This window comes from Rhodoligotrophos defluvii (genome assembly GCF_005281615.1).
GTDB classification, from domain to species: domain Bacteria; phylum Pseudomonadota; class Alphaproteobacteria; order Rhizobiales; family Im1; genus Rhodoligotrophos; species Rhodoligotrophos defluvii.
In genome coordinates this window covers 54,996-112,004 of the sequence record NZ_SZZM01000002.1, presented here as the reverse complement: position 1 = coordinate 112,004, position 57,009 = coordinate 54,996, and the positions used below count along the sequence as shown (strand labels likewise).

Sequence of the window (57,009 nt, the reverse complement as noted above, 5' to 3'; positions counted from 1 at the left end):
AAGGCCCACCAGGATGAACAGGATGGCGGTCAGCGAGGGGCCATATTCGGCGATTTGCTTCAGCCCGTAGATCGCCGACAGAACGGCGGCCAACGACAGCGCCGCGCTCGTGATATCGGCACGGCCGGCATTCGGATCCCGATATTCGGGCAGCAGCAATGGCGCTGAAACCAGCACCAGTACCATGACCGGAACGGCGAGCAGGAAGACCGAGCCCCAAGGGAAGAATTGCAGTAGGACTCCGCCGAGGATGGGGCCGATCAGGCCGCCGGCGGCATAGCTCGTTCCCCAGATGCTGATGGCGAACGTCCTCTGCTGCTCGTCGCGGAACATGTTGCGAATGAGCGACAGGGTCGATGGGGCGATGGTTGCACCCGCCACGCCCAGCAGCGCGCGGGCGAAGATCAGCATCTCCGCGGTGGTCGAGAACGCCGCGAGGATCGAGGCTGCGCCGAAGGCTGTCGCCCCGGCCATCAACAGAAGGCGCCGCCCAATGCGGTCGCCGAGGCTGCCCATGGTGATCAGCCAGCCGGCCACCATGAAGCCGTAAATGTCGACGATCCACAAAAGCTGGGTGGCGCTGGGCTTGAGGTCGGCGCTGAGCGCGGGCACAGCCAGATTGAGGACCGTGAGGTCCATCGAATAGAGCAAGCATGGCATGGCGATGACCAGTAGCCCCAGCCACTCGCGTGGCGTGGCCTTGAGCGAGATCTCGGGCGTGGAAGCGTCTGTGGCGCCGGTCGACATGGCTGCTGCTCTTCTTCGGCGGCAGGAGACAGCAATGCGGCGGCGCGCAATGCGCGCCGCCGACACCGTGCTAGCCTCTGCCAGATTACGGGAGCCGGGTTATAGCTCCAAAAATACGTTGAATCCACCGTAAATCATGCGCTTTCCGTCGAAAGGCATCTCGGCCATGTCGGTTTTGAGCCGGGGGTCGGCCATCACCTTGGCATTCACCTCGTCGCGCTTCTCGCGGGATTCGTAGACAATCCAAGAGAAGAATACCACCTCGTCGTCCTTCGCTTGCACTGCACGGGGGAACGAAGTCAACTCGCCATAAGGCACATCATCGCCCAGGCATTCCACATAGGAGAGCGCGCCGTGGTCCTTCCAGACCTCGCCGGCCCGACGGGACAACTCCCTGTATTTATCAAGGTTCTGCTTAGGCACCGCGACAACGAAACCGTCTACATAAGGCATTGGGCTATCCTCTCTTGCTCGTCTCGTTTGGTTTGGGAGATGCCGCAGTTCTGTTACGACGGCACGACGGCAAACTCGGCTGGCGTGCGCTCCGTCGCGGCTCGATCGGCTGGCACTTGCGCCTGCGGCCAGCGCGCCAGTGCCGCACGACCGGCATCGGTCAGAGCATAGATGCCGCGGCCGGTTCGCGCAAACCAACCGTAAACGTTGCGCCTGAGGATCTTTGTTGCATCGGGAGCAAAGGGCTTGAGATCGCGAGTGCGCCGCGGTCCTTCGGCGAGCGCTGCAGCGCAGGTGAGGGCCTGCTGGCGATAGGCGGTCATGATCGGCGTCCGCGAGCCGCCACCCGGCACCGGGTCGCCGCGGCGGCGGCGATGCTCCTCCACGAGACGGGAGCGGCGGCGCGAATTGCGGCGCGGCATGGGCGCGGCAGGGCTGACTAGAAGCTCCACGTCGCCCTTTGCCGACACCCCGAGTAGGCCGAAGCCCAGACGCCGGCACAGGTTGCGGAAGCGGGCATCATTCTCCCGGCCTTTGCCGCGGGGCGACAGGCGGGCGGCCAGCCAGATCTCGTCGCCGGCTGCGGCCCGGTCCACCCCCTGCAGGACCAGCTCGAGGTTGAAGCTCAGCTTCATCTCGCCGATGACGACGATCGGGTCGTCCTCGCCTTTAAGTGCGACGAGATCACAACCGCCGATCTCGCCTTTCACCATGTAGCCGAGATTCTCCAGGAAGCCTTTGATCGGACGGTAAAGCGCGGTTTCCAGGGTGGATCTCCAGGTCGGGCCGGCTGAGTGATTGTGGAGTATGAGGGACGCAACTGCTCGGAACAACCTCTGTCGCCGCGCTAGAAGCGTCCGGCGAGCGCGTTGTGAATGGCAGTTGCGGCTATGGCGGCGTGACCGAAGGCGACCGCGATCTGGTTCAACTCGTTGACGATATCTCCTGCCGCGTAGAGTCCCGGCACCGAGGTCTGCTGGTGCGGATCGGCGATCAGGCAGCCGCTCTCGTTGCAGGTGGCGCCCAAGGCGAGGGCGAGGCTGGTGCGAACCTCGGCGCCGAGAGCGGGATAGAGCACCTCGATCTGGTGACGGCGGCCATCGTCCAGGACGGCGGTGATCTCGTCGCCTTCGACGAGAAGGTCGGTCACCGGCCTGAAGTCGCAGCGGATGCCGGCTTTGTGCAGGTTCAATCGCTCCTCTTCCGTTCCGGTGCAGTCGGGCCCGAGCGCCAAGACGGTGAGCTTTTCGGTGAAGGTGCGCAGAAAGAGGGCCTTCTTCACCGCCTGGCTCATAGGCCCAAGCACCGCCACGCTCTTGCCCATCACTTCGTAGCCGTCGCAAACCGGACACAGACGGACATGGCCCTCCTCGATCAGACGGCGAAGGCTAGGCAGGTCTGGCTGGTTGTCGACAATGCCGGTGGCAATGAGCACCGTCCTGGCGGTGATCTCCCGGTCATCATCGGTGCGAGCCAAGAAGGTGCCATCCCCCTGGCGGGACAGGTCCGCGACGGTGCCGTGGCGCAGGTCGCTGCCATAGCGTTGCGCTTGGCGGTGCAGGCGGGTCAGCAGATCGCGTCCCGGGATCCCGTCGGGGAAGCCGGGCACGTTGTGGGAGATGGGAATGAGGCTTGCCCGGCTTGCGCCGGAGTCAAGCACGAGAAAACGGCGGCGGTAGCGCGCGAGATAAATGGCTGCGGTGAGGCCTGCCGGGCCTGCGCCGATGACAAGGCAGTCGAGCGGCCTTTCCGATACCAAAAGCCTACCCTCCGGCAAGATTTGACGCTGTCGGCTCAGATGACGCTGCAATAGGCACTGCCATCCTCTGCCCGAGCGGGGTGTGCGAGATAGCGGCCCTGTTCCGGCACCGCTATGCGCTGGAACTGCTGGGCGAGACGCTTGAGTGCCCGCCGCATTTCCGGGCCTTGCATCGGCTGGCCATGGCCGGCGATCACGAGCTCGGGTTCCAGCGCGGCGAGTTCATTGACCGATTGTGCAGCCTTATCCCACTCGGTGGTGAAATACATCGGCGGCCCATGCATCTCTGGGCTTTGCACGACCACCGCATAGGCGGATTCCTGGTTCGTGGTGACGAAGGCGTCGCCGGCGATGAGGATGCGGTCGCTGTCGCGCCACAACGATACGTGCCCGACGCTATGGCCAGGCGTGTGGATCCAACGCCAACCCGGCATATGAGGCACGGCGCCATCGGCCGGCAGGTCGCGGAGCCGATAGCCGAGATCCACGGGGCCGCGCGGGTAGAACCGGGCGAGCGTGGCTATGGCGCCGCCACCGACCGTGGGGTCGCCGGGCGGATAGGCGGCCCGTCCGTCGAGATAGGGGTGCTCGAGCGGATGCGCATAGACCGGGGCGTCCCACTCGGTCGCCAGGTCTTCCACCACACCGACATGGTCGAAATGGCCGTGCGTGAGGATGATCGCCGCTGGTCTGGCATCCCGGCCGAAGCGGTCCGCGGCGGCGCTCTTGATGAGACCTTTGGTTCCAAGCAAGCCGGCATCGATCAGCACCCAAAGCCTGTTGCCGCAATGAGGCTGTCCGTAAAAGATGACATTGACCATCCCGAGCCGACGATAGGCCAGATCCGGCGCGATCTCGTGGGTATGGTCGTTCCTCGCCGCATCAAGCTCGGGGTCGAGGGCGGACACTGCGGGCGACAGCGGGATTTGCTCTGCCATCGGATTTCGTCCTGCTGGGTGAACCGGCAAGGACTTAACCCCTAGGCCAAGACCCAGTTCCAGCCTGGTGGCTGTTGGAACCCTGGAGCCGGCAGTGGGTTCTCTGCGGACCGAGCCAGCAGGTCCGCCATGTTTCATTTCTTCTGGTTTCCGGGTACTTTGAATGGACTTTAGTCGCAGCCAGCGCCGCCATGTTCTCCAGCTTTGCGGCCGCGGCCGATGAAACAGGCAGGCCTGCACGCGAGAGTATCATCCCCCTCAGCGTTACCGGACGGGGTCTCGTCATCCTCCCCCCTCGGGGCCATCGCGGTGTTCATCCTTGCGGCTTGGCACCGAGCCGATCCGGGCGGCGTGCTGGTGCTGTCGGTGGACGAGCGGCGGGCGGAGCGTTTGGGTGCAGTGCTGCACGCCCTCGATGCAACATGCGAGCCGCTGGTGCTGCCCCGGTGGGATGTTTTGCCGTATGACGGTGCATTGCCATCCCGCACGGTCACCGGCCGGCGCGCGTCCGTGCTGCGGCGTCTCGCCGACAACATCGACAAACCGCTGGTCCTCGCCTCCGCAGATGCCGCCTTGCAGCGGGTACCACCCCGCCACGCCTGGGCTGGAGCGAGTTTGGCGGTGCGGCTCGGTGATCGCATCGCGGACGACCAACTCAGGACGTTCTTCGAGCGGGCCGGCTATGTCGTGGACGTTCTCGTGGACGAACCTGGCGAGGTGGCCATCCAAGGCCAGATGCTTGACGTGTTTCCAGCAGGGGCGTTGGGTCCGGTGCGGATCGGGCATCAGGGCGGTCGTATCACGAGCATTCAGAGCTATGACCCCGCGACGCAGCGCACAGGGGGTGATCTTGACGCGGTGGTGCTCGACCCTGCCTCAGAACTGTTCGTGCTGAGGAACAGCCAAGCAAGCGATGCAGCGCCAATGGGTGCCAGCCTGTTCGACTACCTACCGCGGAGCGCCCTGATCCGAGATGGCAAGATCGATCAGAGAGCGGCAGCCTGGCTGCGGCAGGTGCGGGAGGCGCGCGAGAGCGAGAGGGAGCTGACGGCTCTCCGCCGGGCAAGTCCGGCCTCACCGGGGCTGCCGGAGATTACCTTTCTGGATGAGGAGGAGTGGCATGCGGCTTTGGCGGAACGTCCGCTCCTCGGCCTAGGCGATGCGGAGCCTGAGGGCGAGAGCAGCGTGCCGAAATTCATGGCACAGAGCGCTCCGGGACACGCGCTGCGGGCTTTCATCGAAGATCAGCTGGGGCAGGGCCGCCGAGTTGTGCTGACCGCGGCGAATGAGCGTGATCTCAAGCGTGTCGAGCGTCGCATTGGGCAGCTGGCGGGCGTGCCGATCGCGCGTCTTGCAAGTTGGCACGACGTGCTGGCAAGCGAAGTGCCCCGCCTCGTCAGCATTCAGGTTGACTTCGACGCGGGTTTCGTCCTGTCGTCGCAGCGGATCGCCGTCATTGCGGCTGCCGATATTCTCGGCAGCCGCGCCGAGCACGAGGCGCCGCTCGGCTGGCGCGACCGAGAGCTTGGAGCGGCGGATGATGTGCTGCGGCCTGGCGACATGGTGATCCATCTGGAACGCGGTGCAGCCGTGCTGGAGGGGCTCGACACGATCACGACGCCGGCACTTGCCCGGCAGGACCTGGTACGGCTTTCGTTTGCGGACGATACGGCGGTGATGCTGCCTGTGGAAGAACTGGCGCTCATCTGGAAATATGGGGCGGATGCGGACATCAAGCTCGACCGGGCGGATGGCCGTTCGTGGGCGAGGCGCCACGCCACGCTCGTGGCGGAGATCGAAGGCGCGGCCCGCAATCTGATTGCGCTTGCCCGGGAGCGCAAGGCGAGATCGGCGCCGAGGCTTCGGCCACCAGTGGCGGAGTATGAGCGGTTCGTGGCCCGTTTTCCCCATTTCCCGACGCCCGACCAAGCGCAGGCTGCCGAAGACGTGCTGGCAGACCTGGTGTCGGGCTCGCCCATGGACCGGCTGGTGTGCGGGGATGTAGGCTTCGGCAAGACGGAGGTTGCGCTGCGTGCCGCGGCTGCGGCCGTGCTCAGCGGGAAGCAAGTGGCGGTGGCGGTGCCCACCACGGTGCTTGCGCGCCAACATGTGGAGACGTTCGGGCGCCGGTTCGCCGGTTTTGGCATCGAGATCGGGCATCTCTCACGCTTCGTTCCGGCTGCGGAGCAGCGCAGGGTGAAAAAAGGTCTGGCGAATGGGTCTGTTCGCTTGGTGATCGGCACCCATGCGCTGGCGCAGAAGGGCATCTCGTTCAAGGAACTCGGCTTGCTCGTCATCGACGAAGAGCAGCGCTTCGGCGCCCGGCAGAAGGCAAAGCTGAGGGCGCTGGCAGGAGATGCCCATGTGCTGACCCTGACCGCAACGCCTATTCCCCGCACGATGCAGCTTGCCGGGGCGGGGCTCAGGAGCGTGAGCGTAATCGCCACGCCGCCGGCCCGGCGGCTGCCGGTGCGCACGGTGGCTGCGGCGCTGGACGACGAGGCCGTCCGTTCGGCTCTGCTCTATGAATGGCGACGCGGCGGCCAAAGCTTCGTGGTGTGCCCGCGCGTGGAGGACATAGACCAATGGCAGGAGCGGCTGGCGCGGCTCGTGCCGGAGCTGCGGGTTGTGACGCTTCACGGCAAGCTGCCGGGCGCCGAGATCGACGAGATCATGATGCGCTTCGCAGGAGGCGAGGCCGACGTGCTGCTGGCCACCAACATCATCGAGAGCGGCCTCGACCTGCCGCGTGCCAACACGATGCTTGTCTGGCGGCCGGAGCGTTTTGGCCTTGCCCAGCTGCATCAGCTGCGCGGCCGGGTGGGGCGCGCTGCGCGACGGGGCTACTTCTACTTGCTGGCCGACCCGAACACCCAGAGATCGGCTGCAGCGCGCAAGCGCCTTCAAACCCTGCAGGAGGTGAGCGGGCTCGGTGGCGGCTTCGAGATCAGCGCGCGCGATCTGGATCTGCGTGGCGCCGGCGCTCTCTTCGGCGAGGCGCAGGCTGGCCATCTCAAGCTGGTCGGCCCTGGGTTGTACCGGCATCTGCTGCAGAGGGCGGTACAAATGGCCAACGGCGAACAGGTGAGCGATGATTACGTACCGGAGGTCAATCTGGAGGCCTCCGGCCGGATTCCGGAAGATTACGTCGCGGACGAGGCGGTGCGGCTCGAGCTCTATGGCCGGCTGGCCAAGTTGCCGGACGAGGCCTCGATCGAAGCGTTTAGTGAAGAGATGGAGGACCGGTTCGGCCCGCCGCCGCTGGAGGCCAAGCACCTGCTCGCGTCAGCAAGGATCAGGCAAGCCTGCCGGCAGGCCGGGATCACCAAGATCAATGCCGGCCCGCGCGCGATCGCGCTGACCTTTCAACAGGAGGCCGGCGCTGCTGAAGCAGTAGGCCGGCTCGAAGCGCACGGCTTGCCCTGTCGGCTGCGGAACACCCGGCTTGTGGCTCGGCTGGCCAGCCCGGCGGAGGAACGCGTGGACCTGGTGCTCCAGGTGGTCGGCTTCTTCGCGTAAGGCCATACCCAACATGAATTCGGAACTATCCCAGGGCCAAAGCTATTTTCCAATTTCGGGTGAATGGAGCCAGGACTCGATCTGCAATCAAAAGTTGTAAATACGTTTGATGCGCCATCAAATAGAGGCAGCATGTGCGTGTGCCGGCTGGCCGAATTTCACCGAGGACCGTGAAAAAGATCGGTGGTATCGTTCAAGGGCAGAAATGTGGCCGCCTACGGCTAGACTTGAAGAATAGAGAAGGGCAAAAGCTCAGATGAGCACCGTCGAGCGGCTATCCCGTGAGACACATGTCTTGACCGAGTTCGAAGCGCTGGTTGCGGCGGCACCCGCGCTGCTCGATGCCATACCGGGTGCCGTCTATCTCTGCGATACCGAAGGGATGCTGGTACGCTTCAACCAGGAGGCGGTGGCACTGTGGGGGCGCGAACCGCGTCTGGGCGATCCTCGCGAGCGTTTCTGCGGTGCCTGCGCGCTGTTCCATCCCGACGGACGGCGGCTTCCACATGCCGAGACGCCGATGGCTCGCGCAATCAGAACCGGCGAACCGGCCCGCAACCTCGAGGTGGTCGTTCAACGGCCGGATGGCTCAAGAATCACTGCGCTGGTGAACATCCGCGCATTGCGGGACTTCAACGGCCGGATCCAGGGTGCCATCAACTGCTTCCAGGACATCAGCGCGCGCAAGGCCATGGAGCAGGAGATCGAGCGCGGCCGCCAGGATCTGGAGGACTTCTTCGAGAACAGTGCGATCGGCTTGCATATCGTCGGCAGCGACGGAACCATCCTGCGCGCCAACAGAGCGGAGCTCGAGCTTCTCGGCTATACTGCGGAGGAGTATGTCGGCCGCAACATTACAGAGTTCCATGCCGATGGGCCGGTAATCGAGGATATTCTCCAGCGCCTGACCTGCGGCGGAAAGCTCGATCGCTACCCAGCGCGACTGATCGCCAAGGACGGGTCGTTCAAGCATGTGCTGATTACGTCCAACAGCCGGTTTATCGACGGGAAGTTCGTTAATACCCGATGTTTCACGACTGACGTGACCGACCTCCACGAGGCGGAAGTGGCCCGCCGGGAAAGCGAGGAACGGCTTGCTGCGACCTATAACGCTGCAACCGTGGGTATTGCCGAAATCGACGAAACCGGACGGTTCCTGAGGGTCAACCCGATGTTGTGCAGGATCTCGGGTTGGTCGCGCGAAGAGCTCCTGGAGCGCAGCTTTCTCGACCTTACTCACCCGGATGATGTGGAGCAGGACGCCGCCCTTTACAGCCAGCAGGTTCGCGGCGAGATCGACAGCTATGCCATCCACAAGCGATATGTGCGGCAGAATGGCGAGCACATTCACGTCGATGTCTTCTCGTCATCCGTACGGGACGAGAATGACCGGTTCCGTTACGGCGTGCGCGTGGTGCAGGACGTGACCGAGCGCCGCATCGCCAATGAACGGCTACGGCAAAGCGAACGACACACGCGCGAACTGCTGGAGGCGCTGCCGGCTGCCGTCTATACGACCGACGCGGAGGGGCGAATCACTTTTTACAATCAAGCCGCTGTGGAGCTTTCCGGCCGCACGCCCAAGTTGGGGAGCGATCAGTGGTGCGTGACCTGGCGGCTTTACACGCCCGACGGCGTGCCCTTGCCGCATGACCAATGCCCGATGGCGGTTTCGCTCAGAGAGGGCCGGCCGATCCGCGGGGTCGAGGCGGTGGCGGAGCGGCCCGACGGCACGCGCGTGCCGTTCCTGCCCTATCCGACGCCCTTGCTGGACGCGGACGGCAAAGTCGTCGGCGCGATCAACATGCTGGTGGACATCAGCGAGCGCAAGAAGGCCGAGATGCGCCAGAAAGTGCTGATCGATGAGCTCAACCACCGGGTGAAGAACACGCTGGCCACCGTGCAGGCGCTGACACGGCAAACCGCCCGCCATGCAGCTGGAACGCAGGACTTCGTCGAGACACTGGAAGCACGGCTGATGGCGCTGTCGCGCGCCCACGACCTGCTAACGCGCCGCCATTGGCAAGGCGCCAATCTCGCCGATTTGCTCGGTGAGGTGATTGCGCCCTATGTCGGCTTGCCAAACCGGCTGCGGATCGGTGGCCCGCCGGTGGATCTCAGCCCACGGGTTGCCGTGGCCATGACCATGGCTTGCAACGAGCTTGCCACCAACACGGCCAAGTACGGGGCGCTGTCCCGGCCCGGCGGCATTCTCACCGTTCAGTGGGATGTCGAACGGAGTGCGAAAGGTGCCGTGCTAAATCTAACGTGGCTCGAAGCCGGAGGCCCGCCGGTATCACCGCCCGCGCGCCCGGGGTTTGGCATGCGGCTGCTCGCGCGCTGCATTGAAGCAGACCTGGGCGGGACCGTTGACCTCAAGTTCGATCCAGAAGGGGCATCGTGCCGGATCGGGGTTCCGCTCGACCAGGAGACCGCGACGACTATGCATGACTGAGCTTCGCGGGAAACGTGTGCTGCTGGTTGAAGATGAAGCTAGCGTCGCTCTCCTCATTGAAAGCATGCTGGAGGACCTCGGCTGCGAGCTTGCCGGCTCGGCCGCTCACCTGGCAAAAGCGCTGGATCTGGCTCGCCAGGCGGCGGCGGATGTTGCCGTGCTCGATATCAACTTGGGCGGCCAGCGAGTGTTTCCCGTGTGCGAAGTGCTCGGCCAGCGCGGAATACCGTTCGTGTTCAGCAGCGGCTATGGAGTAGACGGGCTGCCGCCGGAGCAACGGGAGCATCCGGTGCTCAAGAAGCCGTTCAGCGATGCCGATCTGCAGCGGGCATTGGTTACTGCGCTGTCTTCGCAACGAGGCAAGTGATTTTTATACGCTCGGCGGAGGCACGAGGGGCGGCCGAATGAACCGGAGCTCAGAGCGGATAGCCAGCCAGCTGTCCGCCCTCGATCCGCTCGATATACTCGGTCATTCCATAACCTTCGCGCCCGTCCCAGGTGTAGCGAGTATGGCCCTCGGCGATACGCGACACCAATGTCTGGTCATCGGCCTTGCGTCGGTTGCGCAGCGGAGCGAGCTTCAGGATCTCGCCCTCGATGACGGCCTTGCGCCTGGCGGTGCGCACGCCGAGGCGCACGCGGGCCGGGTCCCTGGCGGTAGTCCAGTCAGTCATCACGTCGAGGTCGGTGATCTCCTCGTACTGGCCATCCACCAGCAGCACGCCCACGCGGCGTGAATAGCCCTGCCGGTCGGCGATCTTGAGCAGCATGAAGCCGTCGCCGTTGGTGAAGTTGCCGATGAACAGGCGATAGAAGTAGATCACCTGCCAATAGCGCGGACCCCAGGAATGGTCGCGCCAGCCATGGCCATCGATCGTCCACTCCTCGTTACCGACCTTGATGCGCCCCCGCACCCGGCCATGCTGATTGAAATGGCCGAGCGAGAAGTCGCGGCCATACATGGTGACCACGTCGTCGCTGGTCGGCTCGCCACCATGCATGGGCGATGAGGCCTCATGCGTCCAGCTTACATGGCCCGGCAGCCGGCGCCCATTGGCGAATAGCGGCTGCGGATCGCGCAGCGCATCCGGGTCTTCGACGATGATGAGCTCGCCCTCATAGGTCATGGAGATCCTTTTGAACGGCTCGATTACCTTGTAGGAGAGGCCGCCGGCATCGAACTTGTCGTTGGACGTTATGGATGGCCGCTGGAACTGGCAGGCGATGCGGCCGTCGGGCAGATAGAGGCAGACCGAGAGCTCGGCGTAACCTTCATTGACGCGGTTACCCAGGCGCATCCAGCCGCCCACACCGGTCTTGTCGTCGAAGCCGTTGGTATAGACGCTCTCGTTGAAGTTCTTCGAGGCGTCCGGCTGGTGCATCAGCTCGTCCTCGGGCCGCAGAATGAATTTATCCATTAGCTTCTCCGTGGTGGAAAGCCGTCACGAGGCCTTCACGCCTATCTTCTCGCGCTTGATGATGATCCCGGCGTTTTCGCGATCCCAGGTGTCCGAGGTAATGCCGGCCTCGCGCAGGCTGGTCTTCTGGATCTTGGAGGTCGGCGTGCGCGGCAGTGCGTCGACGACGCGCACGTAGCGCGGGATCATGAAATGGGCGAGCCGCGACTTGAGAAACCCGATCAGCTCGGCGGGATCGAGCGACATGCCGGGGTTCAGGGCGACCACGGCCATGACCTCGTCCTCGGCGATTTCGCTCTTCACCGCGATAGCGGCCGCCTCGCGGATGGCCGGGTGAGCGAGCAGCTCCGACTCCACCTCGAAGGACGAAATGTTCTCGCCGCGGCGGCGGATCGCATCCTTCAGCCGGTCGACGAAGTAGTAGTTGCCGTCCGCGTCCATGCGGAAGCCGTCGCCAGTGTGGAACCAGCCGTTGCGCCAGGCGTGCGCGGTGGCCTCTGGATTGCCAGCATAACCGTGGTTCAGTGCCCATGGGCAGTCGGTGCGGACAATCAGCTCGCCCACCTCGCCGACCGGCACCTCGCAGTCATTCTCGTCGACGATGCGTACGTCAACCCCGGCCCGCTTGCGGCCGGCGCTGCCGAGGGCGGTCGGATTGGACCCGGACACGATCGGCATGGAGAGCTCGGTCATGTTGAAATGGGTGTAGACATCGGTCCCGAAGCGCTCGTGGAATTGTGGGGCGGTATCGTTCAGCGGCACATAGGTACAGGTGCGCAGGGTGTGGTTCTTGTCGTCAGGCGAGGGTGGCCGCTTGAGCAGGAAGCCGCCCATGACGCCGAGCAGGATCACGGTCGTCACCTGCATCTGTCTAATGGTGGGCCAGAAGCTCTCGGTGTTGAAGGATTCGACCATGGCAATGGTGCCGCCATGGATGAGCATGGCGGTCACCGGCATCACCCCGCCGGAATGGAACAGCGGCAGGTTGATCATGTAGCGGTCGTCGGGGCCGAGGAACGAGGCCGAGACCGCCATCTGATGCAGGTGCAGATAGGACGAGAGCACCCCCTTGGATGGGCCGGTGGTGCCCGAGGTGAAAATGATGGACTGCAGGTCCCACGGGGCGATCGGTCTGTCCAGCTCCGGCGCGGTCTCCTCGGCGCTCTCCAGGATCTCGGCCGAATGCACGCGGAGATCGCCGATTTCCTGAGGAGCCTCGCCACCGAGCACCACCACCTCTCGCAAGCCCTTGCAATCCACCATGCCCAGGCGTGGCGCGAGCTCCACATGCGCTACGGCCAGCCGGGCTTCGGACAAGCCGATCACATGCTCGAGCAGTTTGCCGCGATAGGCGAGATTGATGGGCACGAACACGGCGCCGAGATAATTGAGGCCGAACCACACCTTCAGGCACTCGGCGCTGTTCGGCAGCCAGACGAGCACGCGCTCGCCCTGAGTGACACCCAGGCGGCGGAAGGCATTGGCGGTGCAAATGGCAAGGCGCAGGGTCTCGGCATAGGTCCATTGGCTGCCATCTGTGAAGACCGCAAAGACCTTGTCCGGCTGCATCCTTGCCCAATGCTCCAGCATGTAGCGCTGGACACAGGCTTCCCGCGGCGGCATGCGCGGGTCCAAACGCTCGACCATGGCTTCCCTCCCGTTGCCGATGATCCGTCGCGGCTCAGCTTTCGGCGTGTTCGCGTCCACGCGCGATTTCCGCAAAGAGCGGTTTTTTCGTCATCTTCATTTCCCTCGTCAGATCGTCGCGGACGGCCTGGCGCAGCACTGCAGCCGCCTCGCGGGCGCCGGTGTGCTCAGGGTGCTGGGACGCCCAGACGAGCAGATCGGCGATTTCACCATCCAGCCGATTCCGCTCGGCCAGCAGATCCGCTGCGGACAAGGACGCATATGGTGCGTCCTGGCCTGGGCCAGGGGCAGCCGGTACAAGCGCGCGCGCTGCGCGGATGGCTGCGGTGCGGGTTTCCACTGCGGCCAGCAACGGAGCGCGCGCCCATTCGATCCGCCCGGCAATATTGCCGAGAACATCGACGACACCGATGGCCTGACCGCGGGCATAGGGCTCGGTGACATTGGGGATCACGTCATTGCGCAGGGTGGCGATAATGCCGGCGATCAGCCTGTCGAGGGAGTTGTTCATGACGCACGCTCCACGGCGGATTCCACCTGCAGCAGCATGCGCGGGATCTGAATGCCCATCGCCGCCATGCGCAGGTCGTTGAAGCCGCGGGTTTCATAGCAATAGGTGGCGCCGAGATGCATGACCGCAAGCTTGAAGGTGCCAAAGGCTTCCCAATAGGCGACGGCGGCCGGATCAACGGGCAGGCCGGTCAGCGCCGAATAGCGCTGGTGCAGCTCTTCGCGGGTGAGCAGGTGGCACATGTAAGGTGCGCGGCCGCGCCAGGCCTGCAGGCAAATCCACCCGAGATCCTCCATGGGGTCGCCCAGGTGCACCAGTTCCCAGTCGAGGATCGCGGTTATGCTGCCCTCACGTTCGAGGAAATTGCCGATGCGGTAATCGCCATGCACGATGCTGATGCGCGGCGCCGCGGGGGCGTGCTCACGGAACCAGAGAACCGCCCATTCCAGTATCGGGTATCGGCGCTGCGACCATTGCCGCATCAGCCCTTCCCAGTAGTCGATCTGGGCGGCGGCCGTCCTGCTGGTGTCCGTCGCGCCGCCGATATGGGCGGCCGGCGTGCCGCGCCAGTCGAAATTGTGCAGGGCGGCGAGCGCAGTCACGAACTGCTCGCCGAGGCGTGCGCGGCTCTGCTCATCGAAGGCGGGCCCACCGTCAGCCGTCCAGGGAATGGGGGCTTCGCCCTCGACGCGGTCGCAGATGAAGAAGGGCGCGCCGAAGACGTTGCTCTCGTCGGAATACCAATAGAGGCCTGGCACGGGCACGGCGCTTTTGGCGAGGGCCTGCAGGGTCAGCGCCTCGGGCGAGGCCTTGTAGGGGCCAAACAGGCCGTTGGGCGGGCCGACGCGCAGGATGAGATCGCGCGAGATGGCGCTGCCGTTCTCATGCCATTTCGCCGAGAAGCCATAGGTCACCCAGGAGAAGCCCACGGTGTAGCGGTGGAGCGGGCTGAGCTCCACGTCGCTGCCGATAGCCGTGCGCAGGAACGAGCGCAGCCGCCAGCCGAGGCCCTCCAGGTCGAAGGGATCGAACTGCACCGGCGCGGGTTGCTCACCCGGGTGGTGGAGGGCACTTTCAGGCATCGCGCGGGGTGGCCTCCGCAGCGGCCGGCTCGTTTTCCGCCGAGATGCCGAACAGGGTGCGGATGTCTGCCGCGAGCAACCGGACCATCTCCAGCAGCATGAGGGCGAAGGCGAGCGGCATCATGATGATGATCGGCCAAAGGGGCCAGAAGTCGGTGCCGACCTGCATGGTGCGGTTGCTGGCGATACCATTCCAGACGAAATTACAGACATACCAGAGCACCACCGCGTAGACGGCGATCTCGACCAGCAGCACGATCGCCGAGACGAAGGCGCGCGGCCAGGGCGCAAGCGCATTGGCCAAGATGTCGAGCCGCGGGAAGCTGCCCTCCCGGTGGGCCATGGGCAGGGCCCAAAAAACCAGCAGCGGGAATATGATACGCTCGATGATGTTGTAGGCGCCGGGGATGAGATCGGCTTGCAGGATGTAGCGGCCGAAGACGCTGATCACGGTGATCAGGGTCATGGCCAGAAGGCAGATGCCGGCGCCGATGGCGGCCAGGCCCCACTCGAAACGCCAGATGGCTTTCCAGAATCTCATATGGAATCTCATCCGATGTGGCTCGGCAGCCAGGTGACGATGCCCGGCGCGAGGATCATGCACAGCGAAACGAGAATGGCGGCGATGATGGCGAACAGGGTCGAGGGCTTGAACACCTCCGCGACGGGGTATTTGCCGGCGGTCGCTGCCGCGTAGGACGACAGCCCGACCGGCGGCGTCAGCAGGCCGATCGAGATCATGAACGAAGCCATGACGCCGAACCACAGCAGGTCGATCTGCGCGGCTTGCAGCATCGGCATGATGATCGGAATGAACAGCACGATAACGGCGGCCGACTCGAGGAACATGCCCGCAACGAAGATCGTCAGCAGGAGAACGGCGATGAGCACGCTTGGCTGCGCCAGGAGAGGCTCGGCCACCTCCAGCAATTCCCGCGGCACGCGGGAGAAGGACAGGAAGCGGGCAAAGATCTGCGCGCCGATGACGATCATCATCAGCATCGCCGTGACCTTGACGGACTCCGCGAGAGCTTCCGCAATGCCGCGCATGTCGACCCGGCGCATCAAGATCATGCCGACCGTGGCGACGAAGGCGCCCAGGGCACCGGCCTCGCCAACCGTGACAACGCCCCCATAGATGCCGCCGAACACGGCGAACATCAGAACCAGCACAAAAAGAAACGAGGGCATCGACCCGCGCGCCGCGGCCGGATCGGCGATCTCCGGCCCGGCGGTTCCATCGACCGCACCGGGCCGGATTTCCCCGAACAGCTTCAGGCAGACCACATAGACCACGATGCAGATCGCCCCCGGCACGATGGCCCCGATGAAGAGATGCCCGATGGGCGTCTGGGTCAAAGAGCCGTAGATGATCATGATGAGGCTGGGCGGGATGATGGCCGAAAGCGAGCCGGCGATGGCGGCTAGCCCGATCGAGAACCGCTTGGTGTAGCCCACGCGCTCGAGCTCAGGCCCGGCGAGAGAGGCCAGCGCCGCCGCACTGGCCGAGCCCGAGCCGGACACGGCGCCCAACAGGCCGCCGGTGACGATCGTGGCGACGCCCAGCGGAAAACGGCGGTAGCGGGCCAGCCGATGGCCAACCCGATAGAGGTCGACGATGACGCCGCCGCGGACCAGCATCTGCGCCATGAGCAGGTAGAGAGGAATGATCGAGAGGGAGTAGGTGGAAGCCGTGTAGAAGATGTCCTGGCCGATGATGCCGGTGAGGACGCGGGGGCCGACCCAGAGGAGTATTCCGACAATGCCGGCACCGAGCAGACAGGTGGCCACCGCCTGGCCGAGCACGAGGAATGCCAGGAACCAGAATGCGATGAACCAGATGGTCAAGGTTTGCGACATCGATGGACCCGGTCCCCTTACAAGCTACGGCGATGTGGTCTCAACCTCGCCTGGCGCCGCAGCGGGTGCGCAGAGGCAGATGATCGCTCCGCGCCCCCTATGCCATCACTCTAGAGGCCGAGATATTCGGCCACGCCTTCCGGCAACTTGCCGCCTTCCTCGATGATGAACTGGGCGTAGAGCTTGGCGGTATCGCGCGCGGGATGGCCGGCGGCCTCGGTCTTCTCGATCCAGGTCTTCCAAGTGTCCGCCGCTGCCTTCGCCACGTGCTGCTGCATGGCCGGGGACAGCTGGCCGATCGGGGTGAACTGGCCGTTATATTCCTCCATCGATTTCTTCTTCACCACCTCCACATTGTCTTCCCAGACCTGAGCGTTCTGGAGCGCGATCTTGCGCGCCGTCTCGTCGAACAGCTTCTTCTGCTCGTCGGTCAGGCCGTCCCAAGCCTCGTTGCTGATGGCAAGGTAGCTCTCCCAGTGGCCGATCGACACATCGGTGATGGTGTGGCGGAGCAGCTGCTCGATGGAGTAGGAAGGCCAGTCGGAAATAGCGATGATGATGCCCTCGATCGTGCCGCGGGAGAGCGCCTCGTAAGCCTGGGGACCAGGCAAGGTCACGGGCGTGGCGCCAAGCTTCTCAACCACGATGGTGTGGAGGGCGGCGCCGGCGCGCAGCGGCACGCCCTTGAAGTCCTCAGGCTCCTTCAGGACCTTCGACGTGGTCGAGATGGAGTAGGGGGCGGTGGCGCCCAGAGCCCAGACACGGATGCCTTTGTCGGCGATCTCGTATTCGTAGAACGTCTTGCCGTTGCTGAGCTTGACGTCGGAATCGAGCAACTTCTGGAAGGCGCGCGTGACCATCGGCGAGGTGGTGCCATAGGCCGGCAGCTGGGTGACATCGGAGAGCGGGAAGCGGCCCTCGTGATAAGGCGCAAGCAGCGGCGCCGCCACATCAATGGTGCCGCTGGTGAGACCGTCCAGCTCACGGCCGACGGACGTGAGCTCGCCCGAATAAAAACGGGTGAACGTGATTTCGCCGTTGGATCCCTTCTCGATCGCGTCGGCAAAGGGGTTCATATGCTGAGCCACCCACAGGTGCGGCTGACCAAGGCCGGTGGAGATGATCAGCGTGTCGGCCGCATGGGCAAGCGGAGCAAAGGCGAGCAGGCCCGCCGCAGCAGCGAATGCCAGGTTGCGCATTCTCGCAAGCATCGATGTCCTCCCTAGGCCGCGGGCGATCTGATGCATGAGACCGCCTGGCCATTTGTGATTGTGGCGCGCAATCTTCGCGTTGTTGTGGCGCCGGTGCGGCTGAGATGACGAACCTCGAAGCGGTCCGCTGGTGCGGCACATCTCAAATTCCGGCGTCAAACCCTCACGCTAAGGGGAATCGGCCGCGTTGTAAACAAAAATGAACGATGGCTCAGAATTCAGATTTGTTGACACGCCTCTGCCGCTCCACTAGCCTCCGCGGGGCAATGAAAACGAAGCAATCGGCCATGGCCCACCCCGCCGGCGAGGCGAAGCTTACAGTTGGTGGTCGCGTCCGGCGCAGCCGCCGGGCCGAAAAGGCCGAGGCGACGCGGGCCCGTTTGTTTGCCGCCGCGATCGAGATCGTTGGCGAGTACGGCTATGCCGGCACGTCCGTGGCACTGATCACACAGCGCGCGCAGGTGGCGCAGGGGACGTTCTACAACTATTTCCAGTCGAGGCAGGACCTGCTCGATCAGCTGCTGCCCTCGATCAGCGTGCAGCTGCTGGCCCATGTGCGCAAGCGGGTGCATCAGGCGGAAGACAGCCCGATTGCGCGGGAATATGCGCGGATCACCGCCTTCTTCGAATTTCTGGAGCAGACGCCGCACCTGTTCAAGATTCTCCACGAGGGGGAGATTCACGCGCCGGAAGGCTTCCGGCGCCACGTCGCGCTGCAATCGGAAAACTACAAGCGGGCTCTGGAGCGCGAGCGCCACCGGGGGCATCTCAAGGCGTCGTCTCCCGAGGAAATCGATGTCATGGCCGAGATCCTGATGGGTGCGCGCGATTATCTGAGCGCGCGCTATTGCGTGCGCAACGGCGAGATCGTGCAGCCGCCCAACCATGTGATCGACGCCTATATGCGCTTCGTGGTGAGCGGGATGTTCGTGGACCAACCAGCCTGATGTGTTGTTGTATACGGGCGCCTGACGCCTCTATGGAGATCAGGAGAAACAGGCCCTCAGCCAGCTGCGAAAGGCGCTGACCGCCGGCTGATCCAGCCGTTCCCGCTCGCAGACCAGATAATAGGCATCGGGCGAGGGGATCGCATGCTCGAACGGGCGCACCAGCAAACCGTCGGCCAGCGCGCGGCCGCAGACGATGTCATCGCCCATGGCGATGCCCTGTCCGGCAATGGCGGCGGCCTGCGCGAGGTAGATGTCGGAAAAGACGATGCCGGTCTCGGGCGGCGGCATGGGCAGGCCAAGCTTTCCCAGCCAGAGGGCCCAGTCATTGTGGTCGTGAAGGTGCAGGAGCGTGAGACGGGCGAGATCTTCGGGCAGGCGCAGGCCGCCAGCACGTTTCCGCTTTTCTCCGAATCGTGGATCCGCTCCAAGCTGTTGCTTGGTCGCATTTTCTTCACGCGAACCGGTATCCACTTCGCTCGAAGATGCTGTAAGGGCGTTGAGCAGGCCGGGGCTGCAGACGGGCGAGAATTCCACGCGGGCCAGCAGCTCCGACCAGTGGTCCGGCCAGGCGCCGCGGCCGAAGGCGATGAACACGTCTGCCTCGGGATCGCTCACGTCGTCCAGGCGGCGTGGCGTGACGATGCGAAGCCTGACGTGGGGATAGAGGCTGCGGAAGTCGCTGAGGTGGCCGCAGAGCCAGAAGGTCGCAAAACCCGAGGTGCAGCTGATGGTGAGGGAGCCGCGCAGCTCCACATCGTCGGCCGCGTCGGCGGCCCGGGCGATCAGCCTGAGGGCGCGGTGCACTTCCTCTGCATAGCGCCGGCCGAATGGGGTCAGGGTGATGACCTTCCCGACACGGGCAAATAGGGGCGCTCCGAGCTCCTTTTCGAGGAAGCGCAGCTGGTGGCTGATGGCGCTCGGCGTGCGGCCGAGCTCGCGGGCGGCGGCCCAGATCGCCCCGTGACGCGCCACTGCATCGAAGGCGCGTAAGGCACTCATGGAGGGGAGGGTGCGCGCGGGCCAAGGCATGGATGCCTCTCGTGAAAGGATTTCAATCAACCGGTCAAGAAATATCACTTTGGACGAGTGAATTTCATCTTCTAAGCTGAGGGCATAGCTTGCCAGGGGAGCGAACGAGCATGAGCACGACATCCGCGGAGCGGACCGCATGCGGCTGGGTGGACGAGAACGCGGCCGCTTTGTCGCGCTGGACCAGCGAGATCTGGCACAAGGGCGAGACCGCCTGGCGCGAGTACGAGTCCGCCGCCTGGTATGTGGAACGGCTGCGCGCCGAGGGCTTCGAGGTCGAAGAGGGTTCAGGCGGCATGCCGACCGCCTTCGCGGCGGAATGGCGCAATGGCGATGGCCCGGTGATCGCCTCCTATGCGGAATATGACGGGGTGCCCGGCAACTGCCAGGCGGCGGCGACCGTGCGGCGGCCCCGGGAAGGCCTGACCGAATATGCCGGCGGCCATACCGACCCCCATTCGGCCCTGGGCATGAGCGCCTTTGGCGGGGTGCTGGCGGCGAAGGCGGCCATGGAGCGCGAGGGGTTAAAGGGCACTCTCAAGTTCTTCGGCGAGCCGGCCGAGAAGGTGCGCGGCTCGAAGCCGATCCATGCAGCGCGCGGCTATTACGATGGCCTGGACGCCATGATCAGCTTTCACCCCTGCTATATGCTGCCGCTATGCAACACGGTGAACTGGGATACCCATTGCGGCGCGGCCTATGCGATGGTCTATCGCTTCATCTGCGATGAGCCGGAGACCTGGCTCAAACGCGCGGAAGGGCAGCCCATTCCGCAGGCCCATAGCGCGGTGCGCGCGCCTGGCGCGAATGATGCTTTGTTCGCGATGTATAACAGCGGCAAGGCCTTGCGGGATTCCATGCTGCCCCATATGGGCGGCTGGTCGATCAGCGAGGCGATCCTGACTGCGGGCCAGGCGACGGCCGACAACCTGCCGGCCCGGATTGCGGAGATCCAGTACATCATTCGCGTGCCGACGGTGGAGATGGCCGAGCAGGCGACGATGATGCTCGACCGCTTCGCCGCGGCCGCAGCCCAGCTCACCCATTGCCGGTATGAGCGCATCTGGGTCTCGAAGTCGCGGCCGGGCCTGGCCAATCACGTCATGGCCGATCTGGTCTACAAGAAGCTCGAAGCGGTGGGGGCGCCGCGCTGGGGCGAGAAGGCCAAGGCGATCGCCCGGGAGATCCAGGCCAATCTCGGGCTCGAGCCGATGACGGAGCCGTTCCTGCCGGATTGCGAGCGGCTGATGCCGCCGGAGGAGGCGGAGCGCATCCTGCGGCGGGACCTGCCGCCGTCGCAGGTCAACTACACGTCCGACGATTATACGGAGATGTGCTGGCATGCGCCGACGGCGCGGCTCTATATCGCCCGGCCGATGCTTTCAGCGCCCGCGGGCTATGCCTATCCCGACTGGGTGATGAATGCGCTGGGCGGCATCCCGGAAACGATCGATCCCATGACCGTCTGCGCGGCCAAGACGATCGCTCTCTCCATTCTGGAGCTGATGCAGAATGACGAGCGGCGGCTGGCGGCCAAGCGCGAGTTCGAGGAGCGCACGGGCGGCGGCATCGGCGGGAGCCAATGGCTGGCGCCCTTGTGCGATTATGACCCGCCCGTCAACCTGCGCTGGCCCGAATATGTGGAGACCCGGCGCGGCCGGGAATGGTGGATGCCGACGGCCGGCTACTGACCGGCGCCCGCGAGGTTTGCGAGATGCGCGAGCTTTATGAGCACAGGCCGAGCCACAGGCCCCGCAGCGCCTATGCGGACCTGGCGCTGGTGAATGGCCGCATCTATACGGGCGACCCGGGCCTTCCCTGGTGCTCCGCCCTGGCGGTGGCGGGCGGGCGGATCGTCGCCCGGGGGGAGCGTGGGGACATCGCCCATGCCCTTGGCGCCGGCACCCGGCTCATCGACCTTGGCGGGCGTTTCGCCATGCCTGGGCTTTACGACATGCACACGCATCCGGATCTGGCCTTGGCGCCGCGCTATGCGGACGATCTCGACATCGGCATCGTGGACCCGAGGCCGGACGAGGTGCGGGATGCAGTGCTTGCCTATGCGGCCAAGCATCCGGACCGGGAATGGATCTATGGCCAGTATTTCGTGCGCTACACCTTCCGGCAGGCGGGGCTGGTGCCGGGCAAGGCGTGGCTCGACACGGTGATGCCGGACAGGCCGGTGGCCCTGCTCGACCGCATGTGGGGCACCATGATGGTGAACAGCCTGGCGCTCGAGCGCGCCGGCATCACTGCGGCCACACCCGACCCGACCAATGGCTATCTCGAGCGCGATCCGGTGACGGGCGAGCCGACGGGGCTGCTGATCGACGGCGCCTATGCGTTGATCCACGCCGCCATGCCGCCAACGCCGGTGCCGGTACTGCGGGCGGCCTATCGCGACGGTATCCGCTACCAGTCCGCCCGCGGGGTGGTGGCGAGCAAATATGTGCATGTGTGCGAGAACCGGCTGCAGGCCCTGCATGCGCTCGATACGGCGGGCGAGCTGACGGTGCGCATCGAGGCGGCGATCAGCTGGCAGGACGACATCTTCCCGGTGCGCCGGCGCTGGGAGCTGCTGACAGGCGAGCGGCATTATTACCGATCGGCACGGCTCAACGCCAATGCGGTGAAGTTCCATTTCGACGGCACGGTGGAGCCACGCTCGTCCTACCTGATCACGCCATGGGATGGAGCGAATAGCGGCTGGGCCGGCAAGATCAATCTGACGCCCGAGCACCTGGCCGATATGCTGTGGGACATGGACCGGCAGGGCATCCGGGTGATTGCCCATTGCACGGGGGATGCTGCCTCCGACACTTTCCTCGACGCGGTGGCGGAAGCGCGGCGGCGGCCGGGTGGGCTCGGCGTGCGGCACCAATGCGCGCACTGCACCATCCTGCATGGGAGCAATCTCAGGCGGTTCCGCGAGCTGGGGGTGACGGCTGAGTTCTCGCCGGTGTCGTGGTATCCCTCGCGCTTCGTCTCGGGCGCGCGCTCGGGCTATGGGCCGGAGCGGCTGTCGCGCGCCTATAACGTGAAGGGCGTGCTGGAGGCCGGCGGCGTCGCGGTGATCGGCACGGACTGGCCGGTGAGCCCGCTGGACCCGTGGATCGCGCTGGAAACCCTGGTCACCCGCGCCAATCCTTGGGGCGAGATGGAGGGCCGGTTCGGCGAGCCGATCTCGGTGGAGCAGGCGATCGGGGTCATGACCCGCAACGGTGCCTGGTCCATGGACATGGAGCATCGGGCGGGTAGCCTGGAGATCGGCAAGTCTGCAGATGTGATCGTGCTCGACCGCGACCTGTTCGCGATCGAACCGCAGGGCAATATCCATGCGACCAGGGTGGATCTGACCTTCATCGCCGGTGAGCTCGTGCATGACCGGCTGAATGCGGAGAGCGATGCGGTATGGCAGGGCGAGGCGCCCAAGCTGTGGTGAGGCCGAGCGCCATCCCGGTGACGGTGATCGGCGGCTTTCTGGGCGCCGGCAAGACCACGCTGGTGAACCACGTCCTGCAGGGCGACCATGGACTGAAAATCGCGGTGCTGGTGAATGACTTCGGCGCGGTGAATATCGATGCGGCCCTGATCACCTCCAGCGAGGGCGGGGTTTATTCGCTTGCCAATGGGTGCGTGTGCTGCGGCCTGAACCAGGGTCTGGTGGAGCAGCTGGAAGAGCTGCTGGAGAGGCCGGGCAGCTTCGACCATATGGTGATCGAGGCCAGCGGCGTGGCGGATCCCGCGCGGATCATGGACACGGTGCGCTATGCGCGCTTTGCCGGGCGATTGCAGGCCGACGCCGTGGTGGTGCTGGTGGATTTGGCCGGGTTCGACCAAGCCATGACGGCCGCGCCTGGCCTTGCCGAGACGCAGCTCGATGCTGCCGACCTGGTGGTGCTGAACAAGGCCGATCTGGTGCCGCTCAGCCAGATCGAGGCGTGGCGCAAGCGCTGGCAGTGGCCGGGCATGCGGGTGATCACCGCCGTTGATGCGCGGGTGCCGTTCGATTTTCTGTTTGCAGGGCAACAGACTGGAGCCGACCGTGCGCATGACCACGCGCATGCGCATGAGCAGCCGGTGAGCCGGACGTGGCGTTCATCCGCTCCGGTGGATCTCGAGGCCTTGGCCGCGGTGCTGAAGAGCCTGCCCCCAGCGGTTTACCGGGCCAAAGGCTTCGTTCGGGACAGCCAAGGGCGCCAGCTCGCCGTTCAGGTGGTCGGTACGCGCGTGACCGTGGTGCCGGTCGGTCCCGGCGCCTCGTCGGTTGGGGACGGCAGCATCCTGGTGCTGATCGGGTTCGGCGCGGATGCGGACTTCGATGGCACGCTCGCCCGGCTCGACGCCTGCGCCAGCCCATCGCGCTGACCCTTTGCATATGCCGCGATCGGCCCCCACCTCTCTTACGTGGTTCTCAACTGAGAAGGGGTGCAGGCGTGACAGTGACAAGACAGGACATCACCGCCGTGCTCGGTCCGGTGGATGACAGCTTCGCGGCCGAGATCGCAGCCATCGACCCCTCTCCGGGCGAGCTCGCGGAGGCTTGGGCCTGGGTGAACAGCGACGAGGCGCTGGTGAACGACGGAAGGCCCCTGCCGAGCGGCAAGGTCGCCGCCCTGGTCGAGCTGCTGGCTGCGCCCGAAGCGCTGGAAGAGTGAGGCCGGCCGGGCCTTCGCGGTCTCCACGGTCCATCGTTAGCACTCCGGCAGAACGAGTGCTAAAAACTCTGGCACTCTTCCGCAAAGAGTGCTAAATAGAAGACGCGGGAACGGAGTCGAGGCGCCTGCTGCCTCGATCGTGCCCGCTGGCCGCCTCACTCGGCCAAGACCCTTAGACATTGCTGTTCTGCACAAGGAGGATTGCATGCAATTCCGTCCGCTGCACGATCGTGTGCTCGTCCGCCGCATCGAGGCCGATCAGAAGACGCCCGGCGGCATCATCATTCCGGACACCGCCAAGGAGAAGCCGCAGGAAGGCGAAGTGGTCGCCGTCGGCCCGGGCGCCCGCAACGAGAAGGGTGAGCTGGTCGCGCTCGACGTCAAAGTCGGCGACCGGATCCTGTTCGGAAAGTGGTCCGGCACCGAGGTGAAGATCGACGGCGAAGATCTCCTCATCATGAAGGAGAGCGACATACTCGGCGTCATCGAGGCGGCGGGCTCGGTGAAGAAGGCCGCCTGACAGCGCCGCCAAGAGCTTTGCCCAATTGAGCTGAAGGAAGGAGACAGACAACCATGGCTGCCAAGGACGTGAAGTTCTCGTCGGATGCCCGCGAGAGGATTTTGCGCGGCGTCGACATCCTTGCGAACGCGGTCAAGGTGACCCTCGGCCCGAAGGGCCGCAACGTGGTGCTCGAGAAGTCGTTCGGCGCACCCCGGATCACCAAGGACGGCGTAACCGTCGCCAAGGAGATCGAGCTCGAGGACAAGTTCGAGAACATGGGCGCGCAGATGGTGCGCGAGGTCGCGTCCAAGACCAATGACCTGGCCGGCGACGGCACCACGACCGCGACCGTTCTCGCCCAGGCTATTGTCAAGGAAGGCGCCAAGGCGGTGACCGCCGGCATGAACCCGATGGACCTCAAGCGCGGCATCGACCTGGCCGTCGCCGCGGTGGTCGAGGATCTGAAGAGCCATGCCAAGACGGTGACCTCCAACGAGGAGATCGCCCAGGTCGGCACCATCTCCGCCAATGGCGACACCGAGATCGGCCGCTTCCTCGCCGAGGCGATGCAGAAGGTCGGCAACGAGGGCGTGATCACGGTCGAGGAGGCCAAGTCTCTCGACACCGAGCTCGAAGTGGTCGAGGGCATGCAGTTCGACCGCGGCTTCATCTCGCCCTATTTCGTCACCAATGCCGAGAAGATGCGGGTGGAACTGGATGATCCCTACATCCTGATCCACGAGAAGAAGCTGTCGGGCCTGCAGGCCATGCTGCCGCTGCTCGAGGCGGTGGTACAGACCGGCCGTCCGCTGCTGGTGATCGCCGAGGACGTGGAAGGCGAGGCGCTGGCCACCCTGGTGGTCAACAAGCTGCGCGGCGGCCTGAAGGTGGCGGCGGTGAAGGCGCCAGGCTTCGGTGACCGGCGCAAGGCCATGCTGCAGGACATCGCCATCCTGACCGGCGGCACGGCGATCTCCGAAGATCTCGGCATCAAGTTGGAGAATGTCACCATCGAGATGCTCGGCCGCGCCAAGAAGGTGGTGATCGAGAAGGAGAACACCACGATCATCGACGGCGCCGGCTCCAAGGACGAGATCCAGGGCCGCGTTGCACAGATCAAGGCGCAGATCGAGGAGACCACCTCCGACTATGACCGCGAGAAGCTGCAGGAGCGGCTGGCGAAGCTCGCCGGTGGCGTGGCGGTGATCCGGGTCGGCGGCGCAACCGAGGTCGAGGTGAAGGAGAAGAAGGACCGCGTGGACGACGCACTGCATGCGACCCGCGCGGCGGTCGAGGAGGGCATCCTGCCGGGCGGCGGCGTGGCGCTGCTGCGGGCCCGCAAGGCTCTGGAGAACCTGAAGCCGGAGAACCCGGACCAGAAGGCGGGCGTCGACATCGTGCGCCGCGCGATCGAGTTCCCGGCCCGCCAGATCATCCAGAATGCCGGCGACGACGGCTCGCTGGTGATCGGCAAGCTGCTGGAGAAGAACGACTACAACTGGGGCTTCAACGCCGCGACCGGTCAATACGAGGATCTGGTCAAGGCGGGCGTGATCGACCCGGTGAAGGTGGTGCGTACCGCTCTCCAGGATGCCGCGTCGGTCGCTTCGCTGATCGTGACCACCGAAGCGCTGGTGGCCGAGAAGCCGAAGAAGGAGAAGGCTCCGGCCATGCCGGGTGCCGGCGGCATGGGCGACATGGACTTCTAAGGTCCTGTATAGGCGCGGTGGTTTCATCCACCGCGCTGCTGCAATTCAAGGCGCCTGCGGGACATACCCCCGCGGGCGCTATCTGTTTTCAGGTGCCGTGTCCGGCTGGCCGGCAAGGCAGATCAGCGTCTGCTGGCCCAAGGCGATGAGCGCTCTTTTTTCGCCGGACAGGGCGTGAACCTCCAGCTGGCACACCGTCAGGGTGCGGCCGGCCTTGACGACCTTGCCAGTGGCCTCCAGACAGTCACCCTGGGCGGGGGCGAGCAAGTTGATCTTGAACTCCACGGTGAGCACCGAGCTGTCGGCGGGGAACACCGAGAGGCCGGCATAGCCACCAGCGCTGTCGGCAATCGCCGTGGTCCCGCCCGCGTGGAAGTAGCCATGCTGCTGGGTAAGCTCGGGCCGATAGGGCATTCTGATGCGCACGAAGCCGCGCCTGACCTCGGTGATCGTCGCGCCGAGATGCTGCATGAGGCCCTGCCGGCCGAAGCTGTCGCGGACGCGCTGCTCCGTGGCCGTATCGACGGGCTCCGGACGGGTGATCTGATCCAGCATGGCTCTTGCCCCTTTTCCTCCAAGCGGTCTGGTCGAATATGCATTACCTTTACGTCAAGGCAAGAGGTAGGATGCGGGTTCAGGTGATCGGCGGAATTCGGCAGCCAGCATAGCCGGCGGCCGCGATGCCGCTGCACAGCGAATGCCACTGGCAAGCGCGGCAGGCGGAACGGATCTGCCCTGCGGCGAACGCGCTGCGCAGGGCCTGGACGTCCATCGTGCTGAGCTGCAGGAGCATTCCCGGCGCGATCGGGTGCGAAAGAAGACCGCCCACCGCCTTTGCCGCGAGACGGTCCCGCTTCATGACCCTTGCGCCTCGGCAATGGGATTCGGGTTCGCTCATCGCCGGCGCGCAGACATCATCGGGACCGGAGACGATCTCGACGGGCTCGCCGCGCGCAATCCGCTCCGCGATCCCGTCATAGTTCGCGACGAAGGCGGGGCTGTAGCCTTTGCCTGCATAGGTCAGCAGGCAAAGGAGGTGATGGGCCCTGAGGCGAATGGTCACCGTGTGGCCGGGCGCATGGCGAGGGCCTTGAGGGTCGCCGCCCCAAGCGCCGATTTGACGATGCCGCCGAGGATGAACGGGGTGACACCGGCGGCAATGGCAGGCGCGAGGCCGATCAAGCTTGCGAGCCAGGCGGCGCCAAGGGCGAGGCAGAGCGCATTGCCCATCAGCATGGCACAGAAAGCAAGGACGACCCGATGTCCGTTCCAGCCCCGCTCGGCGAGCCAGCCAGTGAGGACGGCCATGAGCGGGAAGGCGAAGAGATAACCGCCGGTGGGGCCGAAGAACGGGGTGATGCCGCCAGCGCCGCCGGAGAGAACCGGCAGGCCGAGGGCGGCTTCGCCCAGCCAGGCGAGCACGGTGAGGCCGCCGAGGCGCCAGCCATAAAGCGCACCGATCAGGGTGACGGCATAGGTCTGCATTGTCATGGGCACGGGCACCATGGGCACGCTCACATAGGAGGACAAGGCGAGCGCCATGGTTCCGACGAGCACCGCCAGCAGCTGAACGGGACGCGAGCGGCTATCCAAGCGGAGTGGACTCCAGGTCGGGGTTGGATGCGTGGGGGCAGCGTGGCTCATGAATTCTCCTCTCTCACGATTATAGATAATTTGACTCTGTGATCTATTATCGAGTCCACAACCAGCCCGGAAAGGCAAGCACCTTTTTGCAGCCGGCCACGACGGCGCCGCGGCAGGGGCTGTTGAAAGGCGGGTTATTGGCGATGGGGCGCCGGCTAGAGCGTTTTCGCTTTTCGCTCTAATTTCTTGTTTTGTCGCATTTTCTTCACGCGAACCGGGCTCCACTTCGCTCGAAAAGGCTCTAGGGCCACCCGTGGGCGAAGGTTCGGTTCAGCCGATGATCGCGAAGGCGTTGCGGGTCGCGCCACGCGCCGTTTTCACCGGCTTGTGCCCGATCCACTGCACATGCTGCGCAAGAACTTGGCAGGCCTGGTCGGTTTGGCCCCGGCGCAGCGCGGCGAGAATCGCAAGATGATCGTGGTCGGTGCGCGCTTCCCACTCGGAGCGCCAGCCGGCAAAGAGGAAGCGGGCGCTCGCCTGATGCAGGTCGTCTATGGTTCGCAGCAGGCGCGGCATCGCGCAGGGTTTCAGAATGAGGCTGTGGAACCGTCGGTTAGCCGCTTCCCAGGACTGCACGTCGTGGGATTTGTCACCGGCGCGGGTGATCGCCTCCGCTTCGTCCAAGATGGCTGGGGTGAGGTGGGGCGCAGCGTGCCGCAAGGCGAGGACCTCGAGGGCGGCCCGCATCTCCGCCACCTCCTTCACCTCGTTCAGGTCGAAGGCGGCGACCCGCACCCCGCGGCGCGGCTCGTTGACGGCCAGGCCTTGTGCTTCGAGCCGCCGGAACGCCTCGCGCACCGGCACATGGCTCGTGCCGAACTCGGCGGCGATATGGTCCTGGCGCAAGCGCGCGCCGGGCTCGATCTCGCCGGCAACGATCCGTTCGGCCAGCACCTGACTGATCCGCACGGCGATGGTGTCGCGCTTCTGCTCCGTCATGGATTATAGATAATTCCTCCGCATCGGTTCGTCCATCGGCCAGATCAAGCCGGATATTCCGCTGCGGCATGGGTATTCTGTTGCCTTATGCGGGAGCCCATGGGCAGTATCAGGCGCACGTTCATCATCCGCGCGCCCGGAAGCACCGGATTTGCGGGCCTGAATTCGAGATGCCCACCGATGAGTATGGCGGCTGTCATGGATCGATCGCGCCTAGGCGTTGCTGTCGCCTTTGTCTCTGCGCTTGCCCTCGCGATCAACGACGTCTCCGTGCCGTTCTCCTATGAGCGAGGATTCAGTGCGCCGACGGTGGTTCTGATCAGGTTCATCGCCTTGGTGGCGGTGCTGGCCATACTCCTCCCCCTGTTGAACCATCCGCTGCGTCTGCCGCGAAAGGCTGTCGCCCATGCGTTTGGCAGCGGCCTCTGCCTATCGGTTGGGACGTTGGGCCTGCTGGGCGCCTTTGCCTTTATCCCCGTCAGCCTCGCGGTGGTGATCATCTTCGTGTTCCCGTTTCTCACCGCCGTCATGGAATGCGTCTATCAGCGCCGTCGGCCGGCACCGTTCGAGCTGCTTTGTCCGTTGGCTGCTCTGGTGGGCATCGGGATGGCCATCGGCTTCGAACCACAAGACCTGGACCCACGTGGCATATTGCTGGCGCTCATCAGCGCCGTCGGGTTTGGCGGATCCGTCTTTTGGAACAGCGTGGCGCTGAGAGATTTCGACGGGGTGACGGTTACGCTTTATATCGCCTGCGCTGCCGTGCTGGCGGTGGGCGCCTTTCTGTTTGCGACGGGCAGCTTTCGGATCGCATCCCTCTCCCTCAACGGCTGGCTGCCCGTGTTCGTCACCTGCGTGTTCTACGTGATCGCCACGGTGTGCATGTACAAAGCGATCGAGCTGGCCGGCGGGCCAACCTCGGCGATGGTGTTCAATCTCGAGCCCATTTTCGTGGTCGTGCTCGCGGCGGCCTTTCTTGACGAGGGGTGGACTTGGTCGCGCGCCTTGGGCAGCATGGTGGTGGTGAGCGCCATCGTCGTGGCCGAGTGGTGGCGGAGCAGGGCGGTGAGAAAGCTGGCCCTCTCGTGACAGGCGCGGCCCTGCACGGCGCAACGGACGAGCCGCGCAGCCGGCGGCCGGATGTCGGTTCTTGTGAAGATTATGCCTCATTCAGGCAAGAGGCAGCGGTTTCTCCCGTGTTTCGCTGAAGCGGGAGCACATGGCGGCGGAGAACCGCCGGTAAGCCGATGAGGGGACGTTGGTGCCGGGAATGGAGGTGGAGGCGAGCACATGCATCAAGGTGACCGGCCTCACCAAGGTTTTCGGCGACCGTCCTGACGAGGCCCTCGAGCTGGCCCGTTCCGGCGTTCCCCGCGATCAGATCCTCGAGCGCACCGGCTGCGTGCTCGGCCTGCGCGACGTTTCCTTCGAGGTGGCCAAGGGCGAGATCCTCATCGTCATGGGGCTGTCCGGCTCGGGCAAGTCGACGACGCTCCGGTGCATCAACCGCCTGGTCGATCCGAGCGAGGGCAGCATCGTCGTCGATGGGACGGAGGTGACCGACCTCTCGCCCAAGGCGCTGCTGGCGTTCCGGCGGGCGAAGTTCGGGATGGTGTTCCAGCAGTTCGCGCTGTTTCCCCACCGCTCGATCCTGGCCAATGTGGAATACGGGCTGGAAGTGCAGGGTGTTGCGCCGGACGTGCGCCGGGAGCGCGCGCTGGAGGCGATCGAGCTGGTGGGGCTGAAGGGCTGGGAGGCGGCGCTGCCCGCGCAGCTCTCGGGCGGCATGCAGCAGCGGGCGGGGCTTGCCCGCGCGCTTGCGGTCGATGCCAATATCCTGCTGATGGACGAGGCGTTCTCAGCCCTCGACCCGCTGATCCGCCGCGACATGCAGCGCGAGCTCGTGGCCCTGCAGAAGTCGCTGAAGAAAACGATTGTCTTCGTCTCCCACGACCTCGACGAGGCGATCGCCCTGGGCGGGCGGATCGTGATCATGCGCGACGGCGAGATCGTACAGCAAGGATCGGCACTGGAGTTTCTGACCGATCCGGCGGATGATTACGTGGAGCGCTTCGTCGCTCATATCGACGTGCTGGGCGTGCTGAAAGCCCGCGACGTCATGCGCCCCATGGCGGAAGTGCCGAGCGGCATGAGCCCGGCCGATCTGCCGCAGCTTCCGGCCGGCACCACCCTGCGGGCGGCGCTGGCGGTGCTGGCCTCCGGCGTTGCCGGGGTCACGGTGGTCGGGGAAGAGGGACGGCCGGCCGGCATTCTGACGGAGCATGGGGTGGTCGCGGCGCTCGCCGCCCAGCATCGCCGCGGCGTCGAGATGGCCGGCTGACCCCGAGAGCGCACTCCGATCACGTTGGATCGGACCATGCTCTCGTTCCTTAGGTTTCTCGCATTTTCTTTACGCGAACCGGTAGCCACTTCGCTCGAAAATGCTCTAGGAGGCGACATGGACTGGCAAATCCCACGCTTTCCCCTGGCGGAGCTGGCCGACCTCGCGCTCGACTGGCTGACGGCCACGTTCTCGGGGCTGACGCGTGCGGTCAGCCGCGTGGTCTCCAGCGGGCTGGATGCGACCATTTCGGGGCTGCTGTGGCTGCCGCCCTGGGTGGTGCTCGTGGCCATCGGCGCCCTGGTGTGGTGGCTCGTGGGGCGGCGGATCGCCCTTCTGGCGGTGCTCGGCTTCGCGTTCCTGTGGAATTTGGGCCTGTGGAACGCCACGATCCAGACAGTGGTGCTGGTGCTGTTCTCGACGGCGGTGGCGCTGCTCATCGGGGTGCCCATCGGCATTCTGGCGGCCGTGAAGCCGCGGGTGTGGCGCGCCATCAGCCCGCTGCTCGACATGATGCAGACCATGCCGTCCTTCGTCTATCTGATCCCGGCCATTCCCTTCTTCGGGCTCGGCGCGGTGTCGGCCTGTTTCGCCACCATCGTCTTCGCCATGCCGCCGACCATCCGGCTCACGGCGCTGGGCATTTTGCAGACGCCGCCGCAGCTGATCGAGGCGGCGGACGCGTTCGGATCAAGCCGCGTGCAGAAGCTGGTGAAGGTGGAACTGCCGCTGGCGCTGCCGACCATCATGGCGGGCATCAACCAGACGATCATGCTCGCCCTGTCCATGGTGGTGATCGCCGCCATGATCGGCGCCGGCGGCCTCGGCGGCGAGGTGTGGCGGGCGATCCAGCGGCTGGAGGCGGGGCAGGGGGTGCAGGCCGGCATCGCCATCGTGCTGCTCGCCATCATCCTCGACCGGATCACGCAGCAGATTGCGCACAAGCTCCAGGCCGAGGCCAGGGGCGGCGCCATTCCATCGGAAGCCGGCGCGCAGCCGGCCGAAGATCAACCCAAACCGGCATGACAAGAAAGGGAGAGAACTATGCTGACCAGACGCTCGACACTGCTTGGTGCAGCCGGCCTCGCGCTGGCGACGATGGTCGCGGGAGGGCCTGCGGCTGCGCTTGAGGATGTGACCATTGCCTATGTGGAATGGTCCGACGCGGTGGTCGCCACCAACATCATCAAGACCGTGCTGGAGCAGGAGGGCTACAACGTCAAGACCGTGCCGCTCTCGGCGGCGGCCATGTGGCAGGCGGTGGCCAGCGGCGAGGCGGATGCCATGGTCGCCGCCTGGCTGCCGGCCACCCACCAGGCCTATTTCGAAAAGCTGAAGGACCAGGTGGTCGATCTCGGGCCGAACGTCACGGGCGCCAAGATCGGCTGGGCGGTGCCCACCTATGTGGAGGACGTGAACTCCATGGAGGATCTCAAGAACAAGGCCGCCGAGTTCAAGGGACAAGTCATCGGGATCGATCCGGGCGCCGGCCTGATGAAGGCCTCCGAGAAGGCCATTCAGGAATACGACCTACCGCTGAAGCTGATCGAGGGTTCGGATGCGACCATGGTCGCGGCGCTGAAGGACGCGTATAACCGCAAGGAGCCGATCATCGTCACCACCTGGACACCGCACTGGATGCATTCGAGCTTCGATCTGAAGTATCTCGAGGATCCCAAAGGGGTGTTCGGTAGCGAGGAGACGGTGAACACGGTGGTGCGCAAGGGCCTCAAGGAGGATGACCCGAAGCTCTATGCCATTCTCGACAACTTCGCCCTGAGCCTGGACCAGGAGCAGGCCGTGATGCTGGAAAACGAGCAGCCGGGCGCCAATCCCGCGGAAACCGCCAAGAAGTGGGTGGAGGCGAACAAGTCGACCGTGGAAAGCTGGGTGCCATAAACGGCAGGCGGCCCACAGACCTTGCCGGGCATGCGGCACTCGCGCCGCATGCTCACGATTGCGGACCCGAGAGGCCGGACGGCGGCAGGATCAGGGTGGTGGCCTTGACGGCCACCGCGTCTTGGCCGGCGCTGGTGACGAGCCGGCCGGTCATCTCCAGGAGGTAGCCGCCCAGGCTCGCTTTCGGCGTGATCTTGTCGATGCGCCAGAAGATGGTGGCAGCCTCGCCGGCGCGAACGGCGCGGCGCAAGGTGCAGTTGAATTGCAGCCCGAGCGCGCTGCAGCGGCCGGTGAGAAAGGCGGCGACCGAACCGGTCGTCACCCCGATGGTCTGAGTGCCGCTCGCGATCAACCCGCCGAAACGGGTGGTCTTCGCATAATCCTCATCGTGATGGAGAGGGTTGTCGTCGAGGGCCATCCGCGCGAACGTCCTGATGGATTCGGCATCGAAGACCACCTCGCGGCTGAAGGACTCGCCGACCTGGAATGGCGGGACCCATTCCAGGACCGCTTCCTTGGATGCGCTCAACTCTCACTCTCCCCGTGACCTGCAAATGATCGTGCCGCCGACGGCAAGGCTCTGCTGGCCCCCGGTGCCGCGGCGATAGTATTGACCGGCACCGTCGGCTTCAACGGTTTGAATGGGCGAGCTGGCGCGCCCGCCAGGTGGCGGCGCTCTGCGGCTTGATGAAGATGGCGGTGATCTCCGGCCTGCTGCGGCGGAGGCTGTTCTCCAGGCGCTCGATGCAGGCCTCGATTTCGTCGACCTTGAGCTCATCGCGAAAATCTATGCTCAGGCCGACCACGATCTGGTCCGGCGCCAGATGGACGCTGAACATGCCGTTGACCTGTTGCACGGCTGGGTCGCTGCCGGCGGCCGCCACGATCTCTCTCTCCACCTCGGGCAAAGCCCGTTCGCCGATCAGCAGGCCTTTGCTCTCCCGGGCGAGCAGGATGGCGGTGCCACCCAGAATCAGCCCCACGCCGATCGAGGCGAGGCCGTCAAATTCGGGAATCGCGAACACATGGGCTGCGGTGATTCCCGCGGTGGCGACGAGCAGGCCAAGCAGCGCGGCGGTGTCCTCGAACAGCACGGTGAATGTGGTCGGATCCTTGCTCTGCCGGATGGCGGCGAGATAGCCCAGGCTGCCCTTCTGCTTGCGAAAGCCCTTCAAGGCGACGAGCCAGGAGCCCGCCTCGAACACCATCGACGCCGCCAGCACGACATAGTTGATCATGATATTACGGATCGGCTCCGGGTTGAGCAGGTGAGTGATGCCTTCATAGAGCGAGACGCCTGCCCCGAGGGCGAAAATCAGCACCGCGACAATGAAGCTCCAGAAGTAGATTTCGCGTCCATGGCCGAGGGGATGAGCAAAGTCCGGCGGACGGGACGCCCGGCGGATGCCGTGGAGGAGGAGGACTTCATTGCCACTGTCGACGAGAGAATGAATGCCCTCGCTGAGCATGGCGGAACTGCCCGTTAGTGCTGCGGCCATGAATTTGGTAATGACGATCAGCACATTGCCGATCAGGGCGGCATAGATCACGATCCTGGACGCGTTGGATGCCGTCATGGCGAGGTCTACGTGGTTGCGGTCACCGAGTGCTCCATCGTCCCGGTCAAACCGGCCTGTTCGAAAGGCGACCCGGCAATGATCTGCCGGGTTTGCCAAAAAAGGATGGATCATGAACCGAACGGCGTCCTTACGCACATATTGGGGCGGCCTGCTGCTCGCTGCCACTGCACTGGTCTGGGCCGGCATGGTGATCGGGGTTTCGGGGCTCGCCACGCCGATCAAGTTCGAGGTGCAGTCGCTTACCCTGTCGGTCGCGCTGGAAATCGGGCGGGTGACGTTCCAACTGCTGAACCGGGTCGAGTGGGGCTTCGGCTTGCTGCTCGCCCTTCTGGTCATGCTGGCGCGGGTGCCGCCGTGGCAGATGTTCCTGGCCTTCTGCGTGCTGGTGATCTTGATGGCGCAGTCCTACTGGCTGCTGCCCGCCCTGAAGTTGCGGGTCGCTATGATCGTGGCCGGGGAGACGGTCCCGCCTGCCGGCTATCACCGCTGGTTCGTCATCAGCGAGACCGCCAAAATCGTGCTGCTGCTGCTGCTCGGCCTGCTGGCGATGCGCCGCTTGCAGCGGCCGCGGCCCGCCGGTTCCTAGAGCGAGATGGCTCCTCTTTGACTCGCCATCCCGGCTCCACTTGTCAGGTTGCCCTGGATGCCGGCTCAAGGCCGGCATGACGGTAGTCTCAGCAACTTAGTCATTGCCGCGCTTGACGCGGCAATCCAGGGGCTGCAGGGGGACGTTGGTGCCGTGTGGCCCTGGGATGCCGGCTCAAGGCCGGCATGACGACTTAATCAGTCTCAGCAACTGTGGCTCTGGATGCCCCGGTCGAGCCGGGGCATGACGGTTTTGCGGGGAATTTCGAGGGTTGACGCGGCAATCCAGGGGCTGCAAGGGGAACATTCGTGTCGTGTGGCTCTGGATGCCGGCTCAAGGCCGGCATGACGACTTAATCAGTCTCAGCAACTGTGGCCCTGGATGCCCCGGTCGAGCCGGGGCATGACGGTTTTGCGGGGAAATTTCGAGGGTTGACGCGGCAATCCAGGGGCCGCAAGGGGAACGTTCGTGCCGTGTGGCCCTGGATGCCGGCTCAAGGCCGGCATGACGACTTAATCAGTCTCAGCAACTGTGGCCCTGGATGCCCCGGTCGAGCCGGGGCATGACGATTTTGTAGAGAATGTCAGAGGCTCGACCCGGCAAATCCAGGGGCCATGCTCGCTAGAACGGACTGCCGCCGATCGAGCCGCCCGGCCCGCGGCCGCCGCCACCGCCGAGCGAATCGGGGCTGAACTTGCCGACGTTCGAGAACAGTTGCTGGAGGATGGTCAGCTCCTTGCCGCGGGTCGGCGTCTGGCGCGTGCTGAAATCGATGACGCGGCCATCTTCCAGTCCGTAAAGGGCGAAGCTCTCGACCTGGTCGTTCTGGTTGAATCTGACGGCGAAGATCTGCCGCTCGACCACCGTGGGCTTGAAGAAGGCGGCCTGCTCGACCGTATCGGAGATGTAGTAGTAGCTGTCGCCGTGGAAATTCACGGTGGCGGTGGTGGAGGGGCTGCCGAGGAGAGCCTGTACCTCGGTCTTGCTCATGCCGGGCTGCACCTTCTTGATGTCATCGCCGTGCGGCAGATAGCCTCGGTGATCAACGACAGGGCTGCAGGCGGCAATGGCACCGGCCAGGCCGAGGGCGAGCAGCCCGTTGCGGAGCACGATTCGGCGCGAGACGCGTGGAGGATTGACCACTCGGAGGATCCCTCTAACTTGAAGGGTGAACGACCCGATCTTACCTGCTGTTCTTCAGTCCGAGTTACTCCGGACTTGGCAGGCTTGGCAAGCGCAGGGTCCTGCACTTTCACCACCGGCTCTAAACATGATATTCGACAGACTGCTTGGGCGGCGACGCCGCGACGGTATCCCTCGCGCCATCTACGCGGCGATTGTGGCGCAGGCACGGCAACCCGGACTGTACAGCGCGCTCGGCGTGCCGGACACGCTGGAAGGGCGATTCGAGATGGTGGTGCTGCACACCATCCTGGTGCTGCGGCGGCTGCGCCGCGAGCAGGGCCCGGTCTCCGGCCTGGCCGAGGATATCTGCACGGTGATGTTCACCGATTTCGACCACAATCTGCGCGAGATCGGCGTCGGCGACCTTGCCGTCGGCAAGAAGGTCAGAAAGCTCGCCGAGGCCTTCTATGGCCGCGGCAAGGCCTTGGACCAGGCGCTGGCGGCCAGTGACCAAAGGGCCATGGTTGCGGCATTTCTCGCACGCAACCTGGCGGCAGACGGCGTGCAAGCCGGGAACCGCTTCGCCGATCTCGCCAATTATGTGATCGCGCTGGATGAGGCGCTTGATTCGGCGAGCCTCGATGACCTCATGAACGCACGTTTGCCTGTCGTGGACCCGGCGCCGCAGGGCGAGACGCGCTCTGCGCCGCTGACCTCGCCGAGGCTTGCCACACTTTGAGGAGCCGACAATGGTAGAGGTGGACGAGGCCGGATCGGGCGGCAGCAGTCATCCGGATGGTTTCAAGCGTCCTTTCGAAATCGCCGCGGTGGGGGAGGACGGGCTCGAGGAGCGGCTGGTCGCGACCCAAGCGGAGCGCGAGGTTCTGGCGGGCTGGCTCGGTCTGGCCCGGCTCGATGCGCTCGAAGCGAAGCTTTCGCTGAAGCCCTGGCGGGGCAACGGCGTGCGCGTCAGCGGACAGCTGCACGCCGAAGCCGAGCAGGTCTGCGTCGTCACCCTGGAGCCGCTGCAGCGGGTCTACGAGCAGGAATTCGAGCGCAGCTTCATCCAAGGGCCGGCACCGGTTGGGGAGGGCGCGACGGAGGCCGTGGTCGATATTGCCGGAGAGGATCCGCCGGACGTGATCGAGAACGGCGTCATCGATCTCGGTGCCGTGGTGGCCGAGGAATTGGCCCTGGTGATCGATCCATATCCCCGAAAGGAAGGGGCGGAGATCGAATCGGGCTATGCTGCGCAGCCGGAGGAAAAGCAGGATGAGACTCCATTCGCTGCGCTCCTGGCGCTCAAGAAGGCGATCGGCCCGGAGGATAACGGCCGTTGATGCGGCTGACCCATGCGGACTTCAGCGCGTGCCCTTAGTTTCTTGTTGTCTCGACCGGGCGAATGCGTATTGTGCCGAAGCCGACATCGGCCAATCAGCCGACCAATTCTGTGGCTGATCCCGTGAGGGCCGTGATAGCTACGCATTGATGCCTGATCCTCTGACCATAGCTTTGGATGCCATGGGAGGTGACCGCGGGCCGGAGATCGTCGTGCCCGGCGCGGATATCGCCTTGGAGCGCCATCCCGAGATCAGATTTGTGCTGTTTGGGGACCAGGGGAGGCTGGCGCCCGTCCTCGATCGCTATCCGCGGGTGCGGGACAAGGCTGCGGTCGTGCACACGGACGTGGCGATCGCCATGGAGGACAAGCCGAGCCAGGCGCTGCGCCGGGGCCGCAACGTCTCCAGCATGTGGCGCGCGATCGAGGCGGTGAAGGCGGGCGAGGCCGACGTGGTGGTCTCGGCCGGCAATACCGGCGCGCTGATGGCGATGGCCAAGGTCATCCTGAAGACCATGCCCGGCATCTCGCGCCCGGCGATTGCCGGTTTCTGGCCGACGCTGCGCGGCGATTCGATCGTGCTCGATCTTGGCGCGACCATCGGGGCGGATGCGGACCAGCTGTTCGACTTCGCCGTCATGGGCGAGGCGATGGCCCGCTGCATGCTGGGGGTGGAGCGGCCCACGGTAGGGCTGCTGAATGTCGGCATCGAGGAGATGAAGGGCGTGGAGGAGGTGCGCGAGGCGGGCCGCCGCCTGCGCGAGGCCAAGCTGCCCATCGAATATTGCGGCTTCGTCGAGGGCGACGACCTCGGCAAGGGAACGGTGGATGTGTTCGTGATCGAGGGCTTTACCGGAAATATCGCCCTCAAGGCCGCCGAGGGAACCGTGCGGCAGTTGACGGCCTATCTGAAACAGGCCATGAACCGCTCCCTGCTCACGCGGATCGGCTATCTCTTGTCGCGCGGCGCCTTCGATGCGCTGAAGGCGCGGCTCGACCCGCGAACCAAGAACGGAGGCGTTTTGCTCGGATTGAACGGCATCGTCGTGAAAAGCCATGGTGGCACGGACGCGATCGGATTCGCCGCCGCCATCGACGTGGCTGTGGAAACGACCCGCAACCGCTTGATCGAGAAGATCGCGGCCGACCTCGCCGCCAAGTACAACGCCGGGCAGACCGACGACAGCTCGGCGTTGAAGGCGGAGGGGGTCTGACCCGATGCGGCGTGCGGTTATTCAGGGTATCGGTTCGTACCTCCCGGCCAAGGTCCTCACCAATAACGATCTCGCCCAGTTCGTGGACACGAGCGACGAGTGGATCGTCGAGCGTACCGGGATTCGCGAGCGGCGCATCGCCGCGGACGGGGAGACCACCTGCCATCTGGCGGTCGCGGCGGCACGGGCCGCCCTCGCGGATGCGGGCATCGGGGCGGACGCCATCGACCTGATCGTGCTGGCCACGTCCACCCCCGACAACACCTTTCCGGCGACCGCGACCTCGGTGCAGGCGGAACTGGGCATGACACGCGGGGCGGCCTTCGACGTGCAGGCGGTGTGCTCCGGCTTCGTCTATGCCCTGTCCGTGGCGGACGCGATGGTGCGGGCCGGCGGCGCCGAGCGTGCGCTGGTGATCGGCGCGGAGACCTTCTCGCGCATCCTCGACTGGTCGGACCGTACCACCTGCGTGCTGTTCGGCGACGGGGCCGGCGCCGTGGTGCTGGAGGCGCAGGAGGGCCAAGGCAGCGTTGCGGATCGCGGCGTGCTCGCCACCCGGCTGCATTCCGACGGGCGGCACAAGGACAAGCTCTATGTGGATGGCGGCCCTTCCAGCACGCAGACCGTGGGTCATTTGCGCATGGAGGGCAAAGAGGTGTTCAAGCACGCGGTGATCAACATCGCCAGCGTGATGGGCGAGACCCTCGCGGATGCGGGTCTTACGGCCGAGGATGTGGACTGGGTGGTGCCGCACCAGGCCAACAAGCGCATTCTCGACAGCACCGCCAAGCGGTTCGGCATTCCCGAAAGCAAGGTGGTGCTCACCGTGGATGTGCACGGCAACACCTCGGCCGCCTCCATACCGCTGGCGCTGGACGTGGCCGTGAAGGACGGGCGCATCCGCCGGGGCGACCTGGTGCTGATGGAGGCCATGGGCGGCGGCTTCACCTGGGGGGCGGCGCTGGTGCGCTGGTAGTAGCCACCCCGCAGGGCACTGGCCTTCCCTTGTGGCCCTGGATCACCGGCTCAAGGCCGGTGATGACGATCACTGAAAAACCGTCATGGGCCGGCTTGACTAGACCCGCTCGACGAAGCTCGCCAGCACCCGTTTTTCCCCGGCCTCGTCGAAGTCGATGGTCAGCTTGTTGCCGTCGACGCCGGTGACGGTGCCCTCGCCGAATTTGCCATGCAGCACGCGCTCGCCGCGGCTGAAACGCACGGCGTCCGCATCCTCGCGGGCGACAAGCTCGCCTTCAATGAAATGGGGGGCGGAGCGCACGGACTGGCCGCTGTCATAGGCCTGGCGGGCCCGCTTCCAGCCGGGGGTCGCATAGTCGGTCTGGTAGGGATTCATGGTGTCGAACCGACTCTCGCCGAAGGCCCAGCCGCGGCCATACGAACTGTAATTCGAGGAGGAGCGCTCGATCTCGACATCGTCCTCCGGCAGCTCGTCGACGAAACGCGAGGGTAGGGCGCTTTGCCATAGGGCGTGCACGCGCCGGTTCTGGGCGAAGGAGATGGTGCAGAACTTGCGCGCCCGGGTGATGCCGACATAGGCGAGGCGCCGTTCCTCCTCCAGGCCGGCGCGGCCGTTCTCGTCCAGCGAGCGCTGATGGGGGAAAAGCCCTTCCTCCCAGCCCGGCAGGAATACGGTGTCGAATTCCAGCCCCTTGGCCGAGTGCAGGGTCATGATGCTGACCTTGTCGTCGGAGGCCTGGTTGTCGGCGTCCATCACCAGGGCGATGTGCTCGAGGAAGCCGTTCATGGTCTCGAACTCGCCCATGGAGCGCACCAGCTCCTTCAGATTTTCCAGCCGCCCGGGCGCCTCGGGGCTGCGGTCGTTCTGCCACATCTCGGTATAGCCGGACTCATCCAGCACCATCTCGGCCAGGTCGGTATGGGGCATGCCGTCGAGCAGGGAGCACCAGCGGCGGAAGCTCTGGATGAGCTGCTTCAAGGCCGTCCGCGCCTTGGCGGGCAGCTCGTCGGTGTCGACCATCATCTCGGCCGCGCGGAACAGCGACGTTCCTTGCGCGCGGGCCACTTCATGCACCTTCTTGACGCTGGAATCGCCGATGCCCCGCTTGGGGACGTTCACGATGCGCTCGAAGGCGAGGTCGTTGTCGGGCTGGGCCGTCACCTTGAGATAGGCGAGCGCGTCGCGGATCTCCTGCCGCTCATAGAAACGCGGGCCGCCCACCACCTTGTAGGGGAGCCCTAAGGTGATGAAGCGGTCCTCGAATTCGCGCATCTGGAAGGACGCACGCACCAGGATGGCCATTTCGTTATAGGACTGGCCGCGAGCATGGGCCGCCTCGATGTCTTCGCCGATGGCGCGGGCTTCCTCCTCCGCATCCCAGTGGCCGCGCACCACCACCTTCTCACCAGTGGCGACGTCGGTGTGCAGGGTCTTGCCGAGCCGGCCTTCGTTATGGGCGATGAGGGCCGAGGCGGCGGCGAGGATGTGGGGCGTGGAGCGGTAGTTGCGCTCCAGCCGGATGACCTTGGCGCCCGGAAAGTCCTTCTCGAAGCGCAGGATGTTATCCACCTCCGCCCCGCGCCAGCCATAGATCGACTGGTCGTCATCGCCCACGCAGCAGATGTTCCTGTGCCCCTGGGCCAAGAGCCTCAGCCAGAGATACTGGGCGACGTTTGTGTCCTGGTATTCGTCCACCAGCATGTATTTGAACTTGCGCTGAAAGGACTGCAGCACCTCGTGATTGTCCTGGAACAGGCGCAGGGGCTCCAGCAGCAGGTCGCCGAAGTCGCAGGCGTTCAACACCTTCATGCGCGCCTGGTAGTCGCCATAGAGCTCAGCACCGCGGCCATTGGCATAGGCGTGGGATTCGCCCGCCGGCACCCGGTCGGGGGTGAGCCCACGGTTCTTCCAGCTGTCGATGAGGCTGGCGAGGTGACGGGCCGGCCAGCGCTTCTCGTCAATGTCGGCGGCGGCGATCACCTGCTTGAGCAGCCGGATCTGATCGTCGGTGTCCAGGATCGAGAAGTCTGGGCGCAGGCCCACGAGCTCGGCATGCCGCCTCAAGACCTTGACGCCGATGGAGTGGAAGGTGCCGAGCCACTGCATGCCTTCGACCACGCCGCCAATGAGCAGGCCGATGCGGTCCTTCATCTCGCGGGCTGCCTTGTTGGTGAAGGTCACCGCCAGGATCTGGCCGGGAAAGGCACGGCCGGTGGCCAGGATATGGGCAAGGCGGGTAGTGAGCACCCGGGTTTTGCCGGTGCCGGCGCCGGCCAGAACCAGAACCGGACCGTCGAGCGCTTCCACCGCCTCACGCTGCTCGGGGTTGAGGGCGGTCAAATAGGGCGCATCGCCCATGGGCCGCGCCATGGCCCGCGCGGCGATGCCGCCAGCCGATGGCGGCGGCACCTCGTCGTCGAAATCCGAGAGGTCCATGGGGCGCGGCGTCATCGGTCTGTATCCAGAGAAGAGGTCATGCAGCCTATATAGCACCGCTTGCGGATGATTCGACCCGTTGATCCCGCGAGTCGCGGATGATAGGTCCCCTGCAGATGTGCAGCATTGAGGATGCGGGGACCGGTGGAGGAGACCGAGCAACAGCAGCGACGTGGCCAAGCCAAGTATATGGGACTGGCGGCGCTGGTGGGACTGGTGGTCGGCGTGCTCGGCACCGTGTTTCATTTGGGCATCGATTGGCTGATCCAGTGGCCACAGTGGCTGGGCACGGTCGTCGGCGGGCCATGGCTGGTGGTATCGGCAGCGCTGGTCACGATGGCGATTACGGTGCTGTGCGTGTTTCTGGTGAAGCGCTATGCGCCGGAAGCAGGCGGCAGTGGCGTGCAGGAATTGGAGGGCGCGCTCGAAGGCTTGCGCGAGGTGCACTGGCGCCGGGTGCTGCCGGTGAAGTTCCTTGCCGGGTTACTGTCGATTTCCTCAGGGCTGGTGCTGGGCCGCGAAGGACCGACCATACATATCGGCGCCTCGGTTGCGGCAGCGCTTGCCGAATGGTCGCGCATCATCGATTTCGAGCGTCGCGGACTGCTTGCCGCGGGCGCCGCCGCCGGCCTTGCCTGCGCGTTCAATGCGCCGCTGGCGGCGGTGCTGTTCGTGATCGAGGAGACGCACCGGCAGTTTCCCTACACGTTCCGCACCTATATGGGCGTGATCGTCGCGTCCTGCCTGTCGGCCGTGGTGCTGCAAAATTTGACCAGCCCGGCGCCGGACCTCGACATCATGGTGCACGCGGTGCCGCTGTGGAGCCTGCCCGGCTTCCTGGTGCTGGGAGGGCTGCTCGGGCTGGTTGGCGTCGCGCTCAATGCCGGCCTGCTTGCGGCGTCGGATTTCGCGGCCGCCTGCGAGAAGCGCCTGCCTTATGCCTATCCGGCGGTGATCGGGCTCATGATCGGCATGCTGTTCGTGCTGGCGCCCTGGGCGGTTGGGGGCGGCGAGGCGGTGATCGAGGAACTAGCAAGCCACAATCCGGGGTTCTGGGTTCTGCTCGGGCTGGCGCTGCTGCGGTTCCTCACCACCGTCACCAGCTATTCTACCGGCGTGCCGGGCGGCATCTTCGCGCCGATCCTGACGCTGGCCACATGCGTGGGCCTTGCTTTCGGCGGGCTGGCCAATGGGCTCGGATCGGATTTCGCCATTGCGCCGACAGCCTTCGCGGTGGCGGCCATGGGCGGGCTGTTCACCGCGAGCGTGCGGGCGCCGATCGTGGGCGTGGCGCTGGCGATCGAGCTGACCGGCTCCTACACCTTGCTGCTGCCGGTGATGATCACGGCCGTGACCGCGAACCTGTTCGCCCATTGGGCCGGAGGGCGGCCGATCTACGAGCAGCTGCTGGAACGCACCTTGCGCAAGGCCGGGATCGACCCGCGCGTCGCCACCTCGCGCGAGCCGATCGGGCTGGGGTGATCGTAAGTTGCTGATTCAAGCCCTCAGGCTTGTCATGTCGGCTTGACCGGGCCTGTGGCTCTGTCTTCCCCTTTGGCCCTGGATTGCCGCGTCAAGCGCGGCAATGACGGAAATAGCTGATCTTTCTCCAAAACCGCCACGGCAAGGGCGTTCCGCTTGGCCCTGGATTGCCGCGTCGAGCGCGGCAATGACGGAAATAGCTGATCTTTCTCCAAAACCGCCACGGCAAGGGCGTTCCGCTTGGCCCTGGATTGCCGCGTCGAGCGCGGCAATGACGGAAATAGCTTATCTTTCTCCAAAACCGCCACGGCAAGGGCGTTCCGCTTGGCCCTGGATTGCCGCGTCAAGCGCGGCAATGGCGTGAATGGCCAGGGAAGGGGATAGCCGCGGCGAGTTGCCGTGCAACAGGCCCCGCGGCGCCGGCTCCGATCGGCTTTTCATCGAGCCTCACCACCGAGCGCAGGCCGAGGCTGTTGCTCAGGATGATCTCGTCGGCTGCGGCGAGGTCGGCGGGGTCAAGCGAGCGTTCCTGTCCTCCGTGGCGCGCGATGATCTCACCCCTGACGATGCCCGGCAGCACGCCGTCGCTCACGGGCGGGGTCAGCAGCTTACCCTGACGCATGACGAACAGGTTCGCGGCGGAGGCGCAGGCGGCGAGCCCGGCACTGTTCAGCAGGATGGCTTCCTGCCCGCCCTGCTCCTGCGCCTCGATAAGCGCCAGGATGCTGTCGAGATAGCCCAGCGCCTTCACGCGCGAGAGGGGCGAGTGCTCGTTGCGGCGGGTGGAGCGGGCGATGATCGCCGCAATCTCGGTCGGCCGGCTTGCCCAGGGGCTGGCCGTGATGATCACGCCGGGCCGGGGCGGGTCGGCCGGCAAGAGGCCGCGGGGACCTTGGCCACGGGTTATCGTGAGGCGGAGCGAGCCTTCGCGCAAGTTATTGACGGCCACCAAGGCATGAATACGGTCTGCCAGATCTTGGTCAGGCAAGGCCAGCGGCAGGCGCAGGGCCGCAAGCCCTTGGCGCAAACGGGCAAGATGCGCCTCCAGCCGCAACACCCGGCCCTCATGCACCGCCATGGTCTCGAACAGGCCGTCGCCGAGGGTGAAGCCGCGGTCGGCCACCGGCACGGAGGCCTCCGCCGCGGGAACGATGCGGCCGTCAATCGAGATCTGCATGGTCAGGCTGGCCGGAGGTGATTTGCACGGCCTCGATCATGGCGCGGGCCTTGACCAGGCTTTCCTCGTATTCTTCTTCGGGATCGCTGTCGGCCACGATGCCGCCACCGGCCTGGATGATGACCTGACTATCGGCAACGACGGGCGAGCGAATGAGGATGCTCGAATCCATGTTGCCGGAAAAGCCGAGCCAGAAGGCCGAGCCACAATAGGGGCCGCGAGGCGCGACCTCCAGCTCGGCGATGATCTCCATGGCCCTGATCTTCGGGGCACCGGTGATGGAACCGCCGGGAAAGGCGGCCCGCAGCAGGTCGATAGCGTCGTGCTCGGGCCTGAGCCGGCCTTCCACCACCGACACCAGGTGATGCACGGCCGGAAAGCTCTCCAGCCCGAACAGGGTTGGCACCTTGACCGAGCCGGGCAGGCACACACGAGAGAGATCATTGCGCATGAGGTCAACGATCATCAGGTTCTCGGCCCGGTCCTTCTCGCTGGCGATGAGCTCACGGGCGAGGGCCTCGTCCTCCGTCGCATCCCGTCCGCGCGGGCGGGTGCCCTTGATCGGGCGGGTCTCGATATGTCCGAAGCCGTCGAGCTTGAGGAAACGCTCGGGCGAGACCGACAGCAGGGCGGTGTCCGGATCGATGTTGAGATAGACGGAGAATGGCGCGCGGCTACGCTCGCGCAGGCGCCGGTAGAGGTCGAACGGCGCGAGCCCGGAGGGAAGGGGCGCCATGAAGCGTTGGGTGAAGTTCGCCTGATAAATGTCTCCAGCGAGAATATAATCCTTCACGCGGGCAATTCGCTGGAGATAGTCTTCGCGAGGCAGTTCGGCCCTGACGGTGGCGCGCGCAGCGGTGTTGAGGCTGGGCAGTGCCTCCGCCAGCGCAAGCGCACCCTCGAGCCAGTCGGCGCGCTGCTCCGCCCGTCGGCGCCGCTCGGCATCGCCGCGCGCGGGCAGGCCCGAGGAGATGATCCAGGCCCGACGCTCCATACAGTCGAAGGCGGCGATCACGTCATAGAGGCCCACTGCCATGTCGGGGCAGGCAAGCCCTTGACCATTGGGGCCGGGCACGTGTTCCAGATGCCGGTTGAGCTCATAACCGAGCAGGCCGGCGGCGCCGCCCTGGAAAGGGGGTAGACCGTCGCGCAGCGACACCATCCGATAGGGACGGACAGCATTCGCCAGCACATCCCAAGGATTGGCCTGGCAGCGCCTGACCTCGGCGCCTGTGGTCACCGTGACCCGGTCGCCGGCCGCACGCACGGTGGCGAAAGGCGATGCGCAGATATAGGCATAGCGGCTGCGCGCCGCTTCCACCGCGGGGCAGTCGAACAGCAGCGCCATCGGCTGGTCGGCGAACGAGGCAAAGGCGGTCAGAGGGTCACGATATGGAATAGGGCGGACGAGCGGCTGCACCGATCGGCTCTCGATGCCAGCTGATCTTGCCAGTGCAGCAACCGTCATCCCTCTGTCCTCGGTGGCGGCGCGTCAGGCCTTGCGCGGTATGCCAATCACATGGCCGACCTGCGGGGGTATCGGCAAGTCGGCATGAGCCTCGCGCATGGCTTTGATGCGGGCCAGCACGTCATCCGGAAAAGGCGCGCTCTTCTTCAAGTTCATGTCCACGTGCAGGGATATCTGCTCGGAGGTGGCCGACAGGAACCCTTCCTCGGCATGGTACATCTCCTGGAAGATATGGCAGCGCTTCGCGTCATAATCCAGAAGCTGCAGGGTGACCCTGACCGGTGCATCAACCATGAGCTCACGGAGATAAGTGATGTGGACCTCCAGGGTGTAGAACGAGGCGTTCTTTTGCTTGACGTAGTCGGGACCAAGGCCGAACAAGGCGAAGGCCTCGTCGGTGCAGCGGTCGAACAGCACGCTGTAATAGGCCATGTTGAGATGGCCGTTATAATCAATCCACTGCGGCTCGACCCGCATGACTGTCGATTCGAAGGGTGCGCTGAACTTCATGGATTTCCTGGTGTCCCCGAGATCATCTGGCTGCCCGGCGCCGCCGCAAACGAACGGGCGTGGCCGGGCCCAAAGCCATAGCAGACGATGGCAACTGTGCAAGACCGGTTGCGGGTGGCTGCGGCATCGCGTTTCCCATGCGGGGCATGATGCTGCGGAGAGATGGTCTGCTCGGCGGAAAACGTAACTCAGGAGGATGCCCAGCATGGGTGAGCCTGCCAGAACGAGGTCAGCTGCCGGGGTCGCCCAGACGATTGCGGCGCTGCGGGACTTATTGGGGGAACGGCTGTCGACCGCCGAGGCGGTGCGCGACCAGCATGGGCGCGACCAGACGTGGAATGCGGCCGGCCTGCCGGATGCGGTCGCCTTCGTGGAGAGCACGGAGGAGGTGCAGGCCATCGTGAGGGCCTGCGCGGCGACGAACACCCCGGTGATCGCCTATGGCACGGGCACCTCGCTCGAAGGCCATATCACAGCGCCGGATGGTGGAATTTCCATAGATCTCACGCGGATGAATCGGATTCTTGAGGTCAATACTCAGGATCTGGACTGCCGGGTGCAGGCCGGCGTGACCCGCAAGGCGCTAAACGAGCATCTGCGCGATACCGGTCTGTTCTTCCCGATCGATCCGGGGGCGGATGCCAGCATTGGCGGCATGGCCGCGACCCGCGCGTCCGGCACCAATGCGGTGCGCTATGGCACGATGCGGGAGAACGTGCTGAACCTCACGGCGGTGATGGCCAGTGGCGAGGTGATCCACACCGCGCGGCGCGCGCGGAAGTCCGCCGCGGGCTACGATCTCACCCGCGTGCTGGTCGGCTCCGAGGGCACGCTCGGCATCATCACCGAGGTGACGCTGAGGCTCTACGGAATTCCCGAATCCATTTCGGCCGGGGTTTGCCCCTTCGACAGCCTGGAAGGGGCGTGCCAGGCGGTGATCCAGACGATCCAGCTGGGTCTGCCGGTGGCGCGGATCGAGCTTCTGGACGCGGATCAGGTGCGGGTGTGCAATGCCTATTCCGAGCTCGGGCTGGCCGAGGTTCCGACCCTGTTCCTGGAGTTCCACGGCACGCCGGCCGGCACGCGCGAGCAGAGCGAGCTGTTCGCGGAGATCGCGGCGGCCAATGGCGGGGGAACCTTTGCCTGGGCGACGCACCAGGAGGACCGCAGCCGGCTGTGGCAGGCGCGGCACGACGTGTTCTGGGCCGGGCGCGCGTATTTGCCAGGGAAATCCGTGTTGGCAACAGACGTGTGCGTGCCGATCTCGCGCCTGGCGGACTGCGTGATCGACACCAAGCGCGACCTGGAGGCGCACGGGATGTTCGGACCGATCGTCGGGCATGTGGGCGACGGCAATTTCCACGTGATGGTGTTCTGCGACATGGACGATCCGGACGATGTGAAGCGCGTGAAGGCATTCACTGAACGGCTGGCGTTGCGGGCATTGGCCATGGAGGGCACCTGCACCGGCGAGCACGGGGTCGGGCGCGGCAAAATGAAGTTCCTCGAGGCCGAGCATGGGCCGGCCCTGGCCTATATGCGGGCGCTCAAGCGTGCTTTCGACCCGCAGAATATCCTCAATCCCGGGAAAATCGTCGCGCTATAGTGGGCTGTGCGCGTCGGCCGAACAGCATATGATGGAGGTGGTAGCCGGCGGGGGTGTTGATTATCTTCGGTTGAAATGCCATTTAGCCGCGGGCGATCGTGCCCGCGAGGACCTGTGGTCGCAGTGAGCAAACCATGCCTGTGCGCCGACGGAAACAGCGACGATGAAGTCCCCATTGCTCTGGGCCGGCATCCTGGCGATCTTCGTGCTGACCGCGGCATTGATCGCGCCCTACTTCATCGACTGGAACCTCTATCGCGACCGGATCGAGGACTATGGCAGCCGGGTGACCGGCCGCCAGGTGACGGTCGGCGGCAACATCGCGCTGCGCGTGCTGCCCATTCCGCTGCTGTCGATCGAGGACGTGACGGTGTCGGGCGAGCCGGAGGCGGGGCCGTCGCGCTTGCTGCACATTCAGCAGCTGGAAGCGCGCCTGTCCATTCCCGCGCTGCTGCGGGGCCAGTTCGCCATCACCGATGCGCGGCTGGTCTCACCGGTCATGACCCTGGAGCGCACCGCAGACGGGCGGCTGATCCTGCCGATATCCGACAAGGGCCACATAGACCCGCAGATGCCGGTCGACGACATCATGCTGGACAACGTGGCGATCAGCGACGGCACGCTGCTCCTGAACGACCAGCGGCGCGACACCACGATCCGGTTCGACCATGTCGCCATGGATCTGTCGGCCAAGACGCTGGCGGGGCCGTATCGCATGAGCGGCACGGCGGATTATGCCGAGCGCAAGTTCCACTTCACCATCAACACGTCGCGGCCGCGGGGCGACGGCCCGATCGCGCTCGCGCTGCGCGCTGCTCCGGCTTCGGGCGCCGGACTGAGCTTCGCCTTCAGCGGCGAGCTCAAGGAAGGCAATGACGAGCAGCCGCTGACCGGTACGCTGACGGTGGAACGGCTGGTGCCGAAATCGGAACCGGGCGGAGTGCCGGCGAAGAGCGACAGGGGGCCACCGCCGGGGCCGTTCTTCCTGCGCGCCAATCTTCTCGGCAGCTTCGAGCAGGTGACCTTGACGGGCATCGAAATCGCGCTTGGAGATCGCAACGACGTTTCCCGCCTGATCAAGGGTACGGCCGCCATTGCCCTGGGCGAGAAGCCGGTCGTCACCGCCAGCTTGGAGGCGAACCGGGTCGCGCTGGCGAGCCTGACGGACCGACGCCGGATCCCGCTCGACCGGGATGGCATTCTCGACGCGCTGCAGCAGCTGGTGGGGGAGCTGCCGGACGGGCTCTCCGCGCGGGTCGGTGTCAAGACGACGTTTTTCGAGCTTGCCCATTCGACCATCGAAAACCTGATCCTGGTGGTGGATGCGAACAGGGATGGGATCGAGATCCGGCGTCTCTCCGGCGTTGCGCCCGGACGGGTGCGCTTGATGCTGGCGGGGCGCTATGATCGGGGCGGTGAGCGGTTCACGGGGCAGTTCGAGCTTGCCGGCCAGGATCTCGCGACTTTCCTGGCCTGGGCGCGTGTGGACGAGACGGCGCCTCCCCAAAACCCGGCCGATGCGGCAGCCGCCAGCATCCCGTCCGAAACGCCGGACGTGCCGGTGCCGGTCGAGGCGCGGGGCGGGTTCGCCCTCGGACGGAGCGACCTTGCTTTGACCGACGTCGCCTATACGGTCGACGACGCGTCGGGCACGGGCTCGCTGGTGGTAAGCAGCGGCGAGCGGCCGCAATGGCTGCTGAAGCTCGCGGCCGATCACATCGACCTCGACGACATCGCGCCGGAGCAATACGGGCTGGCGCGGTTCGCCGAGCCGGAGGGAGCTGGGGGCCTGGCCTCATTGCCGGCGATTCTGGCGGGCGTGGACCGGGCGTGGCTCAAGACGGTGGATGCCACCTTGGACCTTGCGATCGACCGGGCTCGCTACCGCGGCATCGACCTCGCGGGGGTCAAGGCCAACGTGGCGCTCAGGGCCGGGGATCTCCATGTCGGAACGCTGCACATTGCCGATCTCTCGGGTGCGAAGCTCGCCGTCTCGGGCGAGGTGCGCAATGTCGCGGAAAGCCCGGAAGGGGCGGTCGCGCTCACCCTCGATGCACCGGATCCACAGCCGGTGGCGCGCCTGCTCGAAGAGGCGATCGGGCGCAAGCGAGAGAAGGACGAGGCGACAGGTTCCTCCTGGTCGGATCTGTTGGCGCGTGTGGGGCCCACCGTGCTCGACGCCCGCATCGATGCAGCAGCCAAGCCGGGGCGCAGCGCGATCAATCTCGCCGTGACCGGCACGGCCGGCACCACCAAGATCGCGTTCGACGGCCGTTATGCCGGCGAACCGGGGGCGATCGACAAGGGCGGGTTCGCCGTCGACGCCAAACTGGACAACGGGAGTGCCGCGGCGCTGCTGGCACAGTTACCGGTCCCACTGCCGGCGCCGGATCGTGCCGACGGGCCGGCAAGCGTGCGCCTGCACGCGGAAGGGGCCACGAACGCGGATGTGAAGCTGACGGTGCATGGATCGTTGCTGGACAGCGAGAGCACGGCCAACATCACGTTTCGCCGGGGCGAGCAGCGCTCGTTTGACGGGCGGGTGTCCGTGTCGTCGCTCGATCCGGTCAAGCTGGCTGGCGTGCTGGGCCTCGACCGGCAGACGAGCGAGCCTGCTCCGTCCGGGATGATGCCGACCCTGCCGGAGCTGATGCTGACGGCCAATCTGCGCGGAGCCGAGGACAGCGTGACCGTGGACGAGCTCAAGCTCAGGTTGGGAGCGGAGAATGCGACCGGCACCTTGAGCCTCCAGAGAGGACCGCACCCCAAGCTGGACGGGGACCTGGTATTCTCTCGGCTGTCGGCGCCCTGGGCGCTTGGCACAGCGCTGCTCTCGCCGGGCGCGGGCGACATCGCTGGGCTCACCATCGGGCTGGATGACGCGGATCTGTGGTCTGCCCAGCCATTCGCCTTGAGCCGCCTCCGCAGCCTTGCGACCGATCTCGCGGTCAAGGTCGATCGGCTGGACCTGACGGAGACGCTGCCGCTGAGCAATGCACGGTTTCGCATTCTGACCGGAGATGGCAAGCTCACCGTGGCCGATGCCAATGCCGAGCTCTATGGCGCTCCGGTAGCCTTGGACCTCGCGGCCGAGGCGGCGGGCATGGAGCTGAACGTGCGCGGGACGGCCCGCGTCGAGCAACTGCCCCTGGCGGCCGTTCTGAGCTTCGCCCAGGGGCAGCCGGCCGCCGACGGCGCGCTGGATCTCGACCTGCGGTTCTCCGGCAGCGGGCGCAGCCCAGCCGGCATCATCGCCAATCTCAAAGGCGAGGGCCGCTACGCGCTGCGCGAGCCGGTCGTCAGGGCGTTCGACCCGCGGGCTCTGACCGAACGGTTCAAGGCCGTCACCACGGTCGAGGAGCTCGATCAAGCCATCGCCACCGCGTTCAGTTCCGGCCAGATGGCCTTTGCCGGAGGCGCAGCGCCGGTTTTCCTGAGCGAAGGCGTGATCCGCTTCGAGCCGATCCCGGTTGCCGGCGATGCGGCGAAAGGAGAGCTGCGCAGCTATTTCGATCTTGCCAGCGGCGGACTCGACAGCGCGTTCACGCTGCGGCTGACGGAGCTCGAAGGCCAGCCGAAGCTCGACATTGCCCTGAGCGGCATGCCGGACGCGCTGTCGCGCAGCTATGACGTGGCTGCCTTGCGCTCGGATCTGACGGTGCGGGTTCTGCGAGAGAATATCGAGCGGCTGGAGGCGCTGCAGCGGGAGCAGGAACGGCTGCAGAGGGAACAGGAGGCGGCGCGCAAGCAGGAAGAGGAGCGCCGCGCGGCGGAGGAGGCTGCCCGCCAGGCCGAAGAGGCACGCAAGGCTGAGGAAGCCCGGAAGGTTGAGCAAGCCCGGCAAGCCGAGGAAGCGCGCAAGGCCGAGGAAGCGCGGCAAGCCGAGGAGGCGCGGCAAGCGGAAGAGGCGAGAAAGGCCGCGGAGGCACGCCGCCTCGAAGAGGAGCGGCAGGCCGAAATCGCCCGCCGGCAAGCTGAAGAGCAGGCGCGTCGCGCGGCAGAGCAGCGCGCAGGGGCCAACGCGGCGCCTGCTCAAGCTGCGCCGCCTGCCCAAGCTGCGCCGCCGGCCGCACCGGAGGTCGAGGTTGCTCCCTTGCCGCTGGCCCCGGTACCTTGGATCGAAAAGCCCTTATCGCCCGATGACACCACCTCGCGCCTGCCCCTCAGGCGGCCAACGGTCCGAACGACGCCGGCTGAAACAGAGCCAAGACGCAGCACGGTCCCGGCGCGACGCACGATCCGCGCACAGGATGCGCCGGCATCTCCGATCTGGCGAAGGCAGCGCCCGCAGCAGGCGCAGCGAATCCTGGAGCGGCGGAGCACGCGGCGTCCCGAGGCGCACAAGCAAGCGGCAGAAGACGAGGCCGAACGGGGTCAGTCCATATTGCCGTCGGCCGGGTTCAGCGATCCCAACCGGTTCACATACTGGCCGAGGTAACGCAGGGCGAAAACGCGCGCGGCGCTCGACAGGCCGCGACGTCCGCGCTGACCGTCGATCTCGGTAATCAACCGGTTGAGAGTGATCTTCCTCTCGTCGGCGATCGCCCGAAGCGCCGCCCAGAATTCCGGCTCCAGCGACAGGCTGGTCGGGTGGCCGGCGACGATGACCGACCGTTTCGACGGCCGATCATCAGAGCGCTCTGGGGGCAGCTCCAGCTTCAATTGGGACCGATCATATCGGCGGGACGCACGATCTGATCGAACTCCTCGGGGCTGACATAGCCGAGCCTCAGCGCCTCCTCGCGCAGGGTGGTCCCGTTCTTGTGGGCCGCCTTGGCTATCTCGGTGGCACGGTCATAGCCGATCTTGGGCGCCAAGGCCGTGACCAACATGAGCGAGCGCTCCATGAGCTCCTCGATGCGGCGGCGGTTCGGCTCGATTCCGACCACGCAATTATCGGTGAAACTCCTGGCGGCTTCAGCGAGGAGCCGGATGGACTGGAGCACATTGAACACCATCACCGGCTTGAACACGTTGAGCTCGAAATTGCCCTGGGAGCCAGCAATGCTGACGGTCACGTTATTGCCCATGACCTGGCAGCACACCATGGTGAGCGCCTCGCATTGGGTGGGGTTAACCTTGCCCGGCATGATGGACGAGCCGGGCTCGTTTTCCGGCAAGTGCAGCTCGCCAAGGCCGGAGCGCGGGCCCGAGCCGAGCAAGCGGATATCCTGCGCGATCTTGAACAGGCTGGCAGCGACAACGTTGAGCTGGCCGGAGATCTCGACCATGCTGTCATGGCTCGCCAGCGCCTCGAACTTGTTCGGCGCCGTCACGAAGGGCAAGCCGGTGATCTCGGCGACATGGCGGGCAAAGGTCTCGGCAAAGCCTCTTTTCGCGTTGAGACCGGTGCCGACCGCGGTGCCGCCTTGCGCTAGCCAATAAAGCCGCGGCAGGGCCGATTTCACACGGTCGATGCCGTAGGCGACCTGGGCCGCATAGCCGGAGAACTCCTGCCCGAGCGTGAGGGGTGTTGCATCCTGCAGGTGGGTGCGCCCGATCTTGATGATGTCGGCCCAGGCCGCGACCTTCTCATCGAGCGCTCTCTTGAGATGCTCGAGCGCGGGAATGAGCGAATGGTGGATCTCCTCGGTGACGGCAATATGCATGGCCGTGGGGAAGGTGTCGTTCGAGGATTGCGAGCGGTTGACGTGATCGTTGGGATGCACCGGGCTCTTCGAGCCCATCTTGCCGCCCAGGATCTCGATCGCCCGGTTCGAGATCACCTCGTTGGCGTTCATGTTGGTCTGGGTGCCGGATCCGGTTTGCCAGACAACCAGGGGAAAATGGTCGTCGAGTTTGCCGGCGATGACTTCGTCGGCGGCGGCGACGATGGCCTTGCCGATCCCGGGATCGAGATTGCCCAGCTCCATATTGGTGCGGGCGGCGGCCTGTTTGATGATGCCGAGGGCGCGGATCAGCGGTGTTTGCATGGTCTCGCCGCCGATTTTGAAATTGCCGAGGGAGCGCTGGGTCTGAGCGCCCCAGTATTTATCTGCGGGAACTTCGAGCGGGCCGAAGGAATCCGTTTCAGTGCGTGTCTGGGTCATGAATCGCCAATCGTCTTTCGCAAGGAGCCGGGCCGTGTGGAATCGCTATCCTGCTCTTGAGCGTGATCTTTTCCGAAAACCGGTTGCCACTTTTCGGGATCACGCTCTAGCACGTGGCCATGCGCTTGAAAACCGGCCGTGACGACCGCGTCAAGGTGCCCTGAGCACGGCCGTGCAGCCACGAGGCAGATCGGAGAGCAGCAGCGGTTTCGGCGGGACGGGCGGCGTCTTCTTGTCCGGCGGCGCATAGGGCTTGTCCGACAGCCACCAGGCGAGGGTCTCGTCGCAGCCATCGCCAGGCGGTGGCGGTGCCTGATCCTTGCAGCCCATGGCGCCCACGGGGCATTTCAGCCGCACGTGGAAATGATAGTTGTGGCCGTAGATCGGGCGCACCTTGTTCAGCCACGCACGGTCGGCACCGGCCCAGGCGCACAGCGTCTTCTTTATGGCGGGATGGACGAAGATACGGCCGACCTGGGGGTAGGAGGCGGCCAGCTTGATCAGCCGCGCATGATCAGCGCTCCAGATGTTGGGGTTGATCTCGGAGCGGCTGGCGATGACGGAGGTGGCGCTCAACTCCTCGCGCTCCTCCGCCGTGAAGCGGCGCCTCGGTGCCGGATCGAGCCAGATGTCCACGTCGAGGCCGATCTGGTGGCTGGCATGACCGGTGAGCATGGGGCCGCCACGGGGCTGCGACATATCGCCGACAAGCAGGCCGGGCCAGCCGATCTTCTGCCGGGCGTCCTTGGCGAACCTCTGGATAAAGGCAACGAGCGCCGGGTGGCCCCAGTGGCGGTTGCGCGAGAGGCGCATGCCCTGCCAGTTCGGACCATCGCTCGGCAATTGCACGGCGCCGGCGAGACATCCCTTGGCGTAGGAGCCGAGCGGTGCCGAGGGCAGGTGTGCCGGCTGGTCCGCCGTGCCGAACAGCTGCTTAGCGGGCACGGGCTCTTGAGCGGAGGCTGCATGCACGAGCGAAAACGCAACCAACCACGAAGCCGCGACCAGCGCGGCGAGCCCTGCTGTCTTCATGAAAATCTCTGCAAGCTATTTTTTCCGGAACATGTCGAGCTTCACGACCTTGGCTTCATCGGGCTGGTCGTCCCCCTTGTCAGCGGCCGCCTGTTTGCCTTTCTTGGCCGATGTCCTTTCCGGTGCCAGAGACGAGGCGGACTTCTTGCCCCCCGAACTCGACGGAGCGGGCGGCGCCGTTTCTCCGCTGGCATTCGACCGGCCCGCCCGGCCCACCCCTTCGCGGCCCCCGGAGCCGCTTGGCGGCAAAAGCCCCATGGGTGCGACGGCGCCGGCATCCTCGTCGCTCGCATTGGCGTTCTGATTGGCCTGGATCACCTCGAACTGCAAGCCGAACTGCACCGAGGGGTCAAAGAAACCCTTGATGGCCGCAAAGGGAATGGCCAGGCGTTCCGGAATATTGTCGAAGGACAGGTCGACCTCGAACCGGTCGTCGGAGACTTCGAGGCCCCAGAACTGGTGCTGGAGCACGATGGTCATCTCCTCCGGGTATTTCTTGCGCAGCCGTTCCGAGATCCGCACACCGGAATGGTTGGTGTCGAAGGCGATGAAAAAATGATGGTCGCCCGGCAGACCCGTACGAGCAGCGCGCTTCAACGCAGCCCGGACGACGCCGCGCAAGGCGTCCTGGGCCATCAGGTCATAGCGCATCAGATCTTCGGCCATATTTCCTCTTGCCTGATCGGTTCGGCAACAACCGCCGCGCCTGCAGCGACCCCCGAGATCATATACTCGGAATGCGAATTATCCGTTCCATGATACTGCGAGACCGGCTGTCAAGCTACGGCTAGCAGGTCACCATAGGATAGAGGAAGAAGAACAAAAAGGGAATGGGGGCTTCTGTTGCCAGGTGCCCACCGGACCCCGCCTTGACTTGCTACAGCCAAGGGCTTTGATTTCGGTGCTTAAGCTGCGTTACGCAGCCTGGGCAACCGGAGCATAGTTGTCGTTGGCAACTATAATTTTAGCCCGATAACGGCGGTACCATGCCGGGTGAAAGATAGCCCTTTACACTCTCGTCGATCCTATTTCACCCCCAGCAGATGCCGCCGCGCGGCAGCGGCATGTGGTGGAGGTGCCGGGTACCGCCCCCGGGTCCGATGAGCTTATTGCGGCTTCCGTTTATCACCATAGTCGGCCCTAGAGCCGACAGG

50 protein-coding genes and 1 other RNA gene (2 of these 51 running past the window's edge) are annotated in these 57,009 nt (G+C 65.3%); 22 read left to right on the top strand and 29 right to left on the bottom strand.

Features of this window, described 5'->3' with window-relative positions:
• From E4P09_RS09665 to E4P09_RS09645, 5 genes are all read right to left on the bottom strand, one after another.
• Positions 1–747 carry the beginning of an MFS transporter gene (locus E4P09_RS09665; protein WP_137389413.1) on the bottom strand. It extends 801 nt beyond the left edge of the window, so the window shows 747 of its 1,548 coding nt (coding positions 1–747); the start codon lies at positions 745–747; the stop codon falls past the left edge of the window.
• A 99-nt stretch (positions 748–846) separates the two neighbouring features.
• The gene (locus tag E4P09_RS09660; protein WP_137389412.1) at positions 847–1,200 is read right to left on the bottom strand and encodes a DUF1428 domain-containing protein; all 354 of its coding nucleotides are present in this window, start codon (positions 1,198–1,200) and stop codon (positions 847–849) included.
• Between the two features lie 53 nt (positions 1,201–1,253).
• Positions 1,254–1,913, bottom strand: coding sequence for a DUF2161 domain-containing phosphodiesterase (locus E4P09_RS09655; protein ID WP_137390244.1), 660 nt, complete (start codon positions 1,911–1,913; stop codon positions 1,254–1,256).
• A gap of 134 nt (positions 1,914–2,047) precedes the next feature.
• Positions 2,048–2,959 (bottom strand): NAD(P)/FAD-dependent oxidoreductase, encoded by a 912-nt coding sequence (locus E4P09_RS09650; protein ID WP_239025111.1) that lies wholly within the window; start codon positions 2,957–2,959, stop codon positions 2,048–2,050.
• A gap of 35 nt (positions 2,960–2,994) precedes the next feature.
• Complete coding sequence (locus E4P09_RS09645; RefSeq protein ID WP_137389410.1) at positions 2,995–3,897, bottom strand: MBL fold metallo-hydrolase; 903 nt, start codon at positions 3,895–3,897, stop codon at positions 2,995–2,997.
• A 309-nt stretch (positions 3,898–4,206) separates the two neighbouring features.
• On the opposite strand from E4P09_RS09645, the gene E4P09_RS09640 reads away from it, so the two are divergent.
• From E4P09_RS09640 to E4P09_RS09630, 3 genes are all read left to right on the top strand, one after another.
• Positions 4,207–7,416 carry a TRCF domain-containing protein gene (locus tag E4P09_RS09640; RefSeq protein ID WP_170984336.1) on the top strand — a complete coding sequence of 1,070 codons (3,210 nt, stop codon included), beginning with the start codon at positions 4,207–4,209 and terminating at the stop codon, positions 7,414–7,416.
• 256 nt (positions 7,417–7,672) lie between these two features.
• Positions 7,673–9,871 (top strand): PAS domain-containing sensor histidine kinase, encoded by a 2,199-nt coding sequence (locus E4P09_RS09635; protein WP_137389408.1) that lies wholly within the window; start codon positions 7,673–7,675, stop codon positions 9,869–9,871.
• Between the two features lie 16 nt (positions 9,872–9,887).
• Positions 9,888–10,238, top strand: a complete 351-nt coding sequence (locus tag E4P09_RS09630) for a response regulator (RefSeq protein WP_239025110.1) — start codon at positions 9,888–9,890, stop codon at positions 10,236–10,238.
• Positions 10,239–10,287: 49 nt separating this feature from the next.
• On the opposite strand, the gene E4P09_RS09625 is transcribed toward E4P09_RS09630, so the two are convergent.
• The 7 genes from E4P09_RS09625 to dctP all read right to left on the bottom strand — a co-directional run bounded on the left by E4P09_RS09625 (position 10,288) and on the right by dctP (position 17,600).
• A complete protein-coding gene (locus E4P09_RS09625) occupies positions 10,288–11,289 on the bottom strand; it encodes a DUF7064 domain-containing protein (protein ID WP_137389406.1) in 1,002 nt (333 codons plus the stop codon).
• A gap of 24 nt (positions 11,290–11,313) precedes the next feature.
• The gene (locus E4P09_RS09620; RefSeq protein ID WP_205042077.1) at positions 11,314–12,936 is read right to left on the bottom strand and encodes an AMP-binding protein; all 1,623 of its coding nucleotides are present in this window, start codon (positions 12,934–12,936) and stop codon (positions 11,314–11,316) included.
• 34 nt (positions 12,937–12,970) lie between these two features.
• A complete protein-coding gene (locus E4P09_RS09615) occupies positions 12,971–13,447 on the bottom strand; it encodes a hypothetical protein (RefSeq protein ID WP_137389405.1) in 477 nt (158 codons plus the stop codon).
• Positions 13,444–14,529 carry a phosphotransferase family protein gene (locus E4P09_RS09610; protein WP_137389404.1) on the bottom strand — a complete coding sequence of 362 codons (1,086 nt, stop codon included), beginning with the start codon at positions 14,527–14,529 and terminating at the stop codon, positions 13,444–13,446. Before E4P09_RS09610 ends, E4P09_RS09615 begins: the two co-directional genes overlap by 4 nt.
• Positions 14,522–15,070, bottom strand: a complete 549-nt coding sequence (locus E4P09_RS09605) for a TRAP transporter small permease (protein ID WP_137389403.1) — start codon at positions 15,068–15,070, stop codon at positions 14,522–14,524. Before E4P09_RS09605 ends, E4P09_RS09610 begins: the two co-directional genes overlap by 8 nt.
• 8 nt (positions 15,071–15,078) lie before the next feature.
• Positions 15,079–16,389: a TRAP transporter large permease gene (locus E4P09_RS09600; protein WP_137389402.1), complete on the bottom strand. Its 1,311-nt coding sequence runs from the start codon at positions 16,387–16,389 to the stop codon at positions 15,079–15,081.
• A 110-nt stretch (positions 16,390–16,499) separates the two neighbouring features.
• Positions 16,500–17,600 (bottom strand): TRAP transporter substrate-binding protein DctP, encoded by a 1,101-nt coding sequence (gene dctP, locus E4P09_RS09595; RefSeq protein WP_205042076.1) that lies wholly within the window; start codon positions 17,598–17,600, stop codon positions 16,500–16,502.
• Between the two features lie 266 nt (positions 17,601–17,866).
• Here dctP and E4P09_RS09590 point away from each other — a divergent pair, with 266 nt between their 5' ends.
• Positions 17,867–18,547: a TetR/AcrR family transcriptional regulator gene (locus E4P09_RS09590; RefSeq protein WP_205042075.1), complete on the top strand. Its 681-nt coding sequence runs from the start codon at positions 17,867–17,869 to the stop codon at positions 18,545–18,547.
• 39 nt (positions 18,548–18,586) lie between these two features.
• Here the strand turns inward: E4P09_RS09590 and E4P09_RS09585 are convergent, their stop codons facing one another.
• On the bottom strand, positions 18,587–19,579 hold the full coding sequence (locus tag E4P09_RS09585; RefSeq protein ID WP_170984334.1) for a LysR substrate-binding domain-containing protein: 993 nt from the start codon (positions 19,577–19,579) through the stop codon (positions 18,587–18,589).
• A gap of 110 nt (positions 19,580–19,689) precedes the next feature.
• Between E4P09_RS09585 and E4P09_RS09580 the strand changes: the two genes are divergently transcribed.
• The 6 genes from E4P09_RS09580 to groL all read left to right on the top strand — a co-directional run bounded on the left by E4P09_RS09580 (position 19,690) and on the right by groL (position 26,448).
• Positions 19,690–21,270, top strand: coding sequence for a zinc-binding metallopeptidase family protein (locus E4P09_RS09580; RefSeq protein ID WP_137389399.1), 1,581 nt, complete (start codon positions 19,690–19,692; stop codon positions 21,268–21,270).
• Positions 21,243–23,021 (top strand): amidohydrolase, encoded by a 1,779-nt coding sequence (locus E4P09_RS09575; protein WP_239025109.1) that lies wholly within the window; start codon positions 21,243–21,245, stop codon positions 23,019–23,021. Before E4P09_RS09580 ends, E4P09_RS09575 begins: the two co-directional genes overlap by 28 nt.
• Complete coding sequence (locus tag E4P09_RS09570) at positions 22,991–23,947, top strand: CobW family GTP-binding protein (RefSeq protein WP_137389398.1); 957 nt, start codon at positions 22,991–22,993, stop codon at positions 23,945–23,947. Before E4P09_RS09575 ends, E4P09_RS09570 begins: the two co-directional genes overlap by 31 nt.
• Positions 23,948–24,015: 68 nt before the next feature.
• Complete coding sequence (locus tag E4P09_RS09565; RefSeq protein ID WP_170984333.1) at positions 24,016–24,237, top strand: hypothetical protein; 222 nt, start codon at positions 24,016–24,018, stop codon at positions 24,235–24,237.
• Between the two features lie 205 nt (positions 24,238–24,442).
• The gene (groES, locus tag E4P09_RS09560; RefSeq protein ID WP_137389397.1) at positions 24,443–24,757 is read left to right on the top strand and encodes a co-chaperone GroES; all 315 of its coding nucleotides are present in this window, start codon (positions 24,443–24,445) and stop codon (positions 24,755–24,757) included.
• Positions 24,758–24,810: 53 nt separating this feature from the next.
• Positions 24,811–26,448, top strand: coding sequence for a chaperonin GroEL (groL, locus tag E4P09_RS09555; RefSeq protein WP_137389396.1), 1,638 nt, complete (start codon positions 24,811–24,813; stop codon positions 26,446–26,448).
• Between the two features lie 78 nt (positions 26,449–26,526).
• Here the strand turns inward: groL and E4P09_RS09550 are convergent, their stop codons facing one another.
• The 4 genes from E4P09_RS09550 to E4P09_RS09535 all read right to left on the bottom strand — a co-directional run bounded on the left by E4P09_RS09550 (position 26,527) and on the right by E4P09_RS09535 (position 29,031).
• Entirely contained in the window at positions 26,527–27,003 is a 477-nt protein-coding gene (locus E4P09_RS09550; RefSeq protein ID WP_137389395.1) for a PaaI family thioesterase, read from the bottom strand.
• 79 nt (positions 27,004–27,082) lie between these two features.
• Positions 27,083–27,511, bottom strand: a complete 429-nt coding sequence (locus tag E4P09_RS09545) for a DUF1284 domain-containing protein (protein WP_137389394.1) — start codon at positions 27,509–27,511, stop codon at positions 27,083–27,085.
• Entirely contained in the window at positions 27,508–28,092 is a 585-nt protein-coding gene (locus E4P09_RS09540) for a biotin transporter BioY (RefSeq protein ID WP_137389393.1), read from the bottom strand. The genes E4P09_RS09545 and E4P09_RS09540 overlap by 4 nt, the downstream gene beginning before the upstream one ends.
• 270 nt (positions 28,093–28,362) lie before the next feature.
• Positions 28,363–29,031, bottom strand: coding sequence for a GntR family transcriptional regulator (locus tag E4P09_RS09535; RefSeq protein ID WP_137389392.1), 669 nt, complete (start codon positions 29,029–29,031; stop codon positions 28,363–28,365).
• A gap of 198 nt (positions 29,032–29,229) precedes the next feature.
• Between E4P09_RS09535 and E4P09_RS09530 the strand changes: the two genes are divergently transcribed.
• From E4P09_RS09530 to E4P09_RS09515, 4 genes are all read left to right on the top strand, one after another.
• Positions 29,230–30,120, top strand: a complete 891-nt coding sequence (locus tag E4P09_RS09530) for a DMT family transporter (RefSeq protein ID WP_170984332.1) — start codon at positions 29,230–29,232, stop codon at positions 30,118–30,120.
• 181 nt (positions 30,121–30,301) lie between these two features.
• Positions 30,302–31,372, top strand: a complete 1,071-nt coding sequence (locus E4P09_RS09525) for a quaternary amine ABC transporter ATP-binding protein (protein WP_137390239.1) — start codon at positions 30,302–30,304, stop codon at positions 31,370–31,372.
• A gap of 117 nt (positions 31,373–31,489) precedes the next feature.
• Positions 31,490–32,398, top strand: a complete 909-nt coding sequence (locus tag E4P09_RS09520; protein WP_137389390.1) for an ABC transporter permease — start codon at positions 31,490–31,492, stop codon at positions 32,396–32,398.
• Positions 32,399–32,416: 18 nt separating this feature from the next.
• Positions 32,417–33,271, top strand: coding sequence for a glycine betaine ABC transporter substrate-binding protein (locus E4P09_RS09515; protein ID WP_137389389.1), 855 nt, complete (start codon positions 32,417–32,419; stop codon positions 33,269–33,271).
• Between the two features lie 52 nt (positions 33,272–33,323).
• Here E4P09_RS09515 and E4P09_RS09510 read toward each other — a convergent pair whose 3' ends face one another.
• Together E4P09_RS09510 and E4P09_RS09505 are read right to left on the bottom strand one after the other, a co-directional pair.
• A complete protein-coding gene (locus E4P09_RS09510; RefSeq protein ID WP_137389388.1) occupies positions 33,324–33,800 on the bottom strand; it encodes a MaoC family dehydratase in 477 nt (158 codons plus the stop codon).
• A 100-nt stretch (positions 33,801–33,900) separates the two neighbouring features.
• Positions 33,901–34,848, bottom strand: coding sequence for a cation diffusion facilitator family transporter (locus tag E4P09_RS09505; protein WP_137389387.1), 948 nt, complete (start codon positions 34,846–34,848; stop codon positions 33,901–33,903).
• Between the two features lie 112 nt (positions 34,849–34,960).
• Between E4P09_RS09505 and E4P09_RS09500 the strand changes: the two genes are divergently transcribed.
• On the top strand, positions 34,961–35,437 hold the full coding sequence (locus E4P09_RS09500; RefSeq protein WP_137389386.1) for a hypothetical protein: 477 nt from the start codon (positions 34,961–34,963) through the stop codon (positions 35,435–35,437).
• A 621-nt stretch (positions 35,438–36,058) separates the two neighbouring features.
• Here the strand turns inward: E4P09_RS09500 and E4P09_RS09495 are convergent.
• On the bottom strand, positions 36,059–36,580 hold the full coding sequence (locus E4P09_RS09495; protein WP_137389385.1) for an outer membrane protein assembly factor BamE: 522 nt from the start codon (positions 36,578–36,580) through the stop codon (positions 36,059–36,061).
• A 127-nt stretch (positions 36,581–36,707) separates the two neighbouring features.
• On the opposite strand from E4P09_RS09495, the gene E4P09_RS09490 reads away from it, so the two are divergent.
• The 4 genes from E4P09_RS09490 to E4P09_RS09475 all read left to right on the top strand — a co-directional run bounded on the left by E4P09_RS09490 (position 36,708) and on the right by E4P09_RS09475 (position 40,091).
• The gene (locus E4P09_RS09490; protein WP_137389384.1) at positions 36,708–37,301 is read left to right on the top strand and encodes a ubiquinol-cytochrome C chaperone family protein; all 594 of its coding nucleotides are present in this window, start codon (positions 36,708–36,710) and stop codon (positions 37,299–37,301) included.
• 10 nt (positions 37,302–37,311) lie between these two features.
• Positions 37,312–37,902 carry a YceD family protein gene (locus tag E4P09_RS09485; protein WP_137389383.1) on the top strand — a complete coding sequence of 197 codons (591 nt, stop codon included), beginning with the start codon at positions 37,312–37,314 and terminating at the stop codon, positions 37,900–37,902.
• A 148-nt stretch (positions 37,903–38,050) separates the two neighbouring features.
• A complete protein-coding gene (plsX, locus tag E4P09_RS09480; RefSeq protein WP_137389382.1) occupies positions 38,051–39,115 on the top strand; it encodes a phosphate acyltransferase PlsX in 1,065 nt (354 codons plus the stop codon).
• A 4-nt stretch (positions 39,116–39,119) separates the two neighbouring features.
• Positions 39,120–40,091, top strand: a complete 972-nt coding sequence (locus tag E4P09_RS09475; protein ID WP_137389381.1) for a beta-ketoacyl-ACP synthase III — start codon at positions 39,120–39,122, stop codon at positions 40,089–40,091.
• A gap of 99 nt (positions 40,092–40,190) precedes the next feature.
• Here the strand turns inward: E4P09_RS09475 and E4P09_RS09470 are convergent, their stop codons facing one another.
• Complete coding sequence (locus E4P09_RS09470) at positions 40,191–42,545, bottom strand: ATP-dependent helicase (protein ID WP_137389380.1); 2,355 nt, start codon at positions 42,543–42,545, stop codon at positions 40,191–40,193.
• 117 nt (positions 42,546–42,662) lie between these two features.
• On the opposite strand from E4P09_RS09470, the gene clcA reads away from it, so the two are divergent.
• Positions 42,663–44,012: a H(+)/Cl(-) exchange transporter ClcA gene (gene clcA, locus E4P09_RS09465; protein WP_137389379.1), complete on the top strand. Its 1,350-nt coding sequence runs from the start codon at positions 42,663–42,665 to the stop codon at positions 44,010–44,012.
• A gap of 343 nt (positions 44,013–44,355) precedes the next feature.
• Here the strand turns inward: clcA and E4P09_RS09460 are convergent, their stop codons facing one another.
• The 3 genes from E4P09_RS09460 to E4P09_RS09450 are packed head-to-tail and all read right to left on the bottom strand — an operon-like array spanning position 44,356 to position 47,167.
• Positions 44,356–45,189, bottom strand: a complete 834-nt coding sequence (locus E4P09_RS09460) for an aminotransferase class IV (protein ID WP_137389378.1) — start codon at positions 45,187–45,189, stop codon at positions 44,356–44,358.
• Complete coding sequence (pabB, locus tag E4P09_RS09455; RefSeq protein WP_137389377.1) at positions 45,173–46,657, bottom strand: aminodeoxychorismate synthase component I; 1,485 nt, start codon at positions 46,655–46,657, stop codon at positions 45,173–45,175. The genes E4P09_RS09460 and pabB overlap by 17 nt, the downstream gene beginning before the upstream one ends.
• A gap of 24 nt (positions 46,658–46,681) precedes the next feature.
• On the bottom strand, positions 46,682–47,167 hold the full coding sequence (locus E4P09_RS09450) for a thioesterase family protein (RefSeq protein ID WP_137389376.1): 486 nt from the start codon (positions 47,165–47,167) through the stop codon (positions 46,682–46,684).
• Positions 47,168–47,372: 205 nt separating this feature from the next.
• Here E4P09_RS09450 and E4P09_RS09445 point away from each other — a divergent pair, with 205 nt between their 5' ends.
• Positions 47,373–48,773, top strand: a complete 1,401-nt coding sequence (locus E4P09_RS09445; protein WP_239025108.1) for an FAD-binding oxidoreductase — start codon at positions 47,373–47,375, stop codon at positions 48,771–48,773.
• Between the two features lie 163 nt (positions 48,774–48,936).
• A complete protein-coding gene (locus E4P09_RS09440; protein ID WP_137389374.1) occupies positions 48,937–53,211 on the top strand; it encodes an AsmA family protein in 4,275 nt (1,424 codons plus the stop codon).
• Here E4P09_RS09440 and E4P09_RS09435 read toward each other — a convergent pair.
• The 5 genes from E4P09_RS09435 to ssrA form a co-directional block, all read right to left on the bottom strand.
• The gene (locus tag E4P09_RS09435; RefSeq protein WP_239025107.1) at positions 53,148–53,435 is read right to left on the bottom strand and encodes a ribbon-helix-helix domain-containing protein; all 288 of its coding nucleotides are present in this window, start codon (positions 53,433–53,435) and stop codon (positions 53,148–53,150) included. The two genes, E4P09_RS09440 and E4P09_RS09435, sit on opposite strands and share 64 nt — an antisense overlap.
• Positions 53,432–54,823 (bottom strand): class II fumarate hydratase, encoded by a 1,392-nt coding sequence (fumC, locus tag E4P09_RS09430; RefSeq protein WP_137389373.1) that lies wholly within the window; start codon positions 54,821–54,823, stop codon positions 53,432–53,434. Before fumC ends, E4P09_RS09435 begins: the two co-directional genes overlap by 4 nt.
• A 150-nt stretch (positions 54,824–54,973) precedes the next feature.
• Positions 54,974–55,855 carry a penicillin-insensitive murein endopeptidase gene (gene mepA / locus E4P09_RS09425; protein ID WP_137389372.1) on the bottom strand — a complete coding sequence of 294 codons (882 nt, stop codon included), beginning with the start codon at positions 55,853–55,855 and terminating at the stop codon, positions 54,974–54,976.
• A gap of 15 nt (positions 55,856–55,870) precedes the next feature.
• Positions 55,871–56,521 carry an SspB family protein gene (locus E4P09_RS09420; RefSeq protein WP_137389371.1) on the bottom strand — a complete coding sequence of 217 codons (651 nt, stop codon included), beginning with the start codon at positions 56,519–56,521 and terminating at the stop codon, positions 55,871–55,873.
• Between the two features lie 163 nt (positions 56,522–56,684).
• Positions 56,685–57,009, bottom strand: a transfer-messenger RNA (tmRNA) gene (gene ssrA, locus E4P09_RS09415) (it continues 36 nt past the right edge of the window).

Bases quoted from the DNA above. Each gene is read 5' to 3' on its own strand.
- E4P09_RS09660 (WP_137389412.1), bottom strand. From the start codon at position 1,200: ATGCCTTATGTAGACGGTTTCGTTGTCGCGGTGCCTAAGCAGAACCTT.
- E4P09_RS09655 (WP_137390244.1), bottom strand. From the start codon at position 1,913: ATGGTGAAAGGCGAGATCGGCGGTTGTGATCTCGTCGCACTTAAAGGC.
- E4P09_RS09645 (WP_137389410.1), bottom strand. From the start codon at position 3,897: ATGGCAGAGCAAATCCCGCTGTCGCCCGCAGTGTCCGCCCTCGACCCC.
- E4P09_RS09635 (WP_137389408.1), top strand. From the start codon at position 7,673: ATGAGCACCGTCGAGCGGCTATCCCGTGAGACACATGTCTTGACCGAG.
- E4P09_RS09625 (WP_137389406.1), bottom strand. From the start codon at position 11,289: ATGGATAAATTCATTCTGCGGCCCGAGGACGAGCTGATGCACCAGCCG.
- E4P09_RS09620 (WP_205042077.1), bottom strand. From the start codon at position 12,936: ATGGTCGAGCGTTTGGACCCGCGCATGCCGCCGCGGGAAGCCTGTGTC.
- E4P09_RS09615 (WP_137389405.1), bottom strand. From the start codon at position 13,447: ATGAACAACTCCCTCGACAGGCTGATCGCCGGCATTATCGCCACCCTG.
- E4P09_RS09610 (WP_137389404.1), bottom strand. From the start codon at position 14,529: ATGCCTGAAAGTGCCCTCCACCACCCGGGTGAGCAACCCGCGCCGGTG.
- E4P09_RS09605 (WP_137389403.1), bottom strand. From the start codon at position 15,070: ATGAGATTCTGGAAAGCCATCTGGCGTTTCGAGTGGGGCCTGGCCGCC.
- E4P09_RS09600 (WP_137389402.1), bottom strand. From the start codon at position 16,389: ATGTCGCAAACCTTGACCATCTGGTTCATCGCATTCTGGTTCCTGGCA.
- dctP (WP_205042076.1), bottom strand. From the start codon at position 17,600: ATGCTTGCGAGAATGCGCAACCTGGCATTCGCTGCTGCGGCGGGCCTG.
- E4P09_RS09590 (WP_205042075.1), top strand. From the start codon at position 17,867: ATGAAAACGAAGCAATCGGCCATGGCCCACCCCGCCGGCGAGGCGAAG.
- E4P09_RS09585 (WP_170984334.1), bottom strand. From the start codon at position 19,579: ATGCCTTGGCCCGCGCGCACCCTCCCCTCCATGAGTGCCTTACGCGCC.
- E4P09_RS09580 (WP_137389399.1), top strand. From the start codon at position 19,690: ATGAGCACGACATCCGCGGAGCGGACCGCATGCGGCTGGGTGGACGAG.
- E4P09_RS09575 (WP_239025109.1), top strand. From the start codon at position 21,243: ATGGTGGATGCCGACGGCCGGCTACTGACCGGCGCCCGCGAGGTTTGC.
- E4P09_RS09570 (WP_137389398.1), top strand. From the start codon at position 22,991: ATGGCAGGGCGAGGCGCCCAAGCTGTGGTGAGGCCGAGCGCCATCCCG.
- groES (WP_137389397.1), top strand. From the start codon at position 24,443: ATGCAATTCCGTCCGCTGCACGATCGTGTGCTCGTCCGCCGCATCGAG.
- groL (WP_137389396.1), top strand. From the start codon at position 24,811: ATGGCTGCCAAGGACGTGAAGTTCTCGTCGGATGCCCGCGAGAGGATT.
- E4P09_RS09550 (WP_137389395.1), bottom strand. From the start codon at position 27,003: ATGCTGGATCAGATCACCCGTCCGGAGCCCGTCGATACGGCCACGGAG.
- E4P09_RS09540 (WP_137389393.1), bottom strand. From the start codon at position 28,092: ATGAGCCACGCTGCCCCCACGCATCCAACCCCGACCTGGAGTCCACTC.
- E4P09_RS09535 (WP_137389392.1), bottom strand. From the start codon at position 29,031: ATGACGGAGCAGAAGCGCGACACCATCGCCGTGCGGATCAGTCAGGTG.
- E4P09_RS09530 (WP_170984332.1), top strand. From the start codon at position 29,230: ATGGATCGATCGCGCCTAGGCGTTGCTGTCGCCTTTGTCTCTGCGCTT.
- E4P09_RS09525 (WP_137390239.1), top strand. From the start codon at position 30,302: ATGGAGGTGGAGGCGAGCACATGCATCAAGGTGACCGGCCTCACCAAG.
- E4P09_RS09520 (WP_137389390.1), top strand. From the start codon at position 31,490: ATGGACTGGCAAATCCCACGCTTTCCCCTGGCGGAGCTGGCCGACCTC.
- E4P09_RS09515 (WP_137389389.1), top strand. From the start codon at position 32,417: ATGCTGACCAGACGCTCGACACTGCTTGGTGCAGCCGGCCTCGCGCTG.
- E4P09_RS09505 (WP_137389387.1), bottom strand. From the start codon at position 34,848: ATGACGGCATCCAACGCGTCCAGGATCGTGATCTATGCCGCCCTGATC.
- E4P09_RS09500 (WP_137389386.1), top strand. From the start codon at position 34,961: ATGAACCGAACGGCGTCCTTACGCACATATTGGGGCGGCCTGCTGCTC.
- E4P09_RS09490 (WP_137389384.1), top strand. From the start codon at position 36,708: ATGATATTCGACAGACTGCTTGGGCGGCGACGCCGCGACGGTATCCCT.
- E4P09_RS09485 (WP_137389383.1), top strand. From the start codon at position 37,312: ATGGTAGAGGTGGACGAGGCCGGATCGGGCGGCAGCAGTCATCCGGAT.
- plsX (WP_137389382.1), top strand. From the start codon at position 38,051: ATGCCTGATCCTCTGACCATAGCTTTGGATGCCATGGGAGGTGACCGC.
- E4P09_RS09475 (WP_137389381.1), top strand. From the start codon at position 39,120: ATGCGGCGTGCGGTTATTCAGGGTATCGGTTCGTACCTCCCGGCCAAG.
- E4P09_RS09470 (WP_137389380.1), bottom strand. From the start codon at position 42,545: ATGACGCCGCGCCCCATGGACCTCTCGGATTTCGACGACGAGGTGCCG.
- clcA (WP_137389379.1), top strand. From the start codon at position 42,663: ATGCGGGGACCGGTGGAGGAGACCGAGCAACAGCAGCGACGTGGCCAA.
- E4P09_RS09460 (WP_137389378.1), bottom strand. From the start codon at position 45,189: ATGCAGATCTCGATTGACGGCCGCATCGTTCCCGCGGCGGAGGCCTCC.
- pabB (WP_137389377.1), bottom strand. From the start codon at position 46,657: ATGACGGTTGCTGCACTGGCAAGATCAGCTGGCATCGAGAGCCGATCG.
- E4P09_RS09450 (WP_137389376.1), bottom strand. From the start codon at position 47,167: ATGAAGTTCAGCGCACCCTTCGAATCGACAGTCATGCGGGTCGAGCCG.
- E4P09_RS09445 (WP_239025108.1), top strand. From the start codon at position 47,373: ATGGGTGAGCCTGCCAGAACGAGGTCAGCTGCCGGGGTCGCCCAGACG.
- E4P09_RS09440 (WP_137389374.1), top strand. From the start codon at position 48,937: ATGAAGTCCCCATTGCTCTGGGCCGGCATCCTGGCGATCTTCGTGCTG.
- fumC (WP_137389373.1), bottom strand. From the start codon at position 54,823: ATGACCCAGACACGCACTGAAACGGATTCCTTCGGCCCGCTCGAAGTT.
- mepA (WP_137389372.1), bottom strand. From the start codon at position 55,855: ATGAAGACAGCAGGGCTCGCCGCGCTGGTCGCGGCTTCGTGGTTGGTT.
- E4P09_RS09420 (WP_137389371.1), bottom strand. From the start codon at position 56,521: ATGGCCGAAGATCTGATGCGCTATGACCTGATGGCCCAGGACGCCTTG.